We start from the raw sequence: 56,465 nt of genomic DNA, 5'->3' as shown, positions 1-56,465 counted from the left end.
TTGAAAGCGGCGACATGCGCGATCATGATGGCATGGGTCTGCGCGTGCGGCAGATCGAATGCGCCGCCAAGCACATGGCAGATCTTGTGATGCAGACCCATGCCGACCGAAGCCAGACACGTGCCGCACAACCACGCGCCAAATTGCGCGGCGCATCTTGCGTCGATCGATTCGGGCGCGCGCGCCACGTCGGGTAACGCCGCCGCCAGCGACGCGATACCTTCCTCCGCCATCAGCGATGTGATCGGATTGCCGTCCGCGGCATAGAGCGCCTCGACCGCATGCGCGACGGCATTGAGCCCGCTTGCCGCGCTCATCGCAACGGGAAGACTCAACGTCAGCTCGACATCGTAGATGACGATTTCGGGCAGCACCTTGAGCGTGCGCTGTGTGCGTTTCTCGCCGTCACGCGTCTCGCCGATGATCGGCGTGACTTCCGAGCCCGCATACGTGGTAGGCAGCACGATCTGCGGCAGGTCCGTCTGCAATGCAATGGCCTTGGACAGACCGACCGCCGAGCCGCCGCCAATTGCGATCACACAGTCGGCGTGCGCGCGGTCTACGGCTTGCAAGGCGCGCGCCGTGACGTCCCAGGGCGTGTGCATGGTGGCATCGGCGAAACGGTGTGTCGATTCCGGATCGAACTGCTGCGCGATGGCATCGCCCAATGCGGCCTGTTCGCGCGTCGTCACGATGAGTGGACGCGTACAGTCGAGCCGTGCGGCTTCGGCGGCCGTCTCCGAGCGCCGGCCCGCACCGAAGATCACGCGGGCGGGCAACGCGTTATAAACGAACTCTGTTGCCACGGCGTTCATCACAGCGTGCCTGTATCGAGCCACGCACGGCCACGCGCATAAAGCGCTTCGACCGCGGGACCTGTTAGTCCCGGCATGTCGCGCTTTACCTTGTAGCCGATCTTCGTCTGAATATACGCGAGATGCCGGTAACCCTCGGGAAAGAGCCCGAGTATCTCGGGATCGAGTTCGAGCCGCACACCCGTTTCGACGGGGTCCAGACGGTCTTTCTCGTAGATAGGCTGACGCAGGCGCAAGAGCCACTTGCCGTCCAATTTCTCGTAGAAGTCATAGAAGCGCCCGGTGCAGACGACATCGCAGCGATGACCTTCGACCTCGCCGCGCTGCGAGATGGTCATCTTCGTCTGCGCAATGGCACGTGTGCCCTCGAGATCGATAGCCGTGCCGCCGAGGAAGTGAAGAATACTGACGCCGCGCGCCCAGCCTTCTTGCGTCACGCGGATGAATTCCGGCCCCGTGCCTTGAAACCACGTGGCCATCATCACGCCCTCGGGATGCCAGAGCGTGGCGAAGCGTTCCCAGTCGCCCGCGTCGCGCCACACGGCCCAATTCTCGATTGCCTCGCGTATTGCCAGCCGTTCCAGCAGTGTCTCGTTCATTGTGTGACCTCGTGTTCTCATATGGAAAGTGGTTTCCATGGTGAGTGAGCGCAGGCCGTGCCGTCAAGCGTTATCTGGGCTTTGTAGGGACTATCCCTAGTTTGTTCTCATACGGGAATTGTGCGTGAAAACGCGTTGACAGTTTTCGATGTGAGTTTCTAAGATGGAACGAAAATACGGATGAGAACACACTTACATCACCAATGGAGACATCGATGTCCAACGCAGCAGACCATGAGCCGCACGGACGGCATCAGTCGCAACTGGCGGCCGCGAGCGGCTGGATCGGTTCGGCGCTCGAGTACTACGACTTCTTCATTTACGCGCAGGCCGCGGCGCTGATCTTTCCGCAGATCTTCTTTCCGAAGGGCGATCCCAAGGTGGCGATTGCCGCGTCGCTCGCGACTTACGGCATCGGCTACGTTGCGCGTCCTATCGGCGCGGTCGTGCTCGGGCATTGGGGCGATACGCACGGTCGTAAGTCGGTCCTGCTCGTCTGCATGTTTCTGATGGGCTTCTCGACGATGGCCGTCGCGTTCCTGCCCACTTACGATCAGGTCGGCTTGTGGGCGCCCGCGTTGCTCGTCGTGCTGCGGCTCGTTCAAGGCTTTGCGGTGGCGGGCGAAATCTCGGGCGCGAGTTCCATGATTCTCGAACACGCACCGTTCGGGCGGCGCGGTTATTACGGCAGCTTCGGCATGCAAGGCGTCACCGCCGGGCAATTGCTCGCGGCCGCCGTGTTCCTGCCGCTGAGTCACTTCATGCGCGAGGACGCCTTCAATTCATGGGGCTGGCGCGTGCCGTTCCTGATGAGCGCGCTCGTGTTGGTCGCCGGTTACTTCATTCGACGCAAGGTGCGCGAGACGCCCGCGTTCGCGCAGGAAGGCGAGCGTGGCGCGGTGCCGCATGCGCCCGTCAAGCTCGCGTTCAGGCATTGCTGGGACGACATGCTGCGCGTGATGTGCATGTCGATCATGAACGTCATTCCCGTGGTCACGACCATCTTCGGCGGCGCGTATGCGGTGCAGCAGGCCTATGGCATCGGCTTCAGCAAGAGCCTTTATCTGTGGATTCCGGTGCTCGGCAATGTCGCTGCCATGATCGTCATTCCTTACTGGGGACGTCTGTCGGACAGAGTGGGCAGAAGGCTGCCGATCATCGTCGGGTCGGTCGGTTCCGGGCTGCTTTCGTTTGCGTATCTCTATGCCATCAGCATTCATAGCGTGACGCTCGCCATCGTTTTGTCGATACTGATGTGGGGCCTCGTGTATCAGGGGCAAAACGCGGTGTATCCGAGCTTCTATCCCGAGCTCTTTCCAACGCGCATGCGCGTGACGTCGATGGCCATTTCGCAGAACGTGGGCGTCGCCATTTCGGCGCTGCTGCCGGCGCTGTTCACGACGGTCGCGCCGCCCGGCTCGCAAAACATCTGGCTGATCGTTGGCGGTATCACGTTCGGCATCACGGTGTTGTCCGCGTTGGCGACATACTCGGCGCGCGAGACGTATCGCATCCATATGAACGATCTTGGCCGGCGCGATGCGGTGCCGGTCCCCAAACACGAATACGAACGCCTGCGCGAAGAAGCGACGCAAGAGCGCGCCAATACGGCGAAGCCGCTAAGCGGACAGGAGCGCGGCGCATGACGGCGTTCGACACACAAGAGAAGGCAATGACGACGACATCATCCGGTTTGACCGAGGAAAGACTGAGGCTCGATGCACCCGCCGACGCGCTCACGCGCCTCTTCCATATCTTCGGCTCGCCGATTGCGCATGTGCGCGCCCCTGTCGTGTGGAGCACGTTGATGAAGCGCTACGGCATCAACGCGCTGATGCTGCCCGCCGATGTCGATAGCGCGCACTTCGATGCCGCGCTCGCCGGCACCAAGGCCATTGCGAACGTGGACGGCGTCATCTTCACCATGCCGCATAAAGTGGCCGCCATGCGTCATGCCGATACGCTCACGGAGCGCGCCGAGCGCATCGGCTCGATCAATCTGCTGCGGCGCTGCGCGGATGGCGGATGGGAAGGCGACAACGTGGATGGCGCGGGCTTCGTCGCGGGCCTGCAGGCGGATGGCGTGCGTCTGGAAGGCGCGCACGTCTATATGCATGGCTGCGGTGGAGTGGGGCGCAGTATCGGCTGGTCGGTCGGGCTGGAGAAAATCGCGAGCCTGACTATCTTCGACATCGACACCGAGCGTGCGCGCGAATTGGCCGATGCCATCGCCTCGGTCAGCGATGCGCGCATCGAAGCCGGCACGCCGGATATGCGCGGTATCGATCTCGCCATTAATGCAACGCCCGTTGGCTTGCATGCGCATGACCCATTGCCCTTCGCGCTGGATGAACTTGCACCGCACGCAGTCGTCGCCGATGTAATCATGGAACCGCGCATGACGGCTCTGTTAAAGGCGGCTCAGGCACACGGTCTGAAGGTTCATCACGGACGCAACATGATGAACTACGCGATGCCCATTTCCGCGTCCTTCTTTGGCTTGCCTGCATCGTTCGACTGGAACGGCAAGTCACTGCAAGGATGAGCCATGAATCAAGCTGCGAATGAATGGTTCGAAGGATTTTCGAAGCTGGATGTCACGGCGGGCGATGTGCACTTCAACGGCATGATTGGCGGCTCTGGCCCACCTGTGTTGTTGTTGCACGGCTATCCGCAGACGCATTTCGTCTGGCGTTATATCGCGCCTGTGCTTGCGCGCTTCTACACGGTGATTGCGCCCGACTTGCCCGGCTATGGCGCAAGTGTCACGCTCGCGCACGAACAACGCTGGACCAAGCGGCGCGTGGCGCACGCACTCGTCGAACTCATGAGCGCACTCGGTCATGAGCGCTTCGCTGTCGTCGGACACGATCGCGGCGCGCGCGCGGGTTATCGGCTGGCGCTGGATCATCCCGAGCGTGTGGCGGCGTATGCCTCGTTGACGGTGGTGCCGACCATCGACGCGTTCGCATCCGTGAATAAAGCCTTCGCCGTCAACGCTTGGCACTGGTTCTTTCTCGCGCAGCCGGCTGACTTGCCTGAACGCATGCTTGCCGCCGATCCCGACGCCTTCATTGAACGCGCGCTCGGCAAGATGGCAGGCGGCCTCGAACGCATGGATAGCGACGCACTCGATGCCTATCGCCGCGCCTTTCGCAACCCGGACGTGCGCCATGCAATGTGCGAGGACTATCGCGCGGCAGCCGATGAAGACTCGGCGCACGACAGCGCGGATCGTGCGGCGGGCCGCAAGCTCGTGTGTCCCGTCATGGTTCTCTGGAGCCTGGAAGAGCGTAAAGGGCAGGCTCATACGCCAATCGAAATCTGGTACGCATGGGCCGATGAAGTCAGCGGACGCGGCATCGGCGGCGGCCATTTGCAACCGGAAGAATCGCACGAGGAAGTCTTGCATGACCTCGTGCCGTTCCTTCGGCAACACACCTCATCGTGATAGATCAAAAGGTTGGATACATGGAGAAGATTGGAATAGCCGTTATCGGCGCGGGCGTGATTGGCCGGCGTCACGTTCAGGAGATCGCGCGTAACGAGTCGTGCAGGCTCGTGGCTATCGCCGATCCATCGCCCGGGTCGGCGAGTTATGCGGCGTCGTTGTCCGTGCCGCTTTATGCCGATTACCGCGAGTTGCTGAAGCACGAACGTATCGACGCGGCTATCGTGTGCACGCCCAATCACACCCATCTCGAAGTGGGACTCGCGTTTATCGAACGAAAAATTCCCGTGCTGATGGAAAAGCCCGTTGCAGACGATCTCGAATCTGCAAACGCGCTTGCGGATGCATCCAAGGAAGCGGGCGTTGCCATGCTCGTCGGGCATCATCGGCGGCACAATCCGGTGGTGCGTGCAGCGAAGGAAGCCGTGGCAAGCGGAAAGATCGGCACGCTCGTCATGGCGAACATCATGTGCCTGTTGTACAAGCCCGATGACTACTTCAACGTGCCGTGGCGCAGACAGCCAGGCGGCGGTCCTATTCTCATCAACCTGATTCACGAGATCGACTTGCTGCGGTTCATCTGCGGCGAGATCGTGTCGGTGCAGGCGGTATCGTCGAACAAGGTGCGCGGTTTCGACGTGGAAGACTCGGCGGCCTGCACGCTGCGACTCGCGAATGGCGCGCTTGCCAACATCAGTCTCTCCGACACGACCGCGACGCCTTGGGGCTGGGACACGGCGGCGGGCGAGGACCGTGAACTCTTCGCTTATCGTCCCGTGCCCACGCATTTTTTCGCGGGCACGAACGGCGCGGTCACCATGCCGGACCTGACGATGTGGTCGTATCAAGGCGCGAAGGGACGCGACCAGCCTATTCACGATGCGCGCCTTGCCGTGCCCGAGGAGAACACGTATGCAAACCAGCTCGAACATTTCGTCGATGTCGTGAGAGGTTCGGTGCGTCCCGTCATAGACGGACACGACGCCGCACGCACGCTTGCGGCAACGCTCGCCGTGGAGGAATCGGCGCGGCTGGGGCGCCTGATCGAACTGAACGTGACCTGATGCGGCACGCTCCTTGCGCCAGACCTCTATATGTCACCACGCCAAGAGGATTGCGCCATGAACGATAAAACCATCGACGATACCAATGCACAAGCCGGCCCGTCTGACGACCCGAAATCGCACCCGACATCGAATGCCGAAAAAGACCCGAGCGATTGGGTCACGGGGGACGAAAAGATGACGGGCGCGCAGGCTTCCTATCTGAAGACGCTTTCCGAGGAAGCAAAAGAAGAGTTCGACCCGTCGCTGACTAAAGCGGACGCCTCGCTCAAGATCGAAGAATTGCAAGCGAAGACGGGGCGCGGCCAAAAGTCTTGAAGTATTCGAACGCTGCCATCTAAACAAAGCATGTTTTGTTGGTTTGCGCGTCGTGACTGCTGAGTGAGAATCGCGGAGTACGGTGCTGGTGTGAACCCAGCGCCGCCTCTAACCGTGCTCTCCCAGCGGAAATCATGATGGCGTCCCTTTTGCTCCGCCGGCCCCGTCGCGCCGGAAAGATTCTCGTCGCGGCTTGCGCGGCTGCCGTACTTGTTCTGCAAAGCGGCTGCAAGCCGGACACCGAAAAAGTACAGAGCTCGTCGGTATCGGTAGACAAGTCGGCGAAGCAGGAAATCACCTACTTCAAGTATCCCGACAACCCCGCGTTCGACCTCGTCTATCTCGCCGACAAGCTCGGCTACTTCGAGAACACGAGCACACGGCCCAAGTACGTCGGCAAAATCTCCGCACCGCAGATCATTCCGCTCGTCGGCACGGGCGAGATCGACTTCGGCACGCGCATGGTGCCGCTCGTCATCTCGGCCATTGCGAGCGGCGCGGACATCAAGGTGGTCTCGGCTGGCGGCGAGACGCTGCCCGATGCACCGCACATGAAGTATTTTTCGCGCGCCGATTCGGGTATTCGCGGACCAAAGGACTTCGAAGGCAAGACGGTGGCGTTCAACAGCTTCGGCGCATGCGCGGAGTTCGTGACGAAGAAGTATTTGTCGCAGCATGGCGTGGATGTCTCGAAGGTGAACTGGCTCGTCGTGCCCGACAATCAGTCGCAGCAAGCGCTCGTAACGAAGAACGTGGATATCGCCATCATTCACCCGCCGTTTTCCGGCGCGGCGGAAGCCGATCCACAATTGCACAAGTTATGGAGCGATTGGGACGAAGACGGTGGCCTCGGCGGAATGGCGCCGTATAGCGTGAATGGCGCGTTTGCGCGGGCGCATCCGCAAGCGGTGAAGGACTTCGTCACGGCTATCGCGAAGGCGGGGAACTGGGTCAACGCACACCCTGACGAAGCGCGTCAGCTTACGGCGGAGCGGTTGGGTATCGACGTGAAGCTGGTCGAGCGTTATGCCTATGTGAAGGACCTCGTCGTAACCGAGCCGCCGATTCAGTACTACATCGACATTCTCGAACAGGCCGGCAAGATCCCGAAGGGCAAGGTTGCAGTCAAGGATGTCTACACGAACGACTACAACCCGTACGCTGGCAAGTCGTCGCAAGCGAGCGCCAGCACGCATGCGCAGGGCAATCCGTCATGAGCGAGAAGATCGTCGCGCGTGGCCTCGGCCTCACATATGAAAACGAGGCGACAGGTTCGAGCCTCACGGTGCTCGATAACTTCGATCTGAGCGTGCGCGAGGGAGAGTTTCTCGCCGTGCTCGGACCGAGCGGTTGCGGCAAGTCGACGTTCCTGAGCATTCTTGCCGGCCTCGTTCCGCAGACAGCGGGCAAGATTACCGTGGATGGCGAACCTGTCAGCGCCGCGCGGCAAAAGCTTGGCGTCGTCTTTCAGGGCTACGCGCTCTTTCCGTGGCGCACGGTGCGCAAAAACGTTGAGACAGGGCTCGAGATTCGCGGCGTGAAAGCCGTGCAACGACGCAGCGAAGCCGAACGTTTCTTGCGTCTCGTCGGGCTGCTCGACTTCGCCGATCACTATCCGCATCAGCTATCGGGCGGCATGCGCCAGCGTGTGGCCATTGCGCGCGTGTTGGCTTATGGTCCCGAGATACTGTTGATGGACGAACCCTTCGGCGCGCTCGATGCGCAAACCCGCGAGTCGTTGCAGCAGGAGTTGCTCGCCATCTGGGAGCAAAGTGCAAAGACGGTCGTCTTCGTCACGCACAGCATCGACGAGGCGATTTTTCTCGCGGATCGCGTGGCCATCATGGGACGCGGGCCGGGCCGCGTGAAGGAAATTATCGATATCGACTTGCCGCGTCCGCGCGATGCCTCTTTGCGCCATTCCGCCGCTTTCATGGCGTTGCGGCAGCGTGCATGGGCAAGCCTGAGTCTGGAACTCGGCGAAGCACTTGCTCCGTCGCGCGAGCAGCACGATGAACTGACCACGGGGGCATTCCGTGCCTGAGCAAAACACCATCCGCAAGTTGCCGGGTCTGATCGCGCCGCAGACGCCGCAAACGGCACAACCGCCCAGGGTTCGCACGGCCGCGCCCCGGCGGAGCATTCGGCTTTCCATGGCCTTCGAACGATCCATCGCGCTTATCGTCTTCGTGCTGCTGTGGGAGTTGTTGCCGCGGCTCGGTGTCGTGAGCACGGCGTATCTGAGTCCGCCTTCGCAAGTGGCGGTTGCCATCGCGCATCTCGTCGATAGCGGCGAAGTGTGGAAGCACCTCGGCGCAAGCGCGCTGCGCTCGCTTAGCGGACTCTTGCTGGCCGTTGTCGGCGGCGTGGTGTGCGGATTCGCGCTTGGGTGGTTCCGGCGCGCAGAGCGCATCGTCGATCCGCTTTATCAACTGCTGCGGCAAGTTTCCGCGTTCGCGCTCTTTCCGGTGTTCATGCTCTTTCTCGGGATCGGTGAATCGTCGAAGATCGCGATCATCGTATGGGCGGCGTTCTGGCCCGTGCTGCTCAACACCATCTCTGGTGTGAAGCAAGTCGAACGCGTGTTCATCGATTGCGCGCGTTCCATGGGCGCGGGGCAAGGCTTCATCTTTACCAAGGTCGTGTTGCCCGCCGCGTTGCCCGAGATACTGACAGGTATCCGGCTCGCGGGCGCCTACAGCATCACGGCGCTCGTCGCGGCAGAGATGATCGGCGCGCGCTCGGGTCTCGGTTTCTACACGCTCAACTCTCAGGAGACGTTCCAGATTCCCGACATGTATGCGGGCATCGTGCTGCTCGCGCTGTTCGGCCTTCTGATCAACAAGAGCCTTTCGCTGCTCGAACGGCGTTTGCTGCGCTGGCGTGTGGGCCTCGCACAGAATGGCTAGAGCCGGACAAGCGGCGTCGCATGAAGGCGGCTGGCGGCTGTGGATGCCGCTTGCGGCAGTCGCGTTATTTGCCGCGTTCCTGTTGTCGCCCTTGAGCGCAAGCTGGCGCAATTCACTCGCCGATGACCGGCCGTTCGCCGCCGCCTATGCACGCGGCAAGCTGATCGTCGCCGTGCCGTCCCAACCCGCGCCTATCCTGACCGTCGGCCACGTCGACCGTTCCGTGCGCGCACCCGAGGCATACTCCGCCGCGCTCGCCGAGGCACTCGGGCGCCGCGCCGGACTGCCCGTCGAACTCGTGTTAGCCGAACAAGCCGATGCGCGCCACGCCGTGCAAGACGGTCGCGCGGATGTCGCCATCGCCGGGCTGGCGTTTTCGCCGGATGCGTCCGTCGCCTTTGCGCCCGGCAACTACGCTTCGGGGCGAGGCGTTGCGCTCGTTCTTCGGCACGGCAACATTCAGGACTGGCGCGATCTCGAGGGCCGCTCGATCTGCGCGTCGCGCGAGAGTCCGTTTGCGGCGCGCGCCGCGCATCGGTATCGGGTGGCATTGCAGGGCTTCGACAGGCCGCTTGACGCATTGCTCGCGTTTCAGGCGGGAGAGTGCGCCGCGCTCGTGGACGACGAACTCGTCGTGCGCGCGCTCCTCAAGCAAGCCGACTGGTCGTACTACCGGACGCTGCCGGGCGCGGTTGCGCCCGCGCCCGCGTTCATCGCGTCGCGCGGCGGCGATATCGCGAGCGCGGCGTTCATTGAGCGGACGGTGAACGGGTGGCGGCGCGAGCGCTGGTTCACCACCGTGCGGCAGGATCAGGCCACTCGCCTTGCGTTCGAAATGTTCAACGCACAGAACGATTTGTATTGCCATTGAAGAGTCGACAAACAGGCGGCGGTCGCCTCGTCGCGCCCGCCCAGCCTTGTAAGGAGCGGTTTTTGCTGAATGCTCGATGCCTGGATCTACCTGTCATCGATTATGAAAGCCACGATTGTTTCGCACGAGGAGCCGCATGGCTCCGCCGCCGAGATCCACCGCTTCCGCTTTCTGCTGGAAGACGGCAACGAAAAGCCACTTGAGGAAGCCATTTCACTACGTACGGCACGTGTCATCGTCGAAAATCTCGCCGATGGCAACGCGTTCATCAAGATGCTCCATGCCATTGTTTCCTCGGACCCCGCCGACTACGACGCGCTGATCGGCAAGGCGTTTCCGGATCATTTCCGCGATCAGCCCGCAGCCAACCGCCCGATGCCGGGAAAGGAGAGCGAAGGCCCGTGCCCCTGACCAGGCAAAAATGCCGCCGCAGTGCCGATTCCGGGAATTACGGGGAAATTCGTCCGTTTATCGGGACTTCGAATTTCCTGGACGTAGCTAGAATTCATTCTGTTGCCACGCTCTTCCACCCCCGGGACGAGCGATTTCCGCGCCGTGCGCTTCTCCTCGCGCACGGCGCTTTTTGTTTTTTAGCGCAGTCAGGCCGGGTACGAAGTTGCGCGCTCGGCAGGCCCGATGCGTCTGCGTTGCCCTAATTCGACATCAACGAGCGCGCCTGCTCCAGAAGCGCGGCGGCGGCGAGAAATTCCTTGCGGCCTGCCATCGTCAGCGCGGCCATCGCGGAGTCTTTGAAAAGCTCGTCGTTCGAGATCAGCGGTGTAGTCGTTTCTATCAGTCGATGCTGCCGCAAACGAAAGAACGCGAGCGACTGGAACGCGCTCATCTTCTGGTCTTCAGGCATTCCAGAGGCGACGAGTTCGGCGGCGCCAACCAGTTGGGCGAGGGTTTGTTCGTAGTCGGTGCGGTTCATCTTCGTTCCCTTCGCGGATGAGTTGCATGGGGCAAGGTTAGCATCGTGCGGATGCACTCATGCCAAGCGAACGCAGTGGTGTAAGCAAACCGTTGAACCGCTTCTCCAGCAAGCCTTACCGACTGGCCTGCGGGAGATGCTGAACGAAAATTCGACATCCGCCGAATCCCTGAAAATCCCCCATTCCCAAGCGAAATCGACGCTCGAAAACGATAAAGCCGCACCCATCCGTGCCGTTAAAGGAGGCTTAACTGAGTCCATCCATCAGAAGCCTTCGTCGCTCGTCACATGATCTTTTTCGAACACCGGCTGGCTCGCATCGCACGCGTCGCGGTTCTTCTCGGAGGCGTTTTCGCCTCGATGACCGCGCGCGCCGACGATGCTCCCAAAATGTTCACGCTCAGCGGCTTCGGCACGCTCGGCATGACGCATTCGTCTCTCGATACCGCCGACTATGTGAGCAGTCCGCTCGAACCGAACGGCGCGGGTGCATCACGCAAGTACGACTTCGAGAACGATTCGAAGATCGGCCTGCAACTGAGCGCGCGCCTCACGGACAAGCTCTCGGCCGTCGTGCAGGTGATCTCGCAGCATGAATACGACAACACCTTCAAGCCGCGCCTCGAATGGGCGAACGTCAAGTACGCGTTCACGCCCGACTTCAGCGTGCGCGTGGGCCGTATCGAGTTGCCCACCTTTCTGAACTCGGAATATCGCAACGTCGGTTACGCGTTTCCGTGGGTGCGTTTGCCGGTCGAGATGTACAACACGCAACCGCTCACCAATAGCGACGGCGCCGACGTTGCCTATCGCATCGCGGCGCGCGGCATCTCCAACACGGTGCGCTTCGTCTACGGCTACTCGGTCTTTCACGTGAACCCCGGCGCATTCCGCACCGAGGGCAAAAACATTCTCGCCTTCGACGATACCGTGGAGATCGGCAACTTCACGGGTCACGTCGGTTATCAGCACGCGTCGGTCAAGCTCCCATTCCTCGCCGACCAACCCGTGAACGTCTACAGCATCGCCGCCGCCTACGATCCAGGCGCGTGGTTCGTGCAGGCCGAACTTGCACGCGTGACGGTCGAGCAGGTGACGCCTGGCTATATCAGCGGCTACGTCACGGGCGGCGTGCGCTACGCGAAGGCCACGTTTTTCGCGACCTACGCGCAGTCGCACGGGCTCAACCGGCCCACCGCCATTCCCAACTACAACAACGGCCAGCGCGATGTTTCCATCGGTGCGCGCTGGGATGTCGTCAAGAATATCGACCTCAAGTTGCAGTTCGATCATGTCTGGGTGCCGTCCAATTCGACGGGCACGTTCCTCAATCAGCAGCCGGGCTATCAGTTGGGAAGCGGAAGCAATGTCTTCAGCGCCGCGCTCGACTTCGTCTTCTGAGGAGCCCGACATGCCACTCCTCAAACTCATCGGAACAGCGTCGCTCTTCGCGGCCCTTTGTATGTGCACGTCATCGGCGATGGCGGATGTCGTGGTCGTCGTATCGGCAAAAAGTCCGCTCACGTCGCTCAACGAAAGTCAGATCGCGGATATCTTCCTCGGTCGCGTGGGCGCATTCCCCTCGGGCGACGAAGCCGTGCCGCTCGACTTGCCTGACGACTCGCCCTTGCGCGCCGATTTCTATCGCGATTGCACGGGCAAGTCGGCGTCGCAATTGCGCGCGTATTGGTCGAAGCTCATCTTCACTGGCCGCGCGCAACCGCCGCGCGAGATGGCCGACGCAGCCGCGGTCAAGCGTTATCTGCAAGCGCGTCCATCCGCCATCGCCTACATCGACCGCAAGGATGTGGACGCGAGCGTGAAGGTCGTCCTCAGCCTGCGTCCGTGAAGCGCGCCCGTTCATGATCTTCAACATCGACAAGATGCGCGCGATCAAGCGGCTGATCGAACCGGACGCGGCGCGCGGGCCTTCGCACGTGCAAGGCGACAGCCAGGAAGCGCGCTTGCCGCCTTCGCTGCGCCGGGCCATGCGCCGCGCGCTCGAAGCGCACGTGATGATTCCGGTATTCGCGGTCTTTCTGCTGGCGATCATCTGGGTGATCGTGCTGCAACTCGTTCACACGCAACGCATGGCCGCCGAAATCGCCGCGAGCGAACTCGGCCGTGAACTCGCGGATACCTACGAAGCGCAACTGGTGCGCAATCTCGCGACCATCGACCAGACGCTCAAGACCGTGCAGTTCGCGTACGAGACGAACGGCGCCGCAAGCTTCAAGCGCCTCAACGATCAGGGGCTTCTGCCGTCCGCGATCGTGTTTCGCGTCGCTATCGCCGATGCAAACGGTCAGCTCGCCGCGTCGAACCGCTCGGGCATGCCGCTCAGCGTGGCCGACGAGCCGTGGTTCATCGCGCAACGTCAGCGCCAGGACGACGCGCGCGCGCCGTACATGAGTCTCGTCGCGCCTTTTGAACACGCGGACATGCCGGAGATCATCTTCAGTCGCCGTCTGCGCGATGCATCGGGACACTTCGGCGGCGCGGTCATGCTCTCGCTCGACCCCGGTTATCTGACGAGCAACTACGACACGGCGCGCATGGGCAAGCATGGTCTGCTCGCGGTGTTGGGCGCGGACGGCGTCGTGCGTGCGCAGCAGATCGGCGATACGGTCTCGTGGGGCCAACGCTATCCCGACGCGGCATTGCGCGCGGTACGCGATACGCCGGTCAGCAACGCGGTCGTGCATGAGTGGGACAACGACGCACACCGCTATACCAGCGTGCGCGAACTGAACGGCTACGCGCTGATTGCGCTCGTCGGTCTCGACCAGGACGAACAACTCGCCGATTTTCGCAGCCGCCGGCGCGCCGACTTCATCTGGACGAGCGTGCTGAGTCTCGGCGTCATCGTGATCGCGTTCATTCTCAGTCGTTCGAGCTGGCAACTCGCTGTCAGCCGCCGACGCGAACGGCGCGCGCAACAGACTTACTACGCGGCATCCGAATCGAGCATCGACGCGTTCCTCGTGTTTCGCGACGAGCGCGGTCCGGCAGGCGAAATCGAGAAGTTCATTCTGACCGGCACCAACCGGCGCGGCGTCGAGATTCTCGGCGTGGCGCGCGAACGGTTGATCGGCAGCACGCTCGACGAAGCGTTCGTCGACGCGCGCGACGGCGGCGTCTTCGACGAGTTCGTCGAGGTGGCCGAGACGCTGCAGGTGCGCGAGCACGAATGGCAGTATCGGCGCGCGGATGGCGAGACGCTGTGGCTGCATCGGCAAGTGGTGCCGGTGGAAGACGGCGTCGTTGCCATCGTGCGCGATCTGAGCGCGCGCAAGCGGTCGGAAGCGCGCAGGCAGGAGCAGAGCCGAATCCTCGAAATGATCGCGAAGAGCGTGCCGCTCGAAGAAGTGCTCGTGCGCGTGGTGAGCGTGCTCGAAACGCAGATTCCCGGGTCGCGCTGCGCGGTGCTGCTGCGCGACGGCACGAGCAACTGGCTGCGCGTCGGCGCGGCGCCGAGCATGTCGGAGCGATACCGCGAAGTGGTCGGCCAGTCGCGTATCGACGAAGATGCGTTGTTGAGCGGCAAGGCCATTCATACGCGTCAGACGGTATGCGTGATCGACGTGGCGCGCGACGAGGCCCTGAGCCGCGAACTCGCGCGCTGCGGCCTCGCCGACGTCATGTCGTGCTGGGCCTTTCCCGTGCTCTCGCACGACGGCTCCGCGCTCGGCGTCATCACGCTGTATATGCAGGAGAAGCACTATCCGAGCGAGCCGGAATCGCAGGCGGTTGCGCTGTCGACGCGCATTGCGGGTATCGCGATTCAGCGCAGCGAGGCCGAGGAGCGCATTCGCCATATGGCGAACCACGACGCGCTCACCGGTTTGCCCAACCGCACGCTTCTAAGCGACCGTCTCAAGCAGGTGCTGTTGCAGGCGGAGCGTTATGGGCGCGGCGTGACGGTGATTTTTATCGACCTCGATAACTTCAAGCTCATCAACGATAGCCTTGGCCACCGCGCGGGTGACGATCTCCTGCGCACGGTCGCTTCGCGCATGGTGCAATCGGTGCGCAGCACGGACACGGTCGTTCGTCTGGGCGGCGACGAATTCGTGATCGTGTTGCTCGAAGACGATCAGAGCGGCGCGGGCGTCACGGCCATGGTCGAGCGCTTGCGTCAGACCATTTTGCAGCCTGCGGAATTGCAGGGACAGCATTATCAGGTGAGCTGCAGCATGGGGCTTGCGAGCTATCCGAACGATGGCCGCGACGCCGACACGCTCCTCATGAACGCCGACGCCGCGATGTATCACGCGAAGGAAATGGGCCGCAACAATTACCAGGCCTACACGGCGGACATGAATCAGAAGGTGCATGAACGCCTGCGCTATCAGGAGCAGTTGCGCCACGCACTTGCCAACGACGAGTTCCGGCTCGTGTATCAGCCGCAGGTGGATTTGGAGACGCATCGCGTATTCGGTGTGGAGACGCTGCTGCGCTGGGAGCATCCGACCGAAGGCCTGATCTCGCCCGCGACCTTCATCCCGATTGCGGAAGAAACGGGTTTGATTCTGCCGATTGGCGACTGGGTGCTACACGCGGCCTGCCGACAAAATCAGGCGTGGCAGGACGAAGGTCTGCCGCCGGTGACGGTGGCGGTGAACGTATCGGCGCGGCAGTTTCTGCAAAAGGAACTCGTGGAACGCGTGCGGCATGCGCTCGACGAAAGCGGGCTCGACCCGCAGTATCTCGAACTCGAGATTACCGAAAGCGTCATCATGCAGGATCTCGATGGCGCCATCGCAACCATGTGCCGGTTGCAGGAAATGGGCGTGAAGCTTTCCATCGACGACTTCGGCACCGGGTATTCGAGTCTCTCGGCGCTGAAGCATTTTCCGATAGCGCGTCTGAAGATCGATCAGTCGTTCGTGCGCGAGTTGCCGGGCGGCGACGACGATCGCGCCATCGTCATGGCCGTGATTTCGCTCGGACGCCAGCTCGATCTGAACGTGATCGCCGAAGGCGTGGAGAGCGAGCAACAGCTGAAGTTCCTGCAGGAAAACGCGTGTTCGGAGATTCAAGGGTATCGATACAGCCGTCCGCTCACGCCCGATGCCTTGAAGACGCTCTTGTTGCAGCCATTCGAGTGGCCCGCCGAAGCGGCTTGAGTGCGGCGCTAACGACTTTAGTCTTGACAGTGTTCCCGGCCTACACAATCATCGTTCGTTGATGCGCGGCGTTTCATCGGCGCGCGACGACGGTCAACGCAAGGACGACGAATATGGCAAGAGAACTGGAAGGCAAAGTAGCCGTTGTGACGGGCGCGGCCTCGGGCATTGGGCTTGCCAGCACCGATCCAATGCTGGCGGCAGGGGCGCGCGTCGTGCTGGTGGACCGCGACGAAGCGGCACTGACGAAGCTCTGCGCCGAACGCGGCGATGCGGCGCTCGCGCTCGTCATCGACCTTCTCGACCCCAAGGCCTGCGCGACGCTCGCGCCGCGTGTCATCGAGATGGCGGGGCAAATCGACATCCTGCATGCGAACGCGGGCACTTACGTGGGCGGCGATCTCGTCGATGCCGACACGAGCGCCATCGACCGCATGCTCAATCTCAATGTCAACGTCGTGATGAAGAACGTGCACGACGTGCTGCCGCATATGATCGGCAGGAACACCGGCGACATTGTCGTGACGAGTTCGCTCGCGGCTCATTTTCCGACACCGTGGGAGCCGGTTTATGCGTCGTCGAAATGGGCCATCAACTGCTTCGTCCAGACCGTGCGGCGTCAGGTGTTCAAGCATGGCATTCGCGTCGGCTCCGTTTCGCCAGGGCCGGTGATCAGCGCATTGCTGGCCGATTGGCCGGAAGAGAAGCTCAAGGAAGCGAAGGAGTCGGGCAGTTTGCTCGACGCGAGCGAAGTCGCAAACGCCATTCTCTTCATGCTGACACGACCGCGCGGCGTGACCATTCGCGACGTTATCCTGATGCCGACGAACTTCGACTTATGACGCGCGCGACGGACGCGTTCGCTACCAGTCGATGCGATGCTTCTCGTCCGTCTCGCGGTGCCGCCGGTCGTCGTCCATATGCAGATAAAGACTCGTCGTGGCAAGCGATGCGTGCCCAAGGTTGTCGCGCACGAGCCGCAGATCGACTTTCTGATCCGCCATATGCGAACCGGCGCTGTGACGCAGCCAGTGCGCCGACGCCTTCTCCAGCAAGTCCGCGTTCGCGGATGCGCCGTCGCGTTCGCGGAGCCGGGCCGCTGCGCTCGCAAAAATATCCTTCACGATGGAATGCAGCGCGGCGCGCGTGAGCGGCGCGCAAGTCTTCGTGCCGTCGTTCGCGGCCGTTGCGCCGACGGGCAGCACGAGCGGCGTGTCTTCGCTGGGCGAGGGCATTGCGCTCAAGCCCAGATGCTGACGATAGCGCGAGAGCTCCGTCATCATCTCGCGCGTGGCGGGCACGAGGCGCTCCTTGCCGCCTTTGCCGAGGATGGTGAGCCACCAGCGCATCGTGCCGTCCGCATCGCGTCGCACGAAAAACTGCCCCATGTGATTGCCGCCAACTTCCGCTATACGCAAGCCCCCAAGGTAGAGCAGCGTGAAGAGCCAACGCGCGCGCGACGCATGGGCGCGAGCGCGGTCAGTTTCGCGCGGCATGGCCGCGATGGTGTCCTTCACTTCCTGCCAAAGTGCCGGTTCCAGATAACGCGTGATGCGCGGCGCGGCATGCTTTGCGCGTTGACGAGACAGCGCGAGCGGATTGCCCGCCAGATAGCCGGCTTGTACCAGCCACGAAAACAGCGCGTTCAAAATGACGACCGCCTGACGCTGACTCGCGGGCGATAGCGGCCCGTAAAACGGCCGCCAGCGCGCGTCGCTGCGCGCATGCTTGCGCCCGCCGCCCGCGACCCATGTCGCCGCCGGTTGCGGGTCGGCGAGAAAGTGCTGATAGCGCAGACAATCCTCGTGCGAGAGCGACGACAGCGGCTTGCCGAGCGTCACGATAGACCAGAGCAGAAGGCGTTCGGCTTCCTTGCGATAGTTCTCGAAGGTGGTCTTCGTTGCGTGGAAGCGCGACAGCCAAGCGCGGATGGCGTCGAGGTCGCTGTCCGCCTCGATTTGCGCGTGCTTGCGAAGCTCGCGGTTCGTGCCGTCGCGGCCATCTATTTCCGCTGGAATTACGAGCGCTTCAAGCGGCATCGGCTGAAGCGCAACGCGGGACGATGCTCGCAGAGTTTGGTTCAAGGTGGGGCGTCGTCGGTGGGTCGAACTGAACGACATTATAGGTGGATGTGCTTGCCCCGATCCATGTTCAGCTCCCGCGATAAGTCCCGAAGCTCCATGGCGAACAGAGCAGCGGCACATGGTAATGCTGTGTCGCGTCCGAGACGGTGAAGCGCACGGGAACGACATCGGCGAAGACATCCGGCGTGCGAAAGTAGTCGGCGACCCAGAAGCGCAACTCGAAGCTCCCGGCGCGCGCCTGAGCGGCGGGCAAAATCGGCGCGTCGGTGCGGCCATCGCGATTCGTCCGCGTCCGCGCGATGAGCGTTGGCGGCTGCGTGGTCGTATCGAATAGCTCGATCTGCATGCCGGCAGCGGGCTTGCCGGTGGATACATCGAGGACGTGTGTGGTGATGCCTGCGGCCATCGTGATGCTCCTGTTCGAAATTACGGAATTAGCTGCCGCGATAATAGTTGTAGCTCCACGGCCCGAAGAGCACGGGCAGATGGATGCGCTGCGAGGCATCGGTGATGCGAAAGCGCAGCGGAATCTTCGAGAGGAACAGCGGCGTCGGCAGCTCGGTCTTGCGCGCGGCGAAGTAGTCGTCGGCGTGCAACAGCAGTTCGTAAGTGCCGACGCGGTAGGTTTCGTCGATCAGAAGCGAAGGTTCGCTGCGGCCGCTTGCGGCGAGCGTGATCGTCTGCATGAGTTTCGGCTGGCCATTTTCAATGCTGAACAGGTCCACGCGCATGCCTGCGGCCGGCGTGCCGTGCCAGGTATCCAGTCCATGCATGGTCAGGCGCGGACTCAGGCCGTCCTGCTGCACGGGACCGGTGTTCTGATTCGGCGCGGGCGCGGCCTCCATGCCAGCGGCGTGCGCGGTTCCGGCGAAGAGCACGCTGCTGCCGAGCGCCATGGACTGCAGCGCGAAGCGCCGGCGGCGGGCATCGAAGGCGGGAAGGGTGGTGTCGTCGCTCATGTCATGCCTCTTGTTGTGTGCCGCCAAGCTTGCGGATACCCGCGATGACCAGCACCGCAGCGAGAATTTCGATGATGGCCACGAGATACAGCCCGGTCGTGACCTTGCCGGTGGCGTTCTTGATGAGTCCCATTACATACGGCGCGCCGAAGCCCGCGAGATTCGAGACCGAGTTGATCAGCGCCACGCCGACAGCGGCCGCGCTGCCCGCCAGATAGCGGTTCGGCAACTGCCAGAACACGGGAATGGCGCTCATGGTGCCGGCAAGCGCCAGAGTCATCGCAATGAGCGAGACGATGGCGGGCAGTCCCGGCACGCCCATGAACAGCGCGAGCGCGGCCATCGACACGCCGCCTGCTATCGCCGGGCCGCTGAAGTGCCAGCGCACCTCGTTGCGCCGGTCGGAGCGCGCGCCGTTGAAGATCATGCCCGCCGCGCCGCACAGATAGGCCACCGCTGCAATCCAGCCCACGGCAATCGGCGAGATAAAGCCCACGTCCTTGATGATGGTCGGAATCCAGAACGTCAGCGTGGAGTTCGCGCACAGCAGGCAGAAGAAGATCGCAATGAGCAGCCACACCTTGCGGTTGGTCACGAGCGAGCGCCAGTCGTGTCCGCGCTCGCCCATCGAGGCGTTGTCGCGCTGCAGGGCATCGAGCACGACGCGCTTTTCATCTGCCGTGAGCCAGCGCGCTTCATCGGGCTTGTCGGTCATGTAGAAGTACGCGAAGAAGCCGGCCAGCACGGAAGGAATGCCTTCGATGATGAAGAGCCACTGCCAGCCGTGCATGCCGTGAAAGCCGCCCATCGAAGTCATGATCCAGCCGGCGATGGGACCGCCGAGCACGCCCGCAATCGCGGATGCCGACATGAACGTGCCGAAGGCGCGCGCACGGCGCTGCGTGGGATACCAGTAGGTGAGATAGAGGATCACGCCCGGATAGAAGCCCGCCTCGAAGGCGCCGAGCAGAAAGCGCAGGAGATAGAACTGTGTCGGCGTGGAGACGGTCGTCTGTAGCATGCAGATGACGCCCCAGCAGATCGTGATGCGCATGATGGTCTTCTTCGCGCCGATCTTCTGCAAAAGCATGTTCGAGGGCACTTCGAAGAAGAAGTAGCCAAGAAAAAAGATACCGGCGCCGAGCCCGTACACCGCTTCGGAGAAATGCAGTGAGTCCAGCATTTGCAGTTTGGCGAAGCCGATATTCACGCGGTCGAGCCATGCCAGCACCCACAGCACGCCCAGAAACGGCAGCAGGCGCCACGAGACTTTGCGATAAGCGCTGGCCTCCGCATTCGCGATGACGTCAGCCGTTGCGCTGACCGTTGCGCCGTTCGGCCCATCGGCGTACGCCGGCATGACTTCCTTGATGATCGACATGATGAGTCCTCCAAGCGCGATGAAGTAAGCCGCCGCGGCGGTGCGTTCGATGGAGCCAGTATTGAAAATCAAAAAAAGCTTGGGAACGGCGGGCGTTTGAATAAGCCCGATAGCAACTTCGATATGCGCCGCAAAGCCTTGCGGCGCAAGGGTTTGCGGGGTTAGACAGAGGTGCGTTCGCCGTTATGGATTACCCTTGGGGCGCGCGTTCAGGCGTTGTTGCACCGCCTTCGTGCAGGAATCGGCCGAACGCATCGAATTAATTCGGCACGTTGCCCTCGATGCTTCTACACGTTACAACGTCAAACAGGCAAGCGCTGCCCCGACGCTGCGCCGTTCACGGGCCACGGACCTCAAAACATGAATCGCGCAGACGATCCATTCGATACCTATCTGTTGCGCGTGCTTTGCACGTTGATCGCCGAGCGCAGCGTGTCTCGCACGGCCATTCGCATGAATCAGTCGCAGCCGGCCATCAGCAGCGCGCTCAAACGGCTGCGTACGATCTTCAACGACCCGCTTCTCACGCGCGAGAAGAACGTGATGGTCCCGACCGAGCGGGCGCTGCAACTCGCCGAGAACGCGCAAGCCGCGCTCGGCGCGCTGGATAACCTGCTGGTGGCGGACGACCGGTTCGATCCCGCCACCACCGAGCAGACCTTCACGGTCGGCATGCCCGACTATCTGGCGCCGCCGTTCTTCTCGCATGTGGTGCGCGAGTTCCGCCGCACGGCGCCAAGGGCGCGTCTCGTCGCGATGCCGCTGTCCGCGACCTTCAACTACGAGCAGGCGTTGTCGGAAGGCTCGCCGGATATCGTCATCGGCAATTGGCCGAATCCACCGGAGCATCTGCATTTGTCCGTGCTGCTTGAGGACGAGGTGGTGTGCGTCGTGGCCGAGGACAGCGTGCATGCGCGACCCGGCGAGTTCACCGCGCAGACTTATCTGGACGCGGCGCATATCGTGCCGACGCCATATTCGCGCGATCAACGTGGCGTCGTGGATACCGGACTCAGCACGATGCGCGTGCATCGGGACAATCGCGTGAGCTGTCCGTACTTCAATCTCGCGCCTAGCCTCATTCCAGGCACGGACCTGATCCTGACCACGGGCCGCCACTTCGCCAACTATCACGCGCAATCGCTGCCGGTTGCCGTGCTCGATCCGCCGATCGAGTTTCCGCTCATGCGGTTCTATCAGCTGTGGCATCCGTCGCGGCATCGCTCGGCATCGCATGTGTGGCTGCGCGGCACGTTGACGGCAGCGTCGCAAGCGCTGCGCGAACTGCGCGACATGAAGCGTTAGGTTAGCCGACGCTCGTTATCGGGTTCTGCTATGCGGTCTATAAGGCCGCGGTTCTCGCCCGCCGCGCGTGCGCTTCCTATACTCGGCCCGTAATCGTCATCCACGCCTGGCCTCGATCAAGCCGGCTTTACGGGAGCACTCCATGTCTCAGTCGATCGATCTCGCGCCGATCAATGCGCTCGATCATGCAACCTTCCTGCGCGCCTTCGGGAGCGTCTTCGAGCACTTTCCACAGGCAGCGAGCGGCGCGTGGGAACGGCGGCCGTTCGGCTCCGCGCCGGAACTGCATCGAGCGATGATGGACGTCATCCGCGCGCTGAACGAGCGAGGCCAATGCGACTTTCTGAACTTGCATCCGCTATTGTCGGGTTCGAACATTCGTGCAGGCACGATGACGCGCGATTCGAATGCCGAACAAAAGGGCGCCGGACTGGACGCGCTGACGCCCGCGCAAGAGGCCGCGCTCGACCGGATGAACGCGGACTATCTCGCGCGGCATGGCTTTCCATTCATTATCTGCGTGCGGCATTACACGCGGGAGGGGATTTTCGCGGCGTTCGAACGCCGTATCGGGCGTGACACGCCACAGGAGATGGACGAGGCGCTCGCGCAGATCGAGGCAATCACTCGGGCGCGGCTTTATAAGCGCTTAAGCGCTCTCGTCTCCTGACGATCGGAACGACGAGCGGGGAAAGGAGCCGTTGAGTTTGCGGCTGAACTTGCGGCTCACCTTGAGCGCGAGCAGCGCAGGCTTGGTGATATGCGGACGCAAGATGGCATGCTTGCGCACGTATTTCGGAACGTACCATTCAGAATGGGTCCCGGCATAGAACAGCGCGGCATGGCCTTCGCGCAGCGTGCGCGGTTCCTGACCTTCGGCCGTGATGATGACTTCGCCTTCGATGACGTAGATGGTCTCATCGGCATTGAAGTACCAGTTGAAGCGCCCAGCGGTGCAATCCCAGACCCAGGAAGTCGTGGTCGTGTCGGGACTCTGCGACCACTGACCGCTGCGCGCGACGGGATTGCCCTCGAGTATCCACGCCGGGTCGATCGGGTCGGGCTTGAGCAGAACGTCATCCAGACGAACTGACTCGAAAACGGGAGTGGCCATGAGAGTTCCTTTGCCGGTACTGGCGATCGATTAAATAGGGCAGCAAAAAAAGCGCCTACCCGGCGAATTCATCGCCATGAATTGCGGGAACATGGGTTCGGTCGATGTCGGCGTGCTCGGTCAAGACCATCAACGGATATGCATTGGTCCGCGTGAGCGTTATCTGCAAAGGGTTTTAAGTCTTTGAGCATGTCGTGATAGGTTGGTCGGCATGTGCTTCGTATGAACAAACCAAAGTCATGTTGCGACGCCCGGCAAAGCGTAGACAACTGGTTGGCCATTCGACAAACCTACTGAAAATTCTTCCCGATGCCAAGGCTTTGCGCGGTGACGTGCATCGCCTCAGGAACGGTCTGACGCTTATATGCGCGCTGAGTTCCGTTTTTGATCACAGCTGACGCGCACCTTTGTCATGCCGAGAGCTATTTTGAATAACCCGGCGGCAAAATTAAACGACTGCTACACTTCATTTGTCATTCAAGTGCGGTGGCGGCCGACTCTCAATGCCCCGCTCCGGTTTCTCTGGTTATCGCTCAGCGTGGGTGCCGTATGGGGTTTTCCCAGCAACGCTTTACCGTGCAAGATCGCGTCAACCGGTCTGCATGGCGCACCCGTAGCGCGCTCCGATGGTACGACAAGCTGAGCGATTGGACCGATCCTGGCGAGGCCGCGGCTATCGCTTATGTGCGCGCGGAAGTACGCGATCAACCTTTGCTCGATGTCGGTGTAGGCGGCGGACGCACGGTGCCGCTGCTGTCGCGCGTGAGCCCGGATTACACGGGTGTCGATTACACGCCCGAGTTGGTCGCGATATGTCAGAGAAATTATCCGAGCGTCCAGGTGCGTGTCATGGATGCGCGCACCCTGGCCGAATTCGAGGACAACAGCTTCGCGCTCGTGATGTTCAGCTTCAATGGCATCGATTCCATCGACAGTGAAGGCAGACGCAAAGTGCTAAGCGAGTTTGCACGCGTGCTCAAGCCAGGCGGTCTCGCATTGTTTTCTACCCACAATCTCGCCGGGCCGGGCTATAGGGAAACGTTTGCGCAAGCTTCGCATGTTTCGCAGGCGGAGAATGTCGTCGAATTCGGCATCAACTGCGCGCGGGCCTTATATAACCTTCCAATGGCGGCGTTCAATTATCTGCGTTATTCGCCTCTCAACCGCGAATACGACGGCTATGCGCTACGCGTCTGCGCCGCTCACAGATTCGGCATTCTGATCCTTTACACGGATATCCAGACGCAGCGCCAACAATGTGCCGAGGCCGGCCTGCTTACCGAGGCCGTTTTCGGAAGTAATAGCGGCGCTCAAGTATCGGAACTGGCCGACGTTAGCGGCGAGAACTGGCTGCATTTCGTCGCGCGAAAGGTCTAGCGGTTCACTTCTGCGTTGCAATCGATTGATTTTTGGGTCCTCGAACGTCACGCCGTGCAGTCCCTAAGGAACGTGACTATCGTTCGCGTTAGCGGCGATTGCGCATCGGCACGATACCGAAATGACTTTCGATGAGATCGGTGAGTCGCCAGAGCGAACATGGGCGACGGACGTGACCGTCGAAGCCGGCTTCTTTCATCGATGGCAGCGAATCGAGCGGTTGAATGTTGCTCATTGCAATGATCAATAAACCCGCCGTGTGTTCCGTTCGACGCAACTGCCGGACAGTCTCAAAGTCGGGTGGCGTGTCCATTCTCGTGTCGAGCAGCAGCGCATGAGCTTTCCAGTGCTGCAGGAAACGGCGGGCGTCGCCCATTTCGCTTGCGTGTATTGCTTCGAATCCTCTCGTGGACAGAAGAAGCGCAAGTGACTTGCCTATTGGCCTGTCCTTATGCCCGATTACGATTCGCCTTTTGCTGGTCACGACAACCTTGCTGTCGGGCCGCCACAGCGCGAACTCCTGCTCGTCGTCCAACGGTAAGCGCCCTGTCACGATGTGCTCCTCTGACCTGCGTTGATCGACTAATCATTGATTGCGGGTCTTTGCCGATGCGGACGCCGCGTTGCAACAGACCTCGTCACACAGTGGCGCCATTCTGACCTGATCCAAACCGCGAACCGGTAATGACGTGCATCTCGCGCATTGCTGTTGTAAGTGCTTGCAGCACTCGGAACGAATCCCGGCGTGCTAGGTTAGGCGCTCTGCGTGCGGGGCATAGAGCCAAAGCCGCACTGCGCTTCCTCATTGGTATTCATAGATATCAGATGAGTTCGGAATTGCCTAGATCATTCCTGTTGTCGTTGTCCAACGTGTCGGAGCCCGCGAGCACTTCCACATTAGGTGACTCGCATTCTTCACAACGAAGTGCCTCTTCCGACAATTGCGACGAAAACAATTTCCCGCAAGACTGACAGTGGCACGTGAGCATTAGGCCTCCGAAGTGCGGCGCATACAACGTTCTGAGGAAAGGTTAGCACGTGGTCTCGCCAGTTTCAGATTCTTCTTCTCAATGAAGCAAAACGATTCATGCATTCCAAAGAAGTGGGATGTGTGGAAATTCTTAAATAAATAACGTCAGTTGATTGAAGAGGTTGCGCGTGATCGTGAGCGTCGAACGAGCGTTATTGAGCCAGGCAATGAGCAATCGATCTGCATATCGAAGTAATTAGTCTTCTGCCGCTTGTCCGTCGCGCGCGTATTGCGACGGCGAGCGGCCGACATGCCGGGTGAACGCGACGCTAAATGTGCTGGCGGAGCTATAGCCGACACGCTGCGCGATCTCCGCGATACGCCCTTGACTTCGCCGCAACAGATCCTTGGCGAGCGCCATGCGCCACCGAAGCAGATATTCCATCGGCGCTACGCCCACCGCGCGACTGAAGCGCTCGAAAAAAGTCGAACGCGAAAGCGCGGCCTCTTTCGCCAACTCGGCCACCGTCCACGCGTGCGCGGAGCGTTCGTGCATTCCGCGTAAGGCAGCCGCTAAACGAAGGTCCGACAGCCCACGCACGAGACCCGGTGACGCGTCCGTTCCGGCCGTCGAGCGCAGCGCCTCGATCAGCAGCACTTCGAGCAATCGAGAAAGCACGACTTCGCGCGCGGGCCGCTGTTCGCGCGATTCCTCGCGAACCAGTTGCACGAGCGTGGCGAGCCGCCGTTCCCCGCGAACATGCACGAAGCGCGGCAACAGCGAAACGAGCAGAGCCGCGTCGGGTGAACCGAAGCTGCAGTGACCTGCCATCATGCGCGCGTCGATCGGGCTATCCGGCGGGCCGATCCTGAACTCGCCATTGCCGAGCGCAACGGGCGATTGCGTTTCGGAACCGGGCGGCGGCGCTTCGAGACTGGACACCGCAACGCCGTAAGCGGCGGGAATCAGCATGAAGTCGCCGGACAACAGTTCGATCGGCTCGTAGCCGTCGATTGAGATACGGCATCCGCCTTCCAGAATCACGCAATAAAACGGCTGGCCTGCGTCCGAGCGGCTGATGTGCCACGGACTTGCACCATGGACGAGCTTGGAGAAATTGGCAGCCGGTTGAAGCAGCGTCACGACTTCGGCCAACGGATCGATCATTGCCGGACTCCTGCAAATGAAATCTGGATTATCGATTGTAGCGAGTACGAGAGCGGCGATCTATTGTGGTGGCACACGCAAACCACTTCAAAGGAGTCGTCATGCAAACCGTGTTGATCACCGGTTGTTCGTCCGGATTTGGGCTCGAAATCGCCCGTCACTTTCTGAGTCGCGGCTGGCAAGTCATCGCGACGATGCGCACGCCGCGCACCGATGTGCTGCCGCCGTTCGAACGCCTGCGCATCTTGCCGCTCGATGTCACGAACGCCGAAAGCATTCGCGCGGCAATCGAAGCCGCGGGACCGATCGATGTCCTCGTCAACAACGCGGGCGTCGGCGCGGCGTCGCCCGCCGAACTCGTGCCCATTGCCACGGTGCGCGACATCTTCGAGACCAACACCATCGGCACCATTGCAATGACGCAAGCCGTGCTGCCGCAGTTTCGCGAGCGCGGGGCGGGCGTCATCGTCAACGTGACGTCGAGCGTGACCATCAAGCCCTTGCCGCTGATCGGCGCATATCACGCGAGCAAGGCGGCGGTGAACGCCTTCACCGAGTCGATGGCGCTTGAACTCGAACCGTTCGGCGTGCGCGCGCGCCTCGTTTTGCCGGGCCGCGCGCCGGACACGCGATTCGGCGACAACGCGCGCGCGCATATGCATGGCCTGGAGCACGCGGCCTATGCCGATCTCGTCAAGCGCGTCTTCGAGCAGTTCCAGGACACCGCGTCGCCGACCACGCGTGCGGAGGACGTTGCCGAAGCGGTATGGCGCGCGGCCACCGACCCCTCGGCGCCGATGCGTATTCCCGCTGGCGTCGATGCCGAGGCATGGGCCGCCGAAGCGCGACAAAGGTGAAGCGAAAAATAATCCCAACGAATCGACAGGCTCGAAATGCGCGGGGAGGGTAGTGTTGCCTCGTTCGACGCGGGCGGTCTACGCGTTGGGAAAATCAAACGATTTCACCAAGACGTGATCGTTCGCGATCGAAGCCGGACCTGACATCGTCCTTCAATACCGCACGATGTCGGGGCACGAATACATCCAGCGCGCGATCATGGTGCCGGCGTCCGCACTGAAGGACGTCATTAACACGTTGAAATTACCGATTATCCCCACTCCCCGTTGTTTGCATTTCACGCTTATCGCTAAAGAACTCGTAAGCATAATTACAGCCCGTTGAGCAAGCCCTGAAAACGATCATCTTTCGTCTTTCGATATGGACATTACGCTCTGTTACACTGCACTACCAACTAAAAAAAGCTGTCTACTTAGCGATTAAATCGGGGAAACACTCTGTTGGGGGCGGTATGCGTCTTTTTGTTTACCGTCTCGCGGGCGTCTCGACGCTCGGCGATGCGGCCTGCGTCTCTACGTTTCGCGCACCGGGCTTTACAGTTCGGGCTCTTCCACTTCTCATCGCACTTGCATCTGCTGGCAGTTTCCTTCACGCGCCGGGAGCCGAAGCTGCACCGCCTCTTCCTCAAGGCGGTAAATATGTCGCGGGCTCGGGAACCATCGCACAAAGCGGCGGAACCCTGAATATCAAGCAGTCGGGCACGAACGGCATTATCAATTGGACGAGTTTTTCCATCGGCGCGGGCAATACGGTTTCCATCAACAACGGAACCGGCGCAACTCTCAACCGCGTCACCGGCAACGACATGTCGGCTATCTACGGCACGCTCAAGAGCACCGGCAGCGTCTACCTCATCAATCCGCATGGCGTGCTCATCGGGCCGACGGGCGTGGTGGCGACCGGCGGACGTTTCGTTGCATCGACACTCGATACCGATAACGACTCGTTCATGAACAGCCCGGATTACTTCACGCTCGGCGGCAGTTCGAATGCCAGCGTGATCAATCTCGGGAAAATCAGTTCGTCGGGCGGCGACGTCTTCCTCATTTCGGCGAAGAGCGTCATGAATGCCGGATCGATCAGCGCGCCGAAGGGCACGGCCGAACTCGTCACGGCGCGCGAAGTCGTGCTTGCGGACAGCGCATATGGCCAGCAAGTTGGTGTGCAGACGACGGGCACGGGCGGCGACGTGACCAACTCGGGCACGATCCAGGCCGCGCTGATCAGCCTGCAAGCGGCCGACGGCAACATCTTCGCGCTTGCGGGCAAGTCGGGCGCGCTGCGCGCCACCGGCACCGAAACGCGCGATGGCCACGTGTGGCTCGTGGCGCAAGGCGGTACGGTGGACGCACGCGGCGCCACCATTTCCGCGCGCAACGCGGATGGCAGCGGCGGCACCGTCGACATGACCGGCAACGCCATCAAGCTGAGCGAGGCGAAAGTTGGCGCGGGACAGTGGAACATCACGGCCCCGACCTTTACCGCCGACGCAGCGCCCGCCCGCACGCTGGCCGCGAACCTGAGCAGCGGAACGTCGATCACGGTCCATGCGAATGGCGCGGATGCCACCAAGGGCGCGGGTGACATCAACGTGACATCGAATATTCGGTGGAACGGGTCGTCGTCGCTGACGCTCGACGCCGGGCATTCGGTGACCATCGCGCCGGGCGCGACCATCGCCAACACGGGCGCGGGCAGTCTCACCTTGCGTGCGGACGCCAGCGCGGTCGACAACGGCGGCAGCGTGACCAATCGCGGCACGCTCGACTGGTCGCACAGCACGGGTATCGTCTCGGCGCTGTACGACATGACCGGCAGCTACACGCCCGGAACCGTGCATGGCAACGCGAGTTGGAGCGCGGCGCCGTTCAGCGGTCTGCTCACGCAGGTCACGGCTTATCAGCTCGTCAATTCGATTGCCGATCTGCACGCCGTGAAGAACAATCTCGGCGGCACTTACGCACTCGGCTCGTCGCTGGAGCTGGATGGCGCAACGGGCCTCTCGGGCATCGGCAGCGCGGCGCAACCGTTCACCGGTCAGTTCGACGGCATGGGGCATCTGCTGAGCGATCTGAACATTCCGAGCGGAGCGAATACGGGCTTGTTCGGCGTGGTCGGCCCGACCGGCATCGTGCGCAACGTACTAGTGGATAGCGCCACCGCGTCGTCGTCGGGCGGTCCGGTCGGTGTGCTTGCGGGCACGAACTACGGCTACCTGGTGAATGTCGCGAGCACGGGCATCGTCAACAAACCCACGGGTACGGCCACGGCAGCGGGGGGGCTGGTCGGCATCAACCGCGGACGTATCGAGCGTTCGTGGAGCGGCGCGCAAGTCAATGGCGATGGCGAAATCGGCGGTCTAGTCGGCGAAAACGATGGTTACATCGGCCAGTCGTACACCGTCAACTTCATGACGGCTGCCGCAACAGCGACGATCGGCGGGCTCGCGGGCGTGAACAGCGGCACCATCGAGCAGTCGTATTCGCAGAGCTTCGTGAATGGCGGCGCATATATCGGCGGCTTGGTGGGCAACAACACCGGCACCATTCGCCAGTCGTACAGCACGGCATCGCTTTCGCCGGGCACGGGGTCGCATAAGCCGGGCGCCATTGCGGGCACGAATAGCGGCACGATTGCCAATGACGTCTTCTGGGACAAGGAAACGTCTGTCGCGACAGCGGGTGTCGGCAGCGGCAAGGCCATGTCCGCTTCGAGCGGTCTGACGAGCGCGCAAATGGCCACGCCAGCGAGCTTCGGTCCTACGTGGGACTTCAGCTCCAAGGGAACGTGGTCGCTTCCGGATGGCACGGAGGAGCCGGTCCTGCGTTGGACCGCCGGGCTGTAAGGCAGAACGGACGCGGGCGGACATCGTTCCGCCCGCGTCGATATCGAAATCGACGTGGGCGCGCATAAGCGTCGTGCCGTCGCGCTAAGTCGTTCTGTCGCGCGCGCCGCTTTCGCACACCGTCATCGCTAAGGTTTCCCCAGGCGCTTGCCGTTATCCAGAGAGGCTCAGGAAAACGGCATGTCAGCGATGGCTCAGACGCACACGCATTACGACAATCTCAAAGTGACGCACAACGCGCCGCCCGAAGTCATTCGCGCGGCGTACAAGGCGTTGAGTCAGCGCTATCACCCCGACAGGAACACGAGTCCGGACGCGACAAAAATCATGAAGATGCTCAACGACGCCTACGCCGTCCTGAGCGATGCCGAATCGCGGCGCGGTTACGACGTGACGATTGCGCAACAGCTTCCGGAATCAGCTGCTTGGGGCGAGGTCGGTTCGCGTTCGTCGATCGGTGAATCGAATGCGACTATCAAGCGCGGGAAGCTGCGCGGCTGGGCGTGGCTTCTGGCCGTTGGCGTCGTCGTGTCGATACAGTGGTCGGTCAGTGAACCGGCGACGCACAAGCCGAGCGTCGCTGCGGCTTCTTCTGGCGAGCAGGTTGCCCGCGTTGCGGCAAAGGCGGATGAACCCGTCGCAACAGTTGGCTACGCCGAGCGCGTCGGACGGCGCGTGCGCACGAATATCGCGTGGACCAATGGCGTGGCTGGACTCGAAACGGTGATCGGCGCGCGCTGTGCGCCCAATGGCGCGTTGCTGTCCGCGTCCATCGTACATTCGAGCGGCAACGCGCAATGGGACGAAACGGCATTGCGCGCCGTTCAACGCCTCGACCCGATGCCTGACGATACGAACGGCGAGACACCCGCCGCATTCGCCGTCACCGTGCGCTCGTCGGGCAATTGACGCGAATTTCTCAACCAGCAACCCTGGCGCGATGTTCCCGCATCGAGCGTCTCTGAGCGCTTGTGCGCTATTGCGGGACTATCGTCGTGCATGTCTGCTCCGCAGATTTCCAAGGCATCGAAGAAAAGCAGGTCTTGCGCAGATCGGGTTATCGTGCGACAGGCGTCGGCGGCTTCTTAGCCTCTACATTCTTTCGACGATAGGGGCATGCGCTTCTCATGCGGCCTGGCGCGCTAAGTCCGTGCTGTTGCCGCCACTAAAATAGCCACCGTGCGAAAGGCCTCTTGCCCAACATCGGTTCGCCTGTTCCGGAGAGTGCATGTTCGAGAATATGCTGCGTGTCGAAAGGGGACCAGACTGGCAGTTCCACGTCTACACGGATAGCTGGCTGGTCGCGGTCATGCTCGTGGCCGCCTTGCTGCTCGCCATTTTGCTGGCAAGCGCGATCTGCTACTACCTCACGCGCTGGATCATGCTCATGATCGTCAGCCGGCTCACGCGCAATGAAGGGCGCAAGTGGTTGATCGCCGCCGAGCGTCATCGCGTGTTTCACCGGCTTGCGCCGCTCGTGCCCGCTGCGATCGTCTATGCATCGGCGCCGACGCTCTCGGGTCTCACGATACCGTTTATCGCGGTGCTTGGACGGCCATTGGGCATTCTCGCCGCTTGCTACATGGTCTACACGCTGCTGCGCGCCGCGCTGGCACTGCGCGACAGCATCGACGAACGCTATAGTCACTTTCCAACTGCGAGCGAGCGGCCAATCAAGAGCTTTCTGCAGATCGCCACCATCGTGGTGTATCTCGTCGCGCTCATCTCCGTGGTCTCGCTCTTGATCGAGCGTTCGCCGGTCTATCTGCTCACCGGCCTCAGCGCGGTGACGGCGTTGCTCATCATCATCTTTCGTGACTCGTTGCTCGGCTTCGTGGCCAGCATCCAGCTGGCAGCCTACGACATGCTGCGCGTGGGCGACTGGATCGAAGTGCCGGGATTCGTCGCGGATGGCACGGTCATCGATATCGCGTTGAATACCATCAAGATACGCAACTTCGACAACACCATCGTGATGCTGCCAAGTCAGCTCTTGCTCACGAACAGTGTGAAGAACTGGCGCGGCATGAGCGAGTCGGGCGGGCGGCGCTTGAAACACGCGATTCATTTCGATGTCGATACCGTGCGCTTCCCCGACGACGCAATGCTCGCGCAAATGCACGACGCCATCCGCTTGCCGGTGGGCGCTTTCGAAGGCGGGCGTCGCACGAACCTTGGGTTGTATCGTCGCTATCTGAGCGCTTATCTTCGCGATCATCCGGCGGTGCGGCGCGACATGCCGCTCGTGATTCGTCATGTCCAGACGGCGGCGCCGGTGGTCGCGCTGGAAATCTGTCTCTATCTCGACGAGATACGCTGGGAGCCGTACGAGGCGATGCTCTCGGATATGCTCGATCACGCGTATGGCGTCGTGCCGTTGTTCGGTTTGCGGTGCTGGCAAGAGGAGCGGAAGGGTTCCGCGGTTTGAAGATGGCGTTGCGATCATGCGGCGTGCGTCTACAGTCAGCGTCGTGCGCGCCGCATGCCTTTCACCCAACGCTCCGGCCAAAACCGCCACACGAGCAACAGCAAGCCAAGCGCTGCCGGAATCCAATTCAGCTTGGTCGGCACGCGTTCCGAATGCGCAAAGCGCGCATCCGTCATGGCCATCAGCAAGTCCTGTGGCAACCGCAAACGTCGATAATCGAAGCCGATTTCTTTCGCAATCGACGCCAGATATTGTCCGCGCAATTCCGACAACTCCTCGTGACTCTCGACTTGAACGCTCGCGCCAGGTTGTGTCGGCACTTGAATGACTTCATCGGCGCGCCAGTAGCCGATACGGTTGCCGTCTTTATCCGTTCGCGGGATGGGCGCGGGCTGATCGCCGCCTATGCCGATAAGCCAACCCTTGAGTTGCGAGCGTGGAATGTCGCGCACGCGCTGATCGCCGGGAAGAATGGGCGGTGCTTCCTGGCCGTCCGTGATCATGAGAACACTGGCGTCATGCCCGATACCGCGCGCCGTACGCACAGCCGCGAAGATACCGCCTTCGGCCACTCGGCTCCAGTTGGTCCAGCGCATCGTGCCATCGATACCGGCAAGCGAGGCAAGCAACGCATCGAAGTTGGCGCACACCTCGACGGGCGGCACCAGAAGCAAGGTGCTCTGGCCTGTGAAGATGCTCCAGCCTATCTTCGAGCCGCACGGCAAATGCTCGATGCTTTCGCGCATCGCGGCCCGCGCGAAGTCCAGTCTGCTGATCGGCGCGCCGCCGACGACACCCACGTCCTCGACGCTCATGCTCTGCGTGATATCGAAAGTGACGATATAGCTGAACACGTCGCGTTGGAACATCGCGCCGGGCATCCAGACGGCGGCAAGCAGCAACGGCACGGCGGCTACCGTGGCCCAGTGTCGCCGCCGAAGGAACGCGAGTGTCGCCGCGACTGCCTTCATGGCAGATCCTCGCTTTGCGCGCCACGCGCCTTCACCGTGGCCTGATGCTTGTAGTCGCGCTCTTCGTCGCTCGTCTGGCCCTCGGGCGCGAGCCACAACGCGCGTTCGAGGTTATAACGCGCGTCCCAGTCGTCGGGCGTGAGCCGCAGCGCAGAGCGATATCGTTCCTTGGCTTGTTCGAGCAACGGCAGCGAGCGAACCGGACCGCCCGCATCGGGACCGGCCGCCTGACGCAACGACATGTTGGCAAGATCGAATAGCGCGGCCGTCTGCAACGCGGCATCGTGGTCCTGCACGAGCACGGAGTCGTAAAGCTTCTGCGCGCCCGCATAGTCGCCCGCCTTCGACGATACGACCGCACGCGCCAGCCGAACTTGGGCGGCATCGTCCAGTGACTGCGGCTGCGCGCCTTTGGCGCTTACCGCCGACACCGCGCGCGCGACAGCATGCGCATGATGCAATGTCGCCAAGTCGAAGAGCGCGACTGCTGCAAACACGAGCGTTGCGCCGCCGAAGGCAAGATGAACGGCCAATCGCTTCATGACCAGCTCCGTACCTGAACCGCGCGCAGCGCAAGCAACGCCGCGCAACCGAGCAATGCGGCGGCATAGCACAACGCGCTTTCGTCTTGCCGCGGCAAGCGCTCGTCGAAAGATACGACCGCGTTGTGCTGCTTGTTGATCTCCGACATGGCGGCGGCCATTGCGCCCGCGTCCTCCGCCTGATACAGCCGATACGGCGAGCCCAGCGTCTGAAAATAGCGATGCAGTTCAGCTTCGGCCGAGGCGTCGTCGGCGGGCGCCATCTTCGTCAGATCGGGGCTGTAGACGCCGCTGCGCAGATACACGAAGTAAAGCGCGATCTGATTGCGCGCAAGGCCCTCGCTGATCGCCGCGCGTGCAGCGGCATCGAGATGCGCGCCGCCATCCGACACCAGCACGATGGCGCGACGGCCCGCGTATTGCCTGCCATCGAACTGTTTGATCGCCGCGATGAGCCCGCGATCGAGCTTCGTATCCGGCATGCCGCGGCCTATTCCCGTGCCTGAGATCGCTTGCGTGATGATCTCGTGATTCGACGTGAACGGTACGGCAAGAACCGGGCTGATGCCGAACATGAGAAACGCAAAACGGTCGTCGGGTCGCTCGGCGACGAAGCGTTCGAGCGAGTGGCGAGCCACCGCGTTCTTGGACTGGCCGCTCGGTTCGGAGACAGGCGTCTTCGACATCACCGAGTCCATGCTCGCGCTACGGTCCATCAAAATGAGGATGTCCGCCGCCGTGCTCGTGCGCAAGACGTGCAGATGTGAACGTCCCGGTCCCGCGAGACCGATGATGATGGCCAGCATCGCGAGCACCGCGCACGCACGCCGCAGGTGTTCGACGGTCGCGCCGACAGTATCCGCTGGCAGCCAGTTTACCGACGAGAAAGCGAATGCCTCGCCCGGTCTCGGCAATAGCGGCAAGAGCGCGAGTGGCAGCATGAGCAGCAGCCAGGGCCGGAGGAAGTCGATGGGCATGGCCTCATTGCCCTCGCTCGGCCCGATACAGCGCACGCGCGAAGTCACGCAAGTCGAACGGCGCGGGAGCGGCGTCGCGGACAAAGAAGCGTTCCTGCGAGCGCGTGTAGAACTCTTCGAGTCGCGGCTTCATCGATTGCAGATACGGCGCGCGCATGAACAACGTCGGTAGCGATGCCACATGCACGACTTGCCCGGCCGTTTCGTCGAGCGCGCGATGCACGTGAACCCAGGCATCGTCGTTCGCATCGGCATCGGTGCGTATATGCCGCCATGCGCGAGCGAACGGACGTTGCCTTGCATCGCGGCGGCTCGACCACCACCACCACGCGGCCCAGCTTGCGAGCGTGACGAGCAGCAACGCAAGCATGACGATCATGCGCCGATGAACCGCCGGATCATCCACGGGAATGACGAGCCGATCGGGCCTGAGCGCTTGCAGATCGCCCGCGCGAAACGAGGCGCGCGGCGTCAGCGGCCCGACGCTGATCGGCCATGCAGGCACGCGCAGCACCGCGCCCGCACCCGGCCTCAATTCGAGCGCGGGCAGTTCGATGTTCGTGAGAGCCTGAGCCGCGTTGGTTATCTGATATTCGAGCACCAGCCACGAGCGGCCCTGCGTGTCCTTGACGATTCGCGACGCACGGCGCTCGAACCACACGCCCACGCGCCCGACCGATGGCAAGGCGACATCGTGGCCGTCGGTGCTTAAGAGGACGCGCTGCGTCAAGACATCGCCGAGAACGTGGCCGAAGGCGCGCGGCTGCTCGACCGTCGCGTTGACCGTCTGTTCGGCTCGCGCCGGTTTTATGCCGATCAGACCGAAGACGATCAGCATGAACGCGAGGATCATCGCCCGGTTGCCGCGCATCATGCGGACGTTTCCAGGAAGTGGCGCGAGAGGGCTTCGGCATTGAAGGCGCCTTCGACAAAGAAGGGATACGCGCCGCGTCTGCCGAAGGCCGTCTTCAAATCGTGGCGCCGCTTGGCGACGTTATCGCGCCATTGCCGAACCACGCGAGCACGCAGCCAAAGCGTGCGGTTTCTGCCGGTCTCCAGATCGCGGACCGAGAGAAATCGGCCTTGCGCGGGCGGCTCGATTTCGGCCGTATCCCAGATGACCATCGGCACGACTTGCGCGCTGACGAGACGATCCAGCGCCGTGTCGATACGGTCGAGCGGCCAATGAAAATCCGAGACCAGAAAGACGAGACTGCGACGCCCGGCAAGACGTTCGAGTGCGCGCTCCAGCCCGGCATTTTTGGGCGTGGCGTGCGATGCGCCTTTGAAACCGCGCAACAGCGCCGCCATGTCGTCGCCGATGCCGCGTCCGTGTCGCGCAGGCATGAAGAGGTCTTCGCGTTCCTGCTCGTCGAACGCGAGCATGCCGACCTGATCGCCCGCGCGAAACGCGCTATAGCCGAGTGCTTCGACGAAATCGGCGGCCAGATCGAGCTTCGAACGTTCTGCGCCGAAGAGCATCGATGCCGATACGTCCACCACGACTTGCACCGGCACCGCGACCCGCTGCAAATGCAGACGCACGAGCCACTGCGGCGGCACGGAGCGCTGGCTTGCGCGCAAGTCGAGGCGTCGCGGGTCGGGATGATCGAAGAGACGCGCGTGCATCGCAAATTCCTGCCCCGCGCCGAAACTCGTGCCGGGATGCGAGCCAGGCCGGAATCCGCTGGCGCGCCCCGGCAGCCGATAGTGGAATTCGACTGGGTTCTTCATGGCATCACGGCACCGCGATTTTCCGCATGATCGTCGCGGTCAATGCCTCGGCGAGTTCCTGCCGACGCATCTCATAGACGGGCGTAAAGAACACGCGATGACCGAGCGCGGGCAGCAGCACCGTATGAACGTCTTCGGGAATGGCGTGCAGACGGCCGTCGAGCCAGGCGTTCACGCGCACGGCGCGCACCAGCGCGCTCATGCCACGCGGACTTGCGCCCGCAAGGATCAGCCGCTCCATGTCGACGCCGTCCAGTTGAATGTCGAAGCGCTGAGGCGTTTCCGTCGCCTCCCAGATCTTCAGGATGTAGCTTTCCATGCTCGGACTGAGCGTCACGCTACGCTGGATCGCCGCGCCGATATCGTTAAGACGCGTCGAATCGATCACGGCGGACGGGACGCTTTCGATGAGCGCATCGGCGTCATGGAACGCAGGATCGAAAACGAGCGCGCGACGCACATCGGTGTCCGAAGGCGTCGGCATGTTCAGTTCGAACAGGAAGCGGTCGCGCGCGGCGGAAGCCAGTTCGAAGGTCTCGTCCTTCTCCACCTTGTTGCGGTCCGCGAACACCGTCATATGCGGAAAGCGATATTCGCGGCCGAAGGCGGAGACGGAACGCTCGGCCATCGCCCGAAGCAGGAGCGATTGAACCTGCGGGCGCGACCGGTTGATCTCATTGAAAAAGAACGTGGTCAGACCTTCGCCGTGCCGCAAGAGCGGACCGGGATCGATGCGCGGTTTGCCGTCGGCATCGACGAAGGTGTGATAGATGAGATCGCCCGGCATCAGGTCGATGGTGCCTTCGATCCGTTCGAAGTCGCCGCCGGTCGCGCGAGCGAAGGCGCGCAGCAAGGTCGTCTTGCCAACGCCGACGCCGCCTTCGAGCAACACGTGCCCGCGAGCGAAGAGCGCAATCTTGATTAGATGGATGGTTTCACGCTGTCCCACCACGGCGCTCGCCACGGCCAGTTCCAGCTTTTGTGCGGCGCGGCGCCAGTCTTCCAGTTCGGTTTCCGATGCCATGGTCGTTGTTATGAGGCAGTGCGGTCTGTTCAGGATTACCGAAGCGAATGCATAAGATATGCCGATGTAGTCCGGGCTTGGCTTTCAAGCGGAAAAGGGGAGAGTAGAGCGGAGCATAGTGTCATCCATCGACAACACTGTGTGGCAGCGTTTCGGTGTGAAGCGTGTGAGGCGTGTGAGCGTTCAACTCGCCTTCGCAAGCGGCGTTTCAGTCTCGACAGCTGAATCGATCTGCGCGAGCAAGGCTGACGCGACGGCCAATTGCGCGGGCACCAGATGCCTCGTTTCCAGAATCTGCATGACACGCCGCCGCCAGTATGCAAGCGGCAGCACGCGGTTTCGATCGCGCACTTCGTCCGGAATGACGATGCGCAGGTGAGCCAGGTCGGCGTCCGTCAAGCGCAGTTCGTATGATCCGGTGGGAAATGGGTCGTTGGGTTTCATGCCTGTATATCGGCAAGGAACATGAATTTCCTAAGTGCTTTGGAAGCCTGTCGCCAGCCCAATGACCGGCACTAAAATTTTTACACGGTTGCTGAAATGTTTTTCCGATTACTGGAAATCGCTTTTCGCGTGATCAAACGAAAAAGGCCGCATTCCCTGAGGAAAGCGGCCTTTTCACGCGGCGCACGATGCTGTCTCGCCGCTATCTTCACGCCAGGTTATTGACCCGCTGCCGGCGAAACCACGCTCGGGGTAGCCAGCGTGTTATTGGTCTTCGGTGCGCTCGTGGCCGACGTCGAAGTGCCGTTCGTGCCGCTAGGAAGCCCCGAATTCGGCGCGCGGGCGCCCATGCCGCTGTCCGAGTTCGTCACGCCCGGCGTGCCGTAGCCGCCCGTTGCGCGGTTCACCTGATTTGCCGGGCTGGCCGTGCTCCCGGAGGACCCTGCGCCACCGTTCGAGCCGCCTGCTGACTGCGCGAAAGCGCCGGCCGACAGGGTGAGTGCGGCGACGGCCGCGACTAAAGTGCTGATTGCTTTGCTCATGATCCGTCTCCTTTAAGGGATTGGAATATGGAAACAGACGAATGCCGCCTGCTTGCCTGTTAGGCAGCAAACAGCGTGCCGCAGGCTTTCAATTCGCATAGAGCAGGCCGGCATCAAGTGAGGGGCTTTTTCGGCATGAGAAGCCGCAAAGCCAGCCCCCATGCGACGCCTATCTCATGCATCGATGTTCGATCGTTAGCCAGCTTCAGGCATCCCGTGGCCCATTTCGTCGATGACGTCATACATCGACGATAGTCAACGTCGTCATCTCGATTCGCCCACATCCTCCATCAACATCCGCGCGCCTTTTTCCGCCACCATGATCGTCGGCGCATTCGAATTGCCGGACGTGCAACCGGGCAGAACGGATGCATCGATCACGCGCAAGCCTTGCACGCCGCGCACGCGAAGCCGGGGATCGACCACGGAATCTTCGCCGCCGCCCATTCGACACGTGCCGACCAAGTGATACCCCGACACACCACGAGCCAACGCATAGTCGAGGAGCGCATCGTCGGCGATGACGTTATCGCCCGGCAGCGTCTCGTGCTCGATGTATCGCGCAAGCGCGGTCATCGAAAAAATCTTGCGGCCAAGTTTGAGGCCCGCGACGACGGCCGCTTGATCGCGCGCATCCGTGAGATAGCGTGGAGAGATGACGGGCGCCGCGTGAGCATCGGTCGAAGCGGCGTGCACGCTCCCCTTGCTATGCGGGTACGACTGATAGATGGCGAGTGTCATGCCCGGCTCTCGTTCGAGCGCATACGTGCCCGGCTCGAAGCTCGCGGGCGCGAAGCTCAGTTGCAGATCGGGCGCGTTGGCTTCAGCGCTGCTGCGGGCAAACGCGGCGCACGTGCTTGCGCCGCACGTAAGCAGGCCCTTTCCCGCCACATAGCGCGACAGTTCCTTGAAGAGCGCGACGCCATGCGTGCGTTCGTTGAAGGTCGACTGGCCGCGCACGCGTTGAGTGACACGCACGGAATAGTGATCGCGCAGATTCTCGCCGACGTTGTCGTTCTCGTGCACGACGTTCACGCCGAGCTTCTGCATCAGCGAGCCCGGCCCGATGCCCGACAACTGCAATAGATGCGGCGAGCGGATCGCTCCGCACGCCACGATCACCTCGACACGCGCGCGAACCTTGATCGTGCGTCCCGCTTGCGACACCTGCACGCCAACCGCACGCGTGCCATCGAAGAGAATGCGTTCGGCAAGCGTGTCGGTCATCGACCCGAAATTCGCCCGTTTGCCGATACCCCGAAGATACGTCTGCGCCGGCCCCGCGCGAAACCGTCCCGCGCGATTCTGCTGAAACGGCGCCGCGCCTTCGCGCTCGACGCCGTTATGACTTGCGCGGACCGTCATTCCGGTTTGGCCGCACGCATCGAGAAACGCCTGGCTGAGCGGATGCGTCTCCATGAAATCATTCACCGGCAAGACGTTCGCCGGGCTCGCACCGCCCGCATTCTCCATCTGTTCGTAGATGGGCAGGATGTCGTCGAAGGACCAGCCCGCGCAACCTTCATCGACCCAACGCGCATGTTCCGCTCTGGCCGAACGCACATAGAGCATGCCGTTCATCGACCCGGTGCCGCCGAGCATGCGCCCCTGCGGATAAGCGATCACGCGCGAATCCATGTGCGGCTGCGGCGCCGACCGATAACGCCAGCTCAGAACCGGATGCTCGATCAGCGAAAGAAAGCCAGCAGGAATATGGATCATCGGATGACGGTCGCGCGGGCCGGCTTCGATGAGAAGCACGCGATGCGCGCCGCTCGCCGATAACCGGTTCGCCAAAACGCAACCCGCGCTGCCGCCACCGACGATCACGAAGTCCGCTTCTCGATCCCATTGCGTCGACATGTGGCCTCAGTAACTCGTCACATTTGCGCGCCTGCCGGCAAGCGGACCCGCAGCGGCGGCTTCGGCGATGAGCGCTTCGCTTGCACGGCGCAACGCACGCGCACGCTCCACGGGCGGCGCGAGATTCGGCAAGCCGTGCATCGGAATCTCGACGGATATCACGGTGTCGGGCGGCAGCGCGCGGACCATCGAGCGCAGATCGATACCGCCATCGCCCGGTGGCAAGCGCGCCTGCCGCGCCTGGAAAATGAGTTCGGCGTCGGTCGTCGGGCGTTCGCGCGGCGCATCGCATAACTGAAAATACGCGAGCTGGTTCGCGGGCAATGCGGCGATTTCCTCCGCGCTGCCGCCCGAACGATCGACATGCATGGAATCGACGATGATCGAGCCGGTCCCCGCAAGCGCCAGCACGCGACGCGCGGACACCATGTTCTTGATGCCTGTCCACGGCATGAATTCGAGCCCCATGCCAATGCCATAATGCGCGCCGAGTTCGAAGAGTCGCGCATAGCGATCCGCGATGGCCGCTTCGTCCGGACTGTCACCCGCAACCAGCATGTGACCTGCGCCGAGTTCGGCGGCCGCCGCAAGCAAGGGCTCGTGCGCGTCGATGTCGGTATCGGGCAGCAGGCGCACGATTTCGACATCGTGCACGGCTACGTTCAGATCGCGCATGCGGGCGAGGGTCTCGCGCATCATCGGCGTGAGCGTGGCGCCGATCATCGGATGCTGATGCTCGCCGGGCGCCACGGGCGCAAGCCGCAGATTCACCGAACGAAAGCCCGCCGCGCTGGCGGCCTCGATCATTTCCGGCGGCGTGAGTTCGATCAGGGTCAGGTGCGCAAGGGAGAGCAAATGCGTCATGGCATCAGGCGTTCAGGCTGATGGGTTGAATGTCCTGGGCGCTTTCAGCGCCGTCTTCGAGCGTGTCATGCTTGGCGAAAAACGCGAGCGAGCGCGCGACGCCATCCGCGAGCAAGGTCACGGGCAAGCCGGGAAGCACGCGGTTCAAGTCGTCGGGCGGAAGGTCCGCGACAATCGGCAACGGCGCGCCGCTGGCGGAAAGACGCGCGCCGGGCACTTGCCTGCCGATCTCTTCGATGAGCGCATCGGTGCTCTGCACGTCGCCGCATAGATTGAAGACATGCGCGCCTTCGACCACGCGCGTGAGGGCCGCCCAAAAGGCTTCGACGACATCGTCGACATGGATCATGCCGGTGCGGCCGGTGAAGGGAATCGTGTAGGACTCGCCGCGCGCCGCCGCCTGGCACGCGAGACTCACGCCCGCGCTTGCGCCGTCTTCGCGCCCCGGACCGTAGACCACGAATGGACGAAAGCCCACGCTGGCCACCGCGCGTCCGTCCGGACCGGCGTTGTACCAATAGCTACGCGCGCAGCCTTCCGTGGCGAGCTTGAACGCGCCGTAGTGCGTGGTCGGTTCGGGATACGCCGCGTGCTTCGGTCCGTAGACGCCCGCCGAACTCGTGTAGACCACGCGCGCGATGCCGTGCTTCTTCGCGGCCTCGAAGACGTTCAGCGTGCCGATCACGTTGATGGTCGCGCCGCGCACCGGATCGTTCTGGCAGAAGGGCGTGAGCACGCCGGCGAAATGCGCGACGGCATCGCAAGCCGCGAGCGCCTGATCGACCGCGCGGGTATCGCCGATATCGCCTTGCAACCATTCCACGCGTTCAAGCGATGCACCCAGCAGCACACGAATCAGCTTGCCCGGCGGATTCAGGTCGAACACACGGACCGTTTGTCCTTCGGCGAGCAGGCGTCTGACCAGCCACGCACCGATAAAGCCATTGCCGCCCGTCACGCAGACTTTCATTGCCGCCTCCGATGTCTCGTTCGTTCCTCGATTTCACTGACTAACTAGTAGGTTCGTTAAATCGGTGGTGGTAGATTAATCGATGGAGAAACATGGACACTTGGGGATAACCCCAGTCGCCAGTCATCTACTTGAACGATCCGATGCCATCCGATACCTACGAACCCGTTCCCGCGCCCGAACCGAAGCGGACGAATCAGCGCGATCTGGCCGCTGTGCGCACGCGCGCCGAGATTCTGCAAATCGCCACGGAAGAGTTCGCGCTGCACGGCTACACGGGCGCGCGCGTGGACGCGATCGCCGAGCGCATGCGCGTATCGAAAGCGATGATCTACTACTACTTCACGAACAAGGACGGGCTCTATCTCGCGGTGCTGGAGCACGTTTATTCGTTGATCCGCGATGCCGAGGAAGCCACGCGCCTCGATCATGAAAGTCCGGCCGAGCAGTTGCTGTCGCGCTATATCGAGAACACGTTCGAGTTTCACGAGAACAATCAGGTGTTCAGCCGCATCATCAGCATCGAGAACATACACAACGCCGCGTTCCTGAAGAAGTCGCCGACCATCAAGGCGACGAATCGTCCGGTGCTCGAAACGCTGACGAGCATTCTCCATCGCGGCATTGCGGCGGGCACGTTCCGACGCGACATCGGCGCGGTGGATTTGCACTATCTGATCAGTGCACTGTGCATCTATCGCGTGTCGAACCGGCACACGTTCGGCACACTGTTCGATGTCGACTTCGCCAAAAAGTCGACACGCAAGAAGCAGCGAATGCTCGCGGTCGAGTTGGTGTTGACGTTGCTCATGAAGCCGGCCGCGGATTGACTGGCCCTTCGTAACCATCGCACGAAATTAACCCCTTGGAACAAAAGTTGCGCCTTCCCTGAGTCTCACGGCCGGCGTTCGGGCGCATGCCTGTCCGTCACCGTCACTCTCCAAAAGAGGCGCAACGATGAGCATTTTGTCCGCAGTAGGTTTGGGTTCGAGCAAGAAAGTCCGCTATGCGATCGTAGGTTTGGGCGACATCTCGCAGGAAGCGATGATGCCCGGCGTGAGTCACACGGATAACTCGGAGATCACCGCGCTCGTTACGAGCGATCCCGAGAAGGCGCGCAAATTGAGCGAGCAATACGATGTAGCGCACACCTATGGCTATGAGCAATTCGATGAGATGCTCGCCTCCGGCAACGTCGACGCCGTCTACCTTGCCACGCCGAACTGGCGCCATGCGGAGTTCGTCATTCCGGCGCTGAAAGCGGGCGTGCATGTGCTCGTCGAAAAGCCGCTGGAAGTATCCACGCAGCAATGTCAGGCGATCATCGAAGCCGCGAAGGCATCGACGGCGAAACTGATGGTCGCTTACCGTTTGCATTTCGAACCCGGCACGTTGTCGACCATCGAACGCATTCGTTCGGGAGAACTCGGCGACATCATTCTTTTCACGTCCACGTTCGTGCAGAAGGTGGACCCGGCAAACCATCGCGCGACGAGCGGCATCACGGCGGGCCCGATCTTCGACATGGGACCGTATCCGCTCAACGCCGCGCGCTACGTGTTCGAGGACGAGCCGACCGAGGTCGTTTCGGCTGTCGGCGTGCGGCATCCGGAAGCCGGTCTCGGCGATTTCGACGACACCGTCGCGGTCACGCTGAAATTTCCCGGCGACCGGCTCGCGCAGTTCGTCGTGTCGTATGCGGCCAACGCACTGGAGTCGTTCTTTGCTGTCGGCACGAAGGGAAGCATCGCAATGCAGCCGTGCTATACGTACGGCAAGCCGCTCGAACAGGCCGTGACCATTGGCCAGGACGAAGAGAATCATTCGTTCAAGAACACGGACCACTTCGGCGGCGAGATGAAGTACTTCTCGGAGTGCATCTTGAACGACACGCATCCGGAGCCCGACGCGGAAGAAGGTTTCGCCGATGTGCGCGTGATCGAAGGCATCGTCAAGGCGCTCGAAACCGGTGGACCGGTCAAGCTCGATCCGTTCGTGCGCACACGGCGTATCGACACGTCCGCGCAGTTGCAGACGCTGCGCGCCGTGAGGTCGCCGGAACTCGTGAACACGAGCAATCCGGCCGAAGGCATCGACAAGGTGCCTAAAAATTGAATTCGCGCAAAGAGAAGACTCGACGTGACGCCGATGGCTTTCTGCCGCTCGATGCCTACGGCGCGTTGGGCGATGGCCGCTCCGTTGCGTTGAGTGGAGCGGATGGATCGATCGACTGGTGGTGCGTACCGAGCATCGACTCGCCGCCGCTTTTCGACCGGTTGCTGAATCCGCAAACAGGCGGTTTTTTTGCCATTACGCCCGCCGAAGCCTTCGAAGTCGAGCGGCGTTATCGCGACGACAGCAACGTGCTCGAGACCGTCTTCACCACCGCGTCGGGCCGCGCGAAGCTGGTCGAGTCGCACAACAGCGGCGGCGCGGGCAGACTCCCCTGGGCCGAGCTAGCACGGCGCATTGAAGGCATCGAGGGCGAGATGCGATTCGACTTGCGCATCGTCTTCGGGCGTCAGGACGATACGATCAATCCGTATTGTTCGATGATCGGCAAACGCGCGGTGTTTCATGCGGGGCGCGTGTTGGGGCTCTTTCTGCATAGCGAAGGTGTGGTCGTCGACGAACGCGCGGATGCCGGTGTCGTCGCGCATGTGGTCGTGCGTGAGGGACAGCGCGAGACCGTGGCGATCGTCGCGGGCGAAGACGAGCCGCTCGTCGTGCCGCCAATCGAGGATATCGACAGGCGCATCGACAAGTCCGACAACGAATGGCGCGAGTGGACCACGAAGCTGCGCTATGACGGGCCGTATCGGCCGCTTCTGATTCGCAGCGCGCTTGCGCTCAAGCTCTTGCTTTTTTCGCCGAGCGGCGCGATTGCAGCGGCCGCGACTACATCGTTGCCCGAGCGGATTGGCGGCAAGAAGAACTTCGACTATCGCTACGCCTGGATACGCGACGCGGGCTACACCATCAAGGCGTTTTTGCGCATGAATGCGCAGGAAGAAGCGAAGGCGGCCTTTACGTGGCTGCTGAAGCGGATCGAGACGCAAGGCGCGCGCGTGTTGTTTTCATTGTCGGGCGACGTCGTCGCGGATGTGCACGAGACCGGCCTTCCTGGTTACATGAATTCTGCGCCGGTCATCACAGGCAATGCCGCGACCAATCAGCATCAGCACGGCATTTACGGCGATATTTTCGGAACGGCCGCGGTTTTCGTGCGCGCGGGGAATATCCTCGATTCACAGAGCGCTCAGACGCTCTCGCGTCTCGCGGATCAATGCGCCGACCGCTGGCGTCTCAAGGACTCGGGCATTTGGGAACTCGAAGAAGCTCAGCATTACACGATGTCCAAACTCAGCGCGTGGGAAGCGCTCGCGCGTGCGGTCGAACTGGCCGATAGCGGGCAGTTGCCGACCACATGCCGCGATAGATGGGCGCGTGAGCGCGATCGCATCGAGCAATGGATCGACGAACATGGCTGGTCCGAAGAGAAGGGCGCATATGTGATGTATCCGGGCAGCGACAAGCTCGACGCGTCCATGGCGCTCGCCACACGCTTTCGCTATGACGGCAAGGAACGCGCCGAACGTACGCTCGACGCCATTCAACGCGAACTGGGCGAAGGCGCATATCACTATCGATACAGCCGTGCTTCCGAAGAAGAAGGGTGCTTTCTCGCGTGCACGTTCTGGCAGATCGAAGCTCGCGCGTTGCTGGGACAGAAAGACCGCGCGACCAAGGCCTTCGATGCGGTCATCGAAGCGCTCGCGCATGGCGTCGGAATCTACCCTGAGATGGCGGACCCGCAAACCGGCGAGTACCTCGGGAACTTGCCGCAAGGGTTGACGCATCTCGCGATCATTCAGGCTCTTACGGCGTTGCAATCATCGGGGCGAATGGAGGTCGACATCTAATTCGTGGTGAACGATGCCGTCTCGACCGTCAGCGCGGGCATTCACCTATGTCATTGCGTTTATTAGACCCATACTGTGGGACATCACCGAGGGTCGTGTCAGAGACACCCCGTTCCTGACGCGCGGTGTTTCTCCGGTAGGCAGAGAGTCGTCAATGACCCGCCATGGAACACGCCCGCGACAGGTCCGTCGCGGGCGTTTTTTTATCGCTGCTCATGCGGCGGGCTTCATCGTGATGCGCCGCTGAGTTTGTGCCCGGCATCCCGCGAGAGCTTTACGTAGCCGTAGATCGACACGAGCGTCACCACGCCCGCAGCGAGAAACGCAAGACGGAAGTCGTCGAGTGTGAAGGTGTGCGCGTGGGCGCCGTCCTTGCCGTGATAAGCCGATGCCGTGCGCAACGCCAACGCGCCGAATGCAATGCCGAGCCCGATGCTCATTTGCATCGCCGCGTTCCACATCGTGTTGGCGGCGCTCATTTGCTGCGTCGGTACATCGGCGTAAGCGAGCGTGGCGAGCGAGGTGAACTGCATCGAGCGCGTCACGCCATAAACGAAGATCACGAGCAGCGTGAGTACGAGCGGCGACGCCGGCGTGAGCAGACCGCATGCAATGGTGAACGCGCCGCATACCGCACAGTTGATGATCGCCACGTTCCTGAAGCCGTGGCGCTTGAGGATGCCGGTCGTGAGCGCCTTCATGCCGAGATTGCCCAGAGCGCTTGCAAGCAGTAACAAGCCCGACTTGAACGCGGACAGCCCGAAGCCGATCTGAAACAGAAGCGGCATGAGATAAGGCACGGCGCCGATGCCGATACGCGTAAACGTGCCTGTCACCACGGTCACCGAGAACGTGGGGATACGCAGCGTCGTCACGTCGATGAGCGGATGCCGCGCGACGAGCGCATGCCGATAAGCGATCACGCCGATGACGAGACCAACCGCGACCACGGCCAGTCCGACCCACGGATTGGTATCCGGCTGACTTGCCATATCGGCGCCATACAGGATGGCGGTGAGCGACAGACCGCTCAGGATGAGCCCGGTGACATCGAACGGCCGGCGTTCGCCGCTGCGCAGATTCGGCACCCACTTCAGCACGGCCAGCAATACGACGAGGCACACCGGAAGATTCAGCAGAAAGATCCAGCGCCATGATGCATACGTGGTGATGAAGCCGCCGATGGGCGGCCCGACCACCGGCGCGACGATGCCCGGCCACGTGATGGTGGAGATGGCCTGCATCAACTGCTTCTTGTCGACGCTGCGTACCACGGTCAAGCGGCCGACCGGCACCATCAACGCGCCGCCGATGCCTTGCAGAACCCGCGCCGCCGTGAACTGCTCCACGTTCTGCGAGATGCCGCAGAGCAAGGACGCCAGCGTGAAGGTCACGATCGCGCTGAAAAACACGCTGCGCGAGCCGAAGCGGTCCGCCACCCAGCCGCTTGCGGGAATGAATATGGCGAGCGCGATCATGTAGGCGCTCATGCCGAGACTCAGCGCATTGGGGCTCGTACTGAACGAATGCGCCATCTGCGGCAGCGCGGTCGCGATGATCGTGGTGTCGAGATACTCCATGAAGAACGTCGCGGCCACGACATAGGGAAGCGGGCCGAGCGAGACGGTGCGGTCGGTTGAGTCTGTCATTGTCTTGCCGGAAGGCGGGGTGCGGGCTGAGGGTGGATGCTACCAGTATTACTGCGTTCCCGAACCCGGCCTTGATTCAACGCGCCGTTGCGAACGCTCGCGCGGCCGGCTTTTTCGAATTCGGTCGGCGCCGCTCTGTATGACCAATACGCCCATCGTTGTTCCTAGTTGCTACTACCCATTGCCATTTCCCTTCGATTCTGTAAGCGTTATGCGTTGTATCGGCGTAGATATAGCGAGCCGATATATCGACGATAACGATCCCGGAATAAAGGACCTCACCGATGAGCTTTGCACACGACTTCAAGCGTCTTGCCTCGCTGCTGCTTTTGCTCGCGTTGCTCCCGTTCGCGGTCACGGCCTGCGGCGGCAACGACGACTCGCCACCCGCACCGAAAGCGACCTTGTCCGTGTCCGGTGAAGTCGCCACGCCGGGCAATCTCACGCTCGCGCAGATCCAGGCACTTCCAGCCACCACGCAAACCGTTTCCTTCGGCAGCGGCACGGGCCAGCAAAGCCACGTCTACACCGGCGCGACGGTGTGGTCCGTGTTGAACCAGGCTGGCATCGTCGTCAATTCGGCGGTTCACAACGACGTGCTGGGCAAGTATGTCGTGGCGACCGGCAGCGACAACTATCGCGCGCTGTTCGCAATGGGCGAACTGAGTCCGGACTTCGGCAATCGCGGCGATCTGGTGGCTTATGCCGAGACGCTCAACGGCGCGAGCGCGGCTCTCAACAGCACGGACGGTCCACTGCGCATCACTGCTCCCGGCGACGTCAAAGGCGGCCGATACGTCTCGAACCTCGTCAAGCTCGAAGTCCATTCCGCGATGTCCACGGTCACGGCGGGCGGCGGCGGTCTCACGACGCAGTTCCAGCTTCTCGGTGCGCTGAATCACCCGGCGACTTTCGACACGGCAGCATTGCAGGCGCTGCCTGCCGTCACGCGCACGGCTGGCGGAAATAGCTACACGGGCGTGAGCCTGTGGGACCTGATCAACGCAGCGGGCATCCAGACCAACACTGCGACTAAAAACGACTTGCTCGGCTTCTACGTGATCGCAACCGGCAGCGATGGCTATCGCGTCGTGATTTCGCTTGCCGAACTGTCGTCGGACTTTGGCAATCAGCCCGACATCGTCGCTTATGCGATGAATGGCGCCCCGCTGACATCCACCGGTTTTGCGCGCCTCGTGATCCCCAACGACGGCAAGGCCGGGCGCTATGTTTCGAACCTCGCGGCGCTCGAAGTCGTATCCGCGCCGCGCTGATTAGCCTGCCTATGCAACGCTAAACCCGCCGCCTGACCTCTTGCGGCGGCAAGCCAAACCCGCGCATGAACGCCTCGCGCATATGCCGGCGATCCCGAAACCCTGTTTCCTTCGCGATGGTTTCCAGCGGATGCCGGCTTTTTTCGATCATCAGGCGCGCTGCTTCCAGCCGCAACGCTTCGATGGCCTTCGCAGGCGATTGCCCCGTCTCCTCCGTGAACACGCGGCTGAATTGACGCGGACTGAGATTCGCCTCGCCCGCGAGTTCCTCGACCGTCAGCGGCCGGCCCAGATTCTTGCGTGCATAGTTGAGCGCGTTCTGAATGCGGTCTGATTTCGGCGCGAGATCGAGCATCTCCGAATGCTGCGACTGGCCGCCCGAACGCCTTTGCGGCATCACGAGCTTATGCGCGACCGAGCGCGCAACGTCCGCGCCGAGATCCTTTTCGACCATCGCGAGTGCGAGATCCAGACCGGCAGTCATGCCCGCAGACGTCCAGATAGGACCATCGACGATATAAATGCGATCGTCCTCGATGCGCACATCGGGAAAGCGGCTTTGCATCTCGCGTGCGTAGAACCAGTGCGTGGTCGCGCGCCGGTTCGACAGCAACCCGGCTTCCGCGAGCACGAAGCTGCCCGTGCAAATGCCCGCGATGCGCCGCGCCCGCGTACCCGTGCGACGCAGGAACGCCAGTATTTCTCGAGGCGGCGGCGTGTCGAGCGGCGTGTTCACGCCCGCCGCGATCCATGTGTCCACGGAGGCACGCGCACTGACCCGGCGCGTGCCGACGCTCATGCCTAACGACGAACACACCTCGCCGCCGTGCGCCGAATAGTTGGCCATCCGATAAAAGGGCTCGCCCGCTACGTGGTTGGCGTATTCGAACACCGACTGCGACGCGATTGCCATCACCTGAAAGCCGTCGCTCAACAGATAGCCGATGCTGTGCATGTTTCCTCGTCCTCGATATCCGAAAAAGTCGTTTGTCCGAAAACACGACCATATACGTCATTTCGGTCGCGGTCAATTCCGCGCAGAATCTACTCACGGATTCACCACCACCATTCGAACCGGAGTGACATCATGTCTCAGAACCATCGCGGCACGGCCCTCGTCACGGGCGCATCGTCGGGCATCGGCGCGGTCTATGCCGAGCGTCTTGCGCGTTCGGGCTACGACCTTATCCTCGTGGCGCGCAACCGCGAGAAGCTTGCCGCGCTAGCCGAACGCATCAGTAATGAAACGCAGAAGGGCGTCGAGATCATCGATGCCGATCTCAACGACCGCACGGCGCTCGCGCGTGTCGAAGCGAAGCTGAAGGACGACGCGAGCATCACGCTGCTGGTGAATAACGCGGGCGTCGGTACGCATACGCCTTTGCTCGACAGCGACGTCGATGCAATGACCCGCATGATCGACCTCAACGTGACCGCGCTCACCCGCCTGACTTATGCGGCGGTGCCGGGCTTCGTCGCGCGCGGCAAGGGCGCGGTGATCAATATCGCGTCTATCGTGAGTATTGCGCCGGAGTTGCTCAACGGCGTCTATGGCGGCACCAAGGCGTTCGTGCTGGCCTTCAGCCAGTCGCTGCATCACGAACTCGCGGCGAAAGGCGTGCGCGTGCAGGCCGTGTTGCCAGGCGCGACGGCGACGGACTTCTGGGAAAGCGGCGGGCTCCCTATCGACAATCTGGACCCGGCAATCGTGATGTCGGCGGCCGACATGGTCGATGCCTCGCTAATCGGCTTCGAGCGCGGCGAACTGGTGACGATTCCCTCGCTGCACGACGGCGCCAAGTACCAGGCGTACGAAGCCGCGCGTCAGGCGATGGCGCCTGAACTGTCGACCAACGCACCCGCCGCGCGCTACGCGGCCTGAACCATCGTTCTCTTTTCCACATTTGGACTGACCATGAAAACCACAGGCAATACCATCTTCATCACGGGCGGCACTTCGGGCATTGGCCGCGCGTTGGCGGAAGCGTTTCATCAGCGCGGCAATCAGGTGATCGTCGCGGGACGGCGCCGTGCGCTGCTCGATGAAGTCGCAAGCGCGAATCCGGGCATCGACACGGTTGAACTCGATATCGCCGACGCCGCGCAGATTCGCAGCGTCGCCGCGCAATTGATCGCGAAGTATCCGGCGTTGAATGTCGTCATCAACAACGCGGGCATCATGCCGTTCGACGATGCAGGCGGCGCGCTCGACGATGAAGCCGCGGTGCGCCTCATCGACACGAATCTGCTCGGCACGGTGCGCGTGAGCGCGGCGTTCGTCGAACATCTGAAGACGCAGCAACAGGCGTATATCGTCAACAACAGTTCGGTGCTCGCGTTCGTGCCGCTCGCCGCGACCGCGCTGTATTCGGCAACCAAGGCGGCAATCCATTCGTATTCGATGTCGCAACGCTTCGTGCTGCGCGATTCGAGCGTGCGCGTGCTGGAGATCGCGCCGCCGTGGGTGGACACGGACTTGGTCCACAAGAGCGGCGATCCGCGCGCGATGCAGTTGGAAGCGTTCATTGCCGAAATCATGCAGAAGCTGCCGGAAGCGACGACGGAAGTCGTGGTCGATGCCGCGAAGCCGCTGCGCGATAACGCCGGACCGAATGAACATGCGTTCGTCGAACAGTTCAATCAGTTCGTGACGGACAATCCCATTCCGGTCGCTTGAGCGTGAAGGCGAGAAGGGGCGCCCAGGTTGCAACGCCCCCGATCCTCCTTAAAACTCCAGACGCGCATTGATTGAAACCGTGCGCGGCTCGCCAGGCTGAATGTAGTCGGCATATTGGAATTCCCAGTAACGCCGATTCGTCAGATTGTCGATAGCCGCGCGCACGCCGACGTTATGTCCCGCGATGCGTGTCGTGTAAGTCGCGCCAAGGCTGTAGATCATGAAGCCCGGCACGTTCAGATCGCCGGACGGACGCAGGTTCGTGTTGCCCGTGAACTTCGCATTGGCGCCAAGCGTCAGGCCCGGAACCACGGGCACCGCATAATTCACGTGGGCCGCCGCGACGAAGCCGGGCGCACCCGCGACGCGATTGCCGTCGAATGTCGAGCCTTTCTTGTAGTGCGTCGCGATCCACATCAGATCGCCGCCGACCGTCCAGTCCCGGCCGATGCGAACATCCGCGCCCGCTTCCATGCCTTCGAAGATGGACTCGCCATCTTCCACGAAGACGTTATCGCCATTGGCGTATTGCGCGCCGCGTTCGATGCGGAACAGCGCAGCCGTCGCGCTCCAGCGCTCGTTCTGACTCTTCACGCCGACTTCGTATTGCTTGCTGCGCAGCGGGTTGAGGATCGCTCCGGCATTGGCGTAGAAGTCGCCGACGACATTGCCCGCTTCCAGCGATTCGACGTAGCTCGCATAGAGCGTCGTGCCCGGCGTGAGCTTGAACATCAGCGCGACGCTCGGCGTGACCACGCCGTTTTGCGAGTAAGTCGAAGTCGTCGTGCCGTCGTTACCGTAGCCGTGCTGCTCGTAATTCGTATAGCGCACGCCGCCGAGCACCGACCAGCGTTCGGTGAGCGCGATGGTATCGCTTGCGAACAGCGCTTTCTGCGTGATGTCCGCGTTGCGATAGGTGTAAAAGCCCGAACTGTCGTAGCGATTGACGTTCGGCTGATAGATGTTGCCCGTGCCGATCTGGTCGTAGAAACTGTTCGCGGTGTTGTCGTTGGTTTGCTTCTGATACGCGGCGCCGAACACGAGCTGATGTTGCAGCGGCCCGGTCTTTACGAGACCTTCGGCCATGACCTGCCACGCATTCAGCTGATGCCCTTCCTTGCCTTCGAAGCGAAAGTCGTCGTAGTTGCCCGCTGGATCGAGCAGATTGTACGTGCTCTCGTTCCGATACCGCGTGCTCTTGCTAAAGCTGTATGAGGCCGAAAGCGTCCAGTCCTGATTCAGGTTGTAGCGCAAGCCGGCAGTATAGAGTTGCAAGTTCGTGTTCAGATGCTGGTCCGGCGTGACGAGCGTGCTGCTGCCGCCACTGAGCGTCGCGGGCAACGAGGCGCCCGTGTATTGCGCGGTCGAGATGGCCGTCGTGATGCCCGACGCATGGCGTTCCTGATACAGCGCGCCGAAGGTGGCGATGAGGTCTTTCGTGAGGCGTGCATCGGCGGAAAGGGAAAACGAATCGCGGCGCACGTTGCCGTCGTTATAGGTCTTGCCTTCCTCGTGCGTCGCGTTGAAGCGGTAGCCGAACATGCTGTTCGGTCCGATACGCCCACCCAGGTCGACATGCTCGGACCATACGGCCGTCGACGCATAGCCGACATCGACGCTGGCGATCTGCTTATCCGTGACGGGCGGCTTCTTCGTCACATAGTTGACCACGCCGCCGGGCGCGCCGAAGCCGTACATGAAGCCCGACAAGCCCTTGAGCAGTTCGACGCTTTCGAGTTGCTCGTAGGGCATGGTGATGCCGTAGGCGTTGAACGGCTGGCCGTCGATCCTGTAACCGTTCTGCCAGTCGAGTTGCATGCCGCGCACGGTGATATAGCTCGCCCACGCGTTGTACGGATTGCTGTTGTCCGACACGGATGCGTCCTGCGCGAAGACATCGCCGAGCTTTTTCGCCTGACGATCCGCGAGTTCTTCGCCGGTGACGATAGTGGTCGAGTAGGGCGTGTCGAGTTGCGTGCGGGTGCCGAGCGCGCCGGTGCTAACGTCGCGGCGCAGATGCTGGCCTTGATCGGTGTCGGATGAAGCGGTGACGGAGACTGCGGGGAGTGTGGCTTCGGTGGCGTTGCCGGATGTCGATGAGCCGGTGTCGCTTTGCTGCGCAAGGGCCGATTGACTGGTGGCGAAGAGCAGGAGCGTCGCCAGTGTGGACGGGCGCATCGCCCATTTGCCGATGGTTGTACTGCCCCGTGGTGCTGATTTCATCCCTAATTTTCCGTCGTCGAGTTATTGGCCGTAAATGCGAACTATTCGCATTAGAACGGGCGCAATTCTGACGGGTGTTTGGGAATTTGTAAACTTCGATGTTTGATCTAGGGGCGCCGAGAAGGGCTGCTGGCGGCCTTTTGCGGGTAGGCGTCGCTGATTAATTCGTTCGACGCGGCGCGAAATGTTCGATCAAACGAGCTTCACGCGCCGCCTGCTTATGCCGCAATGTGCGGCCAGCAATACCGTCAACGTCGCTCGGAATCCGCAGCCGCATCACCCAACAACCCCGGCAACTCCAGCAACGTCCTGTGCGCTCCCCCAAGCTCGACCGCCGCTGCGTAAGTCGACTGCACGGCGGTGGCAATGGCATCGACGGCATGGGTGTCGCCGGCCATCGTCACGTAGTAGCCGAGGTCTTTCAGCGCGTTCGACATATGAAAAGGCATGCTCGAAGGATCGCCGTCGATAAGCGATGGCCGCAGCCGCTCCAGCGCCGCGCCGCCTCCGCCGCCCTTCGCGAGCACATCGACGAACGTTTGCGGGTCCACGCCCGCACGCTTCGCGCAGGCAGCCGCCTCGGAGATCAACGCAATCGTGCCGAGCGACACGAAGTTGTGCAGCAGCTTCATGCTGTGTCCCGCGCCAGTGCCGCCGACCAGCGTGATGTTCTCCGCGAACGTGCGCAGCAGCGGCTCCACTCGCGCGAACAATTCCGGGTCCGCGCCCACCAGCAAGTTCAAACGTCCTTCGTGCGCTTCCTTGGCGGTGCGCGTCATGGGCGCATCGATGAAGAGGCCGCCCGCCTGCGTCACGCGCTCGGCCACGCGCGTCGTGGATGCGGGCACGGCCGTCGAGCAATCGATCACGATGGTGCCTGGCTGCAAACCCGCGAGCACGCCATCGGGCGCACTCAGAACCGCTTCCACTTCGGGCGATCCGGTCACGCACAGAATGACGATCTCGGACTCGCGCGCGAGCGCCTCGCCCGTGGTGAAGGTCTTGACTCCCCCCGCCAGCAGTTCGTCGAGCGGCTGGTTGCCGGGATGCTCGACCACGCTCAACGGGTAGCCGTGCTTCATCACGTTGCGCGCAATACCGTGTCCCATGAGACCGATACCGATCATGCCGATGCGTTGCTTCATGCTCTATCTCTTCGAGTTGTCGTTTGGAAAGCCGGTTGCATCCGCATCAACGGTTGACGAGCCTCTTGGGCAACATCACCGCCAGTACGAAGCCGAGCAGAAGGCAACCGACCATCGAGAAAATCGGCAGCGTAAGGCCGCCGGAAAGCTGTTTCAGATACCCCACCACATAAGGACCGAAGAAGCCGCCGAGATTGCCGAAGGCGCTGATCCATGCAATGCCGATAGCCGCGCTCGTGCCCAGCACCGCCGTCGGCATGCTCCAGAAAAGCGGCGGCAACGACAGCAATCCCGCATTGGCCATGCACAGCGCAAGCATGCCGAGCCACAGGTTGTCATGCCAGAGCACCGAGAGCGACAATCCTGCCGCGCCCATCAACAGCAAGGCCGCGACATGCAAGCGCCGTTCGCCGCGCTTGTCGGCGCTGCGCCCGAACAGCACCATGACGACGACCGCAACCGCGTTTGGCAGCGCCGCGAGCAGGCCGATCACGAAGTCGCTCTTGATGCCCATCGACTTGATCATGGTCGGCGCCCAGAAGGTGTAGCCGTAGATGCCGAACACGTCGAGAAAGTAGATGAGGCAAAACGCCCACACGAGCCAGCTCGACAAAAGGCCCTTGTGATTGGCTTCGGCGGTGATCGCACGGTCAGCGGCGAGCACGCGCGACAACAAAGCGCGTTCGGGTTCGCTGCAGTGTTTGCTTTGCGTGACATCGTCTTCCAGACCTTGCCACGTGTAGACCGCCGCGAGAAACGCGGGCAGCGCCTCGATGATGAATATCCACTTCCAGCCCGGCAAGCCCATCAGGCCGTTGAAGTATTCCATGATGAAGCCGGTAAGCGGCGAGCCGATCAGTCCCGCCAGCGCGAGCGCCGCGTAGAACATGCTGAGAATGCGAGCGCGCCAGTGCCTCGGAAACGACTGGCTGATATAGAAGATGATCGCCGGAATGAAGCCCGCTTCGGCGACGCCCAGCAAACAGCGCATGGCATAGAACTGCATCGGCGTGGCGACGAACGCCGTAAGCCCGGATACGATGCCCCACGACAGAATGATCCGCGTG

General features: G+C 62.0%; 53 protein-coding genes (2 of these 53 cut by a window edge). 27 read left to right on the top strand and 26 right to left on the bottom strand.

What is annotated here, in order from left to right; translation table 11 throughout:
- Positions 1-815, bottom strand: the 5' portion of a protein-coding gene (locus NCR40_RS27565; RefSeq protein WP_250511318.1) for a maleylacetate reductase. Its footprint begins 265 nt before the window's first position; 815 of the gene's 1,080 nt are visible here — the first part of the coding sequence; the start codon lies at positions 813-815; the stop codon falls past the left edge of the window.
- Complete coding sequence (locus tag NCR40_RS27560; RefSeq protein WP_250469602.1) at positions 815-1,414, bottom strand: nuclear transport factor 2 family protein; 600 nt, start codon at positions 1,412-1,414, stop codon at positions 815-817. The genes NCR40_RS27565 and NCR40_RS27560 overlap by 1 nt, the downstream gene beginning before the upstream one ends.
- 215 nt (positions 1,415-1,629) lie before the next feature.
- On the opposite strand from NCR40_RS27560, the gene NCR40_RS27555 reads away from it, so the two are divergent.
- The 10 genes from NCR40_RS27555 to NCR40_RS27510 all read left to right on the top strand — a co-directional run bounded on the left by NCR40_RS27555 (position 1,630) and on the right by NCR40_RS27510 (position 10,438).
- Entirely contained in the window at positions 1,630-3,060 is a 1,431-nt protein-coding gene (locus NCR40_RS27555; RefSeq protein WP_250511317.1) for an MFS transporter, read from the top strand.
- A complete protein-coding gene (locus NCR40_RS27550; protein WP_250469600.1) occupies positions 3,057-3,959 on the top strand; it encodes a shikimate dehydrogenase family protein in 903 nt (300 codons plus the stop codon). Before NCR40_RS27555 ends, NCR40_RS27550 begins: the two co-directional genes overlap by 4 nt.
- 3 nt (positions 3,960-3,962) lie before the next feature.
- A complete protein-coding gene (locus tag NCR40_RS27545; protein ID WP_250511316.1) occupies positions 3,963-4,865 on the top strand; it encodes an alpha/beta fold hydrolase in 903 nt (300 codons plus the stop codon).
- Between the two features lie 20 nt (positions 4,866-4,885).
- Complete coding sequence (locus NCR40_RS27540; RefSeq protein WP_250511315.1) at positions 4,886-5,929, top strand: Gfo/Idh/MocA family protein; 1,044 nt, start codon at positions 4,886-4,888, stop codon at positions 5,927-5,929.
- Positions 5,930-5,986: 57 nt separating this feature from the next.
- A complete protein-coding gene (locus NCR40_RS27535; RefSeq protein ID WP_244831600.1) occupies positions 5,987-6,247 on the top strand; it encodes a DUF3072 domain-containing protein in 261 nt (86 codons plus the stop codon).
- A gap of 149 nt (positions 6,248-6,396) precedes the next feature.
- Positions 6,397-7,464 (top strand): ABC transporter substrate-binding protein, encoded by a 1,068-nt coding sequence (locus NCR40_RS27530; protein WP_250511314.1) that lies wholly within the window; start codon positions 6,397-6,399, stop codon positions 7,462-7,464.
- On the top strand, positions 7,461-8,291 hold the full coding sequence (locus tag NCR40_RS27525; protein WP_250511313.1) for an ABC transporter ATP-binding protein: 831 nt from the start codon (positions 7,461-7,463) through the stop codon (positions 8,289-8,291). The genes NCR40_RS27530 and NCR40_RS27525 overlap by 4 nt, the downstream gene beginning before the upstream one ends.
- Before the next feature lie 109 nt (positions 8,292-8,400).
- On the top strand, positions 8,401-9,156 hold the full coding sequence (locus tag NCR40_RS27520) for an ABC transporter permease (RefSeq protein WP_244831955.1): 756 nt from the start codon (positions 8,401-8,403) through the stop codon (positions 9,154-9,156).
- Positions 9,149-10,027: a substrate-binding periplasmic protein gene (locus NCR40_RS27515; RefSeq protein ID WP_250511312.1), complete on the top strand. Its 879-nt coding sequence runs from the start codon at positions 9,149-9,151 to the stop codon at positions 10,025-10,027. Before NCR40_RS27520 ends, NCR40_RS27515 begins: the two co-directional genes overlap by 8 nt.
- Before the next feature lie 69 nt (positions 10,028-10,096).
- Positions 10,097-10,438: a hypothetical protein gene (locus NCR40_RS27510; protein WP_244831589.1), complete on the top strand. Its 342-nt coding sequence runs from the start codon at positions 10,097-10,099 to the stop codon at positions 10,436-10,438.
- Positions 10,439-10,679: 241 nt separating this feature from the next.
- Here NCR40_RS27510 and NCR40_RS27505 read toward each other — a convergent pair whose 3' ends face one another.
- On the bottom strand, positions 10,680-10,958 hold the full coding sequence (locus NCR40_RS27505) for a hypothetical protein (RefSeq protein ID WP_250511311.1): 279 nt from the start codon (positions 10,956-10,958) through the stop codon (positions 10,680-10,682).
- Between the two features lie 390 nt (positions 10,959-11,348).
- On the opposite strand from NCR40_RS27505, the gene NCR40_RS27500 reads away from it, so the two are divergent.
- The 4 genes from NCR40_RS27500 to NCR40_RS27485 all read left to right on the top strand — a co-directional run bounded on the left by NCR40_RS27500 (position 11,349) and on the right by NCR40_RS27485 (position 16,929).
- A complete protein-coding gene (locus NCR40_RS27500; protein WP_250511310.1) occupies positions 11,349-12,359 on the top strand; it encodes a hypothetical protein in 1,011 nt (336 codons plus the stop codon).
- 10 nt (positions 12,360-12,369) lie between these two features.
- Positions 12,370-12,807, top strand: a complete 438-nt coding sequence (locus NCR40_RS27495; protein ID WP_244831575.1) for a type 2 periplasmic-binding domain-containing protein — start codon at positions 12,370-12,372, stop codon at positions 12,805-12,807.
- A 13-nt stretch (positions 12,808-12,820) separates the two neighbouring features.
- On the top strand, positions 12,821-16,087 hold the full coding sequence (locus NCR40_RS27490) for a bifunctional diguanylate cyclase/phosphodiesterase (protein ID WP_250469592.1): 3,267 nt from the start codon (positions 12,821-12,823) through the stop codon (positions 16,085-16,087).
- A gap of 113 nt (positions 16,088-16,200) precedes the next feature.
- Complete coding sequence (locus NCR40_RS27485) at positions 16,201-16,929, top strand: SDR family oxidoreductase (protein WP_250511309.1); 729 nt, start codon at positions 16,201-16,203, stop codon at positions 16,927-16,929.
- A 21-nt stretch (positions 16,930-16,950) separates the two neighbouring features.
- On the opposite strand, the gene NCR40_RS27480 is transcribed toward NCR40_RS27485, so the two are convergent.
- The 4 genes from NCR40_RS27480 to NCR40_RS27465 form a co-directional block, all read right to left on the bottom strand.
- Positions 16,951-18,126, bottom strand: a complete 1,176-nt coding sequence (locus tag NCR40_RS27480) for a tyrosine-type recombinase/integrase (protein ID WP_244831954.1) — start codon at positions 18,124-18,126, stop codon at positions 16,951-16,953.
- A gap of 112 nt (positions 18,127-18,238) precedes the next feature.
- Positions 18,239-18,577, bottom strand: a complete 339-nt coding sequence (gene uraH / locus NCR40_RS27475) for a hydroxyisourate hydrolase (protein WP_244831569.1) — start codon at positions 18,575-18,577, stop codon at positions 18,239-18,241.
- A gap of 28 nt (positions 18,578-18,605) precedes the next feature.
- The gene (locus NCR40_RS27470; protein WP_250511308.1) at positions 18,606-19,130 is read right to left on the bottom strand and encodes a hydroxyisourate hydrolase; all 525 of its coding nucleotides are present in this window, start codon (positions 19,128-19,130) and stop codon (positions 18,606-18,608) included.
- A gap of 1 nt (position 19,131) precedes the next feature.
- Complete coding sequence (locus NCR40_RS27465; protein WP_250511354.1) at positions 19,132-20,511, bottom strand: MFS transporter; 1,380 nt, start codon at positions 20,509-20,511, stop codon at positions 19,132-19,134.
- A 360-nt stretch (positions 20,512-20,871) separates the two neighbouring features.
- On the opposite strand from NCR40_RS27465, the gene NCR40_RS27460 reads away from it, so the two are divergent.
- Both NCR40_RS27460 and uraD read left to right on the top strand, forming a co-directional pair.
- Positions 20,872-21,816 (top strand): LysR family transcriptional regulator, encoded by a 945-nt coding sequence (locus NCR40_RS27460; protein ID WP_250511307.1) that lies wholly within the window; start codon positions 20,872-20,874, stop codon positions 21,814-21,816.
- Between the two features lie 142 nt (positions 21,817-21,958).
- Entirely contained in the window at positions 21,959-22,486 is a 528-nt protein-coding gene (gene uraD / locus NCR40_RS27455) for a 2-oxo-4-hydroxy-4-carboxy-5-ureidoimidazoline decarboxylase (protein WP_250469589.1), read from the top strand.
- Here uraD and NCR40_RS27450 read toward each other — a convergent pair.
- Complete coding sequence (locus NCR40_RS27450) at positions 22,466-22,930, bottom strand: cupin domain-containing protein (protein ID WP_244831561.1); 465 nt, start codon at positions 22,928-22,930, stop codon at positions 22,466-22,468. The genes uraD and NCR40_RS27450 overlap by 21 nt on opposite strands.
- A 549-nt stretch (positions 22,931-23,479) precedes the next feature.
- Here NCR40_RS27450 and NCR40_RS27445 point away from each other — a divergent pair.
- Complete coding sequence (locus NCR40_RS27445) at positions 23,480-24,307, top strand: class I SAM-dependent methyltransferase (RefSeq protein WP_250511306.1); 828 nt, start codon at positions 23,480-23,482, stop codon at positions 24,305-24,307.
- An 88-nt stretch (positions 24,308-24,395) separates the two neighbouring features.
- Here NCR40_RS27445 and NCR40_RS27440 read toward each other — a convergent pair whose 3' ends face one another.
- Both NCR40_RS27440 and NCR40_RS27435 read right to left on the bottom strand, forming a co-directional pair.
- On the bottom strand, positions 24,396-24,542 hold the full coding sequence (locus tag NCR40_RS27440) for a hypothetical protein (RefSeq protein WP_250511305.1): 147 nt from the start codon (positions 24,540-24,542) through the stop codon (positions 24,396-24,398).
- A 991-nt stretch (positions 24,543-25,533) separates the two neighbouring features.
- On the bottom strand, positions 25,534-26,445 hold the full coding sequence (locus NCR40_RS27435; protein ID WP_250469587.1) for an AraC family transcriptional regulator: 912 nt from the start codon (positions 26,443-26,445) through the stop codon (positions 25,534-25,536).
- A 101-nt stretch (positions 26,446-26,546) separates the two neighbouring features.
- On the opposite strand from NCR40_RS27435, the gene NCR40_RS27430 reads away from it, so the two are divergent.
- From NCR40_RS27430 to NCR40_RS27415, 4 genes are all read left to right on the top strand, one after another.
- A complete protein-coding gene (locus NCR40_RS27430) occupies positions 26,547-27,302 on the top strand; it encodes an SDR family oxidoreductase (protein WP_250511304.1) in 756 nt (251 codons plus the stop codon).
- Between the two features lie 452 nt (positions 27,303-27,754).
- Complete coding sequence (locus NCR40_RS27425) at positions 27,755-30,148, top strand: two-partner secretion domain-containing protein (RefSeq protein WP_250511303.1); 2,394 nt, start codon at positions 27,755-27,757, stop codon at positions 30,146-30,148.
- 180 nt (positions 30,149-30,328) lie between these two features.
- The gene (locus NCR40_RS27420; RefSeq protein WP_250511302.1) at positions 30,329-31,057 is read left to right on the top strand and encodes a TonB family protein; all 729 of its coding nucleotides are present in this window, start codon (positions 30,329-30,331) and stop codon (positions 31,055-31,057) included.
- Positions 31,058-31,376: 319 nt separating this feature from the next.
- Positions 31,377-32,576, top strand: a complete 1,200-nt coding sequence (locus tag NCR40_RS27415) for a mechanosensitive ion channel family protein (RefSeq protein ID WP_250511301.1) — start codon at positions 31,377-31,379, stop codon at positions 32,574-32,576.
- Between the two features lie 35 nt (positions 32,577-32,611).
- Here NCR40_RS27415 and NCR40_RS27410 read toward each other — a convergent pair whose 3' ends face one another.
- The 11 genes from NCR40_RS27410 to NCR40_RS27360 all read right to left on the bottom strand — a co-directional run bounded on the left by NCR40_RS27410 (position 32,612) and on the right by NCR40_RS27360 (position 42,507).
- Positions 32,612-33,547 (bottom strand): vWA domain-containing protein, encoded by a 936-nt coding sequence (locus tag NCR40_RS27410; RefSeq protein ID WP_250511300.1) that lies wholly within the window; start codon positions 33,545-33,547, stop codon positions 32,612-32,614.
- Positions 33,544-34,089 (bottom strand): MxaL protein, encoded by a 546-nt coding sequence (locus NCR40_RS27405; protein WP_250511299.1) that lies wholly within the window; start codon positions 34,087-34,089, stop codon positions 33,544-33,546. The genes NCR40_RS27410 and NCR40_RS27405 overlap by 4 nt, the downstream gene beginning before the upstream one ends.
- A complete protein-coding gene (locus NCR40_RS27400; protein WP_250511298.1) occupies positions 34,086-35,066 on the bottom strand; it encodes a vWA domain-containing protein in 981 nt (326 codons plus the stop codon). The genes NCR40_RS27405 and NCR40_RS27400 overlap by 4 nt, the downstream gene beginning before the upstream one ends.
- A 4-nt stretch (positions 35,067-35,070) precedes the next feature.
- The gene (locus NCR40_RS27395; RefSeq protein ID WP_250511297.1) at positions 35,071-35,940 is read right to left on the bottom strand and encodes a hypothetical protein; all 870 of its coding nucleotides are present in this window, start codon (positions 35,938-35,940) and stop codon (positions 35,071-35,073) included.
- On the bottom strand, positions 35,937-36,800 hold the full coding sequence (locus tag NCR40_RS27390; RefSeq protein WP_250511296.1) for a DUF58 domain-containing protein: 864 nt from the start codon (positions 36,798-36,800) through the stop codon (positions 35,937-35,939). The genes NCR40_RS27395 and NCR40_RS27390 overlap by 4 nt, the downstream gene beginning before the upstream one ends.
- Before the next feature lie 4 nt (positions 36,801-36,804).
- Complete coding sequence (locus NCR40_RS27385) at positions 36,805-37,824, bottom strand: AAA family ATPase (protein WP_244831537.1); 1,020 nt, start codon at positions 37,822-37,824, stop codon at positions 36,805-36,807.
- 183 nt (positions 37,825-38,007) lie between these two features.
- Positions 38,008-38,268, bottom strand: a complete 261-nt coding sequence (locus NCR40_RS27380) for a hypothetical protein (protein WP_244831535.1) — start codon at positions 38,266-38,268, stop codon at positions 38,008-38,010.
- 218 nt (positions 38,269-38,486) lie between these two features.
- On the bottom strand, positions 38,487-38,810 hold the full coding sequence (locus NCR40_RS27375) for a hypothetical protein (RefSeq protein ID WP_244831533.1): 324 nt from the start codon (positions 38,808-38,810) through the stop codon (positions 38,487-38,489).
- A gap of 264 nt (positions 38,811-39,074) precedes the next feature.
- The gene (locus tag NCR40_RS27370) at positions 39,075-40,673 is read right to left on the bottom strand and encodes a GMC family oxidoreductase (RefSeq protein WP_250494819.1); all 1,599 of its coding nucleotides are present in this window, start codon (positions 40,671-40,673) and stop codon (positions 39,075-39,077) included.
- Between the two features lie 6 nt (positions 40,674-40,679).
- Positions 40,680-41,537 carry a sugar phosphate isomerase/epimerase family protein gene (locus tag NCR40_RS27365; protein WP_250511295.1) on the bottom strand — a complete coding sequence of 286 codons (858 nt, stop codon included), beginning with the start codon at positions 41,535-41,537 and terminating at the stop codon, positions 40,680-40,682.
- Between the two features lie 4 nt (positions 41,538-41,541).
- Positions 41,542-42,507, bottom strand: coding sequence for an NAD-dependent epimerase/dehydratase family protein (locus NCR40_RS27360; RefSeq protein WP_250511294.1), 966 nt, complete (start codon positions 42,505-42,507; stop codon positions 41,542-41,544).
- A 143-nt stretch (positions 42,508-42,650) separates the two neighbouring features.
- Here NCR40_RS27360 and NCR40_RS27355 point away from each other — a divergent pair, with 143 nt between their 5' ends.
- The 3 genes from NCR40_RS27355 (at position 42,651) to NCR40_RS27345 (ending at position 46,430) form a co-directional block, all read left to right on the top strand.
- Positions 42,651-43,337: a TetR/AcrR family transcriptional regulator gene (locus NCR40_RS27355; protein WP_250511293.1), complete on the top strand. Its 687-nt coding sequence runs from the start codon at positions 42,651-42,653 to the stop codon at positions 43,335-43,337.
- A gap of 127 nt (positions 43,338-43,464) precedes the next feature.
- Positions 43,465-44,622, top strand: a complete 1,158-nt coding sequence (locus NCR40_RS27350; protein ID WP_250511292.1) for a Gfo/Idh/MocA family protein — start codon at positions 43,465-43,467, stop codon at positions 44,620-44,622.
- Positions 44,619-46,430 (top strand): glycoside hydrolase family 15 protein, encoded by a 1,812-nt coding sequence (locus tag NCR40_RS27345; RefSeq protein WP_250511291.1) that lies wholly within the window; start codon positions 44,619-44,621, stop codon positions 46,428-46,430. The genes NCR40_RS27350 and NCR40_RS27345 overlap by 4 nt, the downstream gene beginning before the upstream one ends.
- 227 nt (positions 46,431-46,657) lie before the next feature.
- On the opposite strand, the gene NCR40_RS27340 is transcribed toward NCR40_RS27345, so the two are convergent.
- Positions 46,658-48,079 (bottom strand): DHA2 family efflux MFS transporter permease subunit, encoded by a 1,422-nt coding sequence (locus NCR40_RS27340; RefSeq protein WP_250511290.1) that lies wholly within the window; start codon positions 48,077-48,079, stop codon positions 46,658-46,660.
- Positions 48,080-48,363: 284 nt separating this feature from the next.
- Here NCR40_RS27340 and NCR40_RS27335 point away from each other — a divergent pair, with 284 nt between their 5' ends.
- On the top strand, positions 48,364-49,353 hold the full coding sequence (locus NCR40_RS27335) for a molybdopterin-dependent oxidoreductase (protein ID WP_250511289.1): 990 nt from the start codon (positions 48,364-48,366) through the stop codon (positions 49,351-49,353).
- Between the two features lie 19 nt (positions 49,354-49,372).
- On the opposite strand, the gene NCR40_RS27330 is transcribed toward NCR40_RS27335, so the two are convergent.
- Positions 49,373-50,308 (bottom strand): GlxA family transcriptional regulator, encoded by a 936-nt coding sequence (locus NCR40_RS27330; RefSeq protein WP_250511288.1) that lies wholly within the window; start codon positions 50,306-50,308, stop codon positions 49,373-49,375.
- 132 nt (positions 50,309-50,440) lie between these two features.
- On the opposite strand from NCR40_RS27330, the gene NCR40_RS27325 reads away from it, so the two are divergent.
- Together NCR40_RS27325 and NCR40_RS27320 are read left to right on the top strand one after the other, a co-directional pair.
- Positions 50,441-51,235: an SDR family NAD(P)-dependent oxidoreductase gene (locus tag NCR40_RS27325; protein WP_244831504.1), complete on the top strand. Its 795-nt coding sequence runs from the start codon at positions 50,441-50,443 to the stop codon at positions 51,233-51,235.
- Positions 51,236-51,268: 33 nt separating this feature from the next.
- Entirely contained in the window at positions 51,269-52,030 is a 762-nt protein-coding gene (locus tag NCR40_RS27320; RefSeq protein ID WP_244831502.1) for an SDR family oxidoreductase, read from the top strand.
- Positions 52,031-52,078: 48 nt separating this feature from the next.
- Here NCR40_RS27320 and NCR40_RS27315 read toward each other — a convergent pair whose 3' ends face one another.
- From NCR40_RS27315 to NCR40_RS27305, 3 genes are all read right to left on the bottom strand, one after another.
- A complete protein-coding gene (locus NCR40_RS27315; protein WP_502801036.1) occupies positions 52,079-54,208 on the bottom strand; it encodes a TonB-dependent siderophore receptor in 2,130 nt (709 codons plus the stop codon).
- 293 nt (positions 54,209-54,501) lie between these two features.
- The gene (locus tag NCR40_RS27310) at positions 54,502-55,398 is read right to left on the bottom strand and encodes an NAD(P)-dependent oxidoreductase (protein ID WP_250469566.1); all 897 of its coding nucleotides are present in this window, start codon (positions 55,396-55,398) and stop codon (positions 54,502-54,504) included.
- A 46-nt stretch (positions 55,399-55,444) separates the two neighbouring features.
- Positions 55,445-56,465, bottom strand: the 3' portion of a protein-coding gene (locus tag NCR40_RS27305) for an MFS transporter (protein ID WP_502801035.1). It continues 305 nt past the right edge of the window; the window shows 1,021 of its 1,326 coding nt (coding positions 306-1,326); the start codon falls outside the window, past its right edge — the gene reads right to left on this strand; the stop codon is at positions 55,445-55,447.

Origin of the sequence: Caballeronia sp. GACF4 (genome assembly GCF_023631025.1) — a bacterium.
Lineage (GTDB): Bacteria > Pseudomonadota > Gammaproteobacteria > Burkholderiales > Burkholderiaceae > Caballeronia.
The sequence above is the reverse complement of the archived record's forward strand: the minus strand, read 5'-3'. Positions and strand labels throughout refer to the sequence as shown.

Excerpts from the sequence above, each read along its gene's own strand:
- NCR40_RS27555 (WP_250511317.1), top strand. The coding sequence starts at position 1,630 with ATGTCCAACGCAGCAGACCATGAGCCGCACGGACGGCATCAGTCGCAA.
- NCR40_RS27315 (WP_502801036.1), bottom strand. The coding sequence starts at position 54,208 with ATGCGCCCGTCCACACTGGCGACGCTCCTGCTCTTCGCCACCAGTCAA.
- NCR40_RS27320 (WP_244831502.1), top strand. The coding sequence starts at position 51,269 with ATGAAAACCACAGGCAATACCATCTTCATCACGGGCGGCACTTCGGGC.
- NCR40_RS27520 (WP_244831955.1), top strand. The coding sequence starts at position 8,401 with ATGGCCTTCGAACGATCCATCGCGCTTATCGTCTTCGTGCTGCTGTGG.
- NCR40_RS27365 (WP_250511295.1), bottom strand. The coding sequence starts at position 41,537 with ATGACGCATTTGCTCTCCCTTGCGCACCTGACCCTGATCGAACTCACG.
- NCR40_RS27550 (WP_250469600.1), top strand. The coding sequence starts at position 3,057 with ATGACGGCGTTCGACACACAAGAGAAGGCAATGACGACGACATCATCC.
- NCR40_RS27330 (WP_250511288.1), bottom strand. The coding sequence starts at position 50,308 with ATGCACAGCATCGGCTATCTGTTGAGCGACGGCTTTCAGGTGATGGCA.
- NCR40_RS27480 (WP_244831954.1), bottom strand. The coding sequence starts at position 18,126 with ATGCCGCTTGAAGCGCTCGTAATTCCAGCGGAAATAGATGGCCGCGAC.
- NCR40_RS27450 (WP_244831561.1), bottom strand. The coding sequence starts at position 22,930 with ATGGCCACTCCCGTTTTCGAGTCAGTTCGTCTGGATGACGTTCTGCTC.
- NCR40_RS27415 (WP_250511301.1), top strand. The coding sequence starts at position 31,377 with ATGTTCGAGAATATGCTGCGTGTCGAAAGGGGACCAGACTGGCAGTTC.
- NCR40_RS27390 (WP_250511296.1), bottom strand. The coding sequence starts at position 36,800 with ATGAAGAACCCAGTCGAATTCCACTATCGGCTGCCGGGGCGCGCCAGC.
- NCR40_RS27410 (WP_250511300.1), bottom strand. The coding sequence starts at position 33,547 with ATGAAGGCAGTCGCGGCGACACTCGCGTTCCTTCGGCGGCGACACTGG.
- NCR40_RS27430 (WP_250511304.1), top strand. The coding sequence starts at position 26,547 with ATGCAAACCGTGTTGATCACCGGTTGTTCGTCCGGATTTGGGCTCGAA.
- NCR40_RS27490 (WP_250469592.1), top strand. The coding sequence starts at position 12,821 with ATGATCTTCAACATCGACAAGATGCGCGCGATCAAGCGGCTGATCGAA.
- uraD (WP_250469589.1), top strand. The coding sequence starts at position 21,959 with ATGTCTCAGTCGATCGATCTCGCGCCGATCAATGCGCTCGATCATGCA.
- NCR40_RS27325 (WP_244831504.1), top strand. The coding sequence starts at position 50,441 with ATGTCTCAGAACCATCGCGGCACGGCCCTCGTCACGGGCGCATCGTCG.
- NCR40_RS27385 (WP_244831537.1), bottom strand. The coding sequence starts at position 37,824 with ATGGCATCGGAAACCGAACTGGAAGACTGGCGCCGCGCCGCACAAAAG.
- NCR40_RS27350 (WP_250511292.1), top strand. The coding sequence starts at position 43,465 with ATGAGCATTTTGTCCGCAGTAGGTTTGGGTTCGAGCAAGAAAGTCCGC.
- NCR40_RS27340 (WP_250511290.1), bottom strand. The coding sequence starts at position 48,079 with ATGACAGACTCAACCGACCGCACCGTCTCGCTCGGCCCGCTTCCCTAT.
- NCR40_RS27510 (WP_244831589.1), top strand. The coding sequence starts at position 10,097 with ATGCTCGATGCCTGGATCTACCTGTCATCGATTATGAAAGCCACGATT.
- NCR40_RS27335 (WP_250511289.1), top strand. The coding sequence starts at position 48,364 with ATGAGCTTTGCACACGACTTCAAGCGTCTTGCCTCGCTGCTGCTTTTG.
- NCR40_RS27375 (WP_244831533.1), bottom strand. The coding sequence starts at position 38,810 with ATGAGCAAAGCAATCAGCACTTTAGTCGCGGCCGTCGCCGCACTCACC.
- NCR40_RS27425 (WP_250511303.1), top strand. The coding sequence starts at position 27,755 with ATGCGTCTTTTTGTTTACCGTCTCGCGGGCGTCTCGACGCTCGGCGAT.
- NCR40_RS27460 (WP_250511307.1), top strand. The coding sequence starts at position 20,872 with ATGAATCGCGCAGACGATCCATTCGATACCTATCTGTTGCGCGTGCTT.
- NCR40_RS27560 (WP_250469602.1), bottom strand. The coding sequence starts at position 1,414 with ATGAACGAGACACTGCTGGAACGGCTGGCAATACGCGAGGCAATCGAG.
- NCR40_RS27515 (WP_250511312.1), top strand. The coding sequence starts at position 9,149 with ATGGCTAGAGCCGGACAAGCGGCGTCGCATGAAGGCGGCTGGCGGCTG.
- NCR40_RS27400 (WP_250511298.1), bottom strand. The coding sequence starts at position 35,066 with ATGCCCATCGACTTCCTCCGGCCCTGGCTGCTGCTCATGCTGCCACTC.
- NCR40_RS27380 (WP_244831535.1), bottom strand. The coding sequence starts at position 38,268 with ATGAAACCCAACGACCCATTTCCCACCGGATCATACGAACTGCGCTTG.
- NCR40_RS27445 (WP_250511306.1), top strand. The coding sequence starts at position 23,480 with ATGGGGTTTTCCCAGCAACGCTTTACCGTGCAAGATCGCGTCAACCGG.
- NCR40_RS27420 (WP_250511302.1), top strand. The coding sequence starts at position 30,329 with ATGTCAGCGATGGCTCAGACGCACACGCATTACGACAATCTCAAAGTG.
- NCR40_RS27535 (WP_244831600.1), top strand. The coding sequence starts at position 5,987 with ATGAACGATAAAACCATCGACGATACCAATGCACAAGCCGGCCCGTCT.
- NCR40_RS27465 (WP_250511354.1), bottom strand. The coding sequence starts at position 20,511 with ATGTCGATCATCAAGGAAGTCATGCCGGCGTACGCCGATGGGCCGAAC.
- NCR40_RS27545 (WP_250511316.1), top strand. The coding sequence starts at position 3,963 with ATGAATCAAGCTGCGAATGAATGGTTCGAAGGATTTTCGAAGCTGGAT.
- NCR40_RS27495 (WP_244831575.1), top strand. The coding sequence starts at position 12,370 with ATGCCACTCCTCAAACTCATCGGAACAGCGTCGCTCTTCGCGGCCCTT.
- NCR40_RS27440 (WP_250511305.1), bottom strand. The coding sequence starts at position 24,542 with ATGAGCAACATTCAACCGCTCGATTCGCTGCCATCGATGAAAGAAGCC.
- NCR40_RS27355 (WP_250511293.1), top strand. The coding sequence starts at position 42,651 with ATGCCATCCGATACCTACGAACCCGTTCCCGCGCCCGAACCGAAGCGG.
- NCR40_RS27405 (WP_250511299.1), bottom strand. The coding sequence starts at position 34,089 with ATGAAGCGATTGGCCGTTCATCTTGCCTTCGGCGGCGCAACGCTCGTG.
- NCR40_RS27540 (WP_250511315.1), top strand. The coding sequence starts at position 4,886 with ATGGAGAAGATTGGAATAGCCGTTATCGGCGCGGGCGTGATTGGCCGG.
- NCR40_RS27470 (WP_250511308.1), bottom strand. The coding sequence starts at position 19,130 with ATGAGCGACGACACCACCCTTCCCGCCTTCGATGCCCGCCGCCGGCGC.
- NCR40_RS27500 (WP_250511310.1), top strand. The coding sequence starts at position 11,349 with ATGTTCACGCTCAGCGGCTTCGGCACGCTCGGCATGACGCATTCGTCT.
- NCR40_RS27525 (WP_250511313.1), top strand. The coding sequence starts at position 7,461 with ATGAGCGAGAAGATCGTCGCGCGTGGCCTCGGCCTCACATATGAAAAC.
- uraH (WP_244831569.1), bottom strand. The coding sequence starts at position 18,577 with ATGGCCGCAGGCATCACCACACACGTCCTCGATGTATCCACCGGCAAG.
- NCR40_RS27485 (WP_250511309.1), top strand. The coding sequence starts at position 16,201 with ATGGCAAGAGAACTGGAAGGCAAAGTAGCCGTTGTGACGGGCGCGGCC.
- NCR40_RS27395 (WP_250511297.1), bottom strand. The coding sequence starts at position 35,940 with ATGATGCGCGGCAACCGGGCGATGATCCTCGCGTTCATGCTGATCGTC.
- NCR40_RS27505 (WP_250511311.1), bottom strand. The coding sequence starts at position 10,958 with ATGAACCGCACCGACTACGAACAAACCCTCGCCCAACTGGTTGGCGCC.
- NCR40_RS27370 (WP_250494819.1), bottom strand. The coding sequence starts at position 40,673 with ATGTCGACGCAATGGGATCGAGAAGCGGACTTCGTGATCGTCGGTGGC.
- NCR40_RS27310 (WP_250469566.1), bottom strand. The coding sequence starts at position 55,398 with ATGAAGCAACGCATCGGCATGATCGGTATCGGTCTCATGGGACACGGT.
- NCR40_RS27435 (WP_250469587.1), bottom strand. The coding sequence starts at position 26,445 with ATGATCGATCCGTTGGCCGAAGTCGTGACGCTGCTTCAACCGGCTGCC.
- NCR40_RS27360 (WP_250511294.1), bottom strand. The coding sequence starts at position 42,507 with ATGAAAGTCTGCGTGACGGGCGGCAATGGCTTTATCGGTGCGTGGCTG.